The 55,768-nt window shown below is 65.4% G+C and carries 46 protein-coding genes, 4 tRNA genes and 1 pseudogene (2 of these 51 only partly in view); 28 read left to right on the top strand and 23 right to left on the bottom strand.

Annotated elements, in window-relative coordinates; genetic code table 11:
• Nucleotides 1-103: the start of a tRNA adenosine deaminase-associated protein gene (locus OVO38_RS09550; RefSeq protein ID WP_095275246.1), read on the bottom strand. 389 nt of this gene lie to the left of the window's left edge; only the first 103 of its 492 coding nucleotides appear in the window; the start codon lies at nt 101-103; the stop codon falls past the left edge of the window.
• A 42-nt stretch (nt 104-145) separates the two neighbouring features.
• Between OVO38_RS09550 and OVO38_RS09545 the strand changes: the two genes are divergently transcribed.
• Nucleotides 146-1,192 carry a prephenate dehydrogenase gene (locus OVO38_RS09545; protein WP_095538035.1) on the top strand — a complete coding sequence of 349 codons (1,047 nt, stop codon included), beginning with the start codon at nt 146-148 and terminating at the stop codon, nt 1,190-1,192.
• A gap of 64 nt (nt 1,193-1,256) precedes the next feature.
• Here the strand turns inward: OVO38_RS09545 and OVO38_RS09540 are convergent, their stop codons facing one another.
• From OVO38_RS09540 to OVO38_RS09530, 3 genes are all read right to left on the bottom strand, one after another.
• Nucleotides 1,257-3,710, bottom strand: a complete 2,454-nt coding sequence (locus tag OVO38_RS09540) for an LPXTG cell wall anchor domain-containing protein (protein WP_267208349.1) — start codon at nt 3,708-3,710, stop codon at nt 1,257-1,259.
• A gap of 169 nt (nt 3,711-3,879) precedes the next feature.
• Nucleotides 3,880-10,737, bottom strand: coding sequence for a carboxypeptidase regulatory-like domain-containing protein (locus OVO38_RS09535; protein WP_267208348.1), 6,858 nt, complete (start codon nt 10,735-10,737; stop codon nt 3,880-3,882).
• A 1,031-nt stretch (nt 10,738-11,768) separates the two neighbouring features.
• Nucleotides 11,769-11,841, bottom strand: a tRNA-Arg gene (locus OVO38_RS09530).
• A gap of 275 nt (nt 11,842-12,116) precedes the next feature.
• On the opposite strand from OVO38_RS09530, the gene OVO38_RS09525 reads away from it, so the two are divergent.
• Nucleotides 12,117-14,102: a hypothetical protein gene (locus OVO38_RS09525; protein ID WP_267208347.1), complete on the top strand. Its 1,986-nt coding sequence runs from the start codon at nt 12,117-12,119 to the stop codon at nt 14,100-14,102.
• 44 nt (nt 14,103-14,146) lie between these two features.
• On the opposite strand, the gene OVO38_RS09520 is transcribed toward OVO38_RS09525, so the two are convergent.
• A tRNA-Arg gene (locus tag OVO38_RS09520) sits at nt 14,147-14,222 on the bottom strand.
• A 2-nt stretch (nt 14,223-14,224) separates the two neighbouring features.
• Nucleotides 14,225-14,316: transfer RNA gene (locus OVO38_RS09515), tRNA-Ser, on the bottom strand.
• Between the two features lie 83 nt (nt 14,317-14,399).
• Between OVO38_RS09515 and OVO38_RS09510 the strand changes: the two genes are divergently transcribed.
• Complete coding sequence (locus OVO38_RS09510) at nt 14,400-14,816, top strand: hypothetical protein (protein ID WP_267208346.1); 417 nt, start codon at nt 14,400-14,402, stop codon at nt 14,814-14,816.
• Between the two features lie 47 nt (nt 14,817-14,863).
• Nucleotides 14,864-15,997, top strand: coding sequence for an aminotransferase class V-fold PLP-dependent enzyme (locus OVO38_RS09505; protein ID WP_267208345.1), 1,134 nt, complete (start codon nt 14,864-14,866; stop codon nt 15,995-15,997).
• A 6-nt stretch (nt 15,998-16,003) separates the two neighbouring features.
• Here the strand turns inward: OVO38_RS09505 and OVO38_RS09500 are convergent.
• A tRNA-Ser gene (locus tag OVO38_RS09500) sits at nt 16,004-16,091 on the bottom strand.
• A 54-nt stretch (nt 16,092-16,145) separates the two neighbouring features.
• Between OVO38_RS09500 and OVO38_RS09495 the strand changes: the two genes are divergently transcribed.
• Entirely contained in the window at nt 16,146-17,108 is a 963-nt protein-coding gene (locus OVO38_RS09495) for an NAD(P)H-quinone oxidoreductase (protein ID WP_267208344.1), read from the top strand.
• A 15-nt stretch (nt 17,109-17,123) separates the two neighbouring features.
• On the opposite strand, the gene OVO38_RS09490 is transcribed toward OVO38_RS09495, so the two are convergent.
• Complete coding sequence (locus OVO38_RS09490) at nt 17,124-18,335, bottom strand: aminotransferase class V-fold PLP-dependent enzyme (protein ID WP_267208343.1); 1,212 nt, start codon at nt 18,333-18,335, stop codon at nt 17,124-17,126.
• 168 nt (nt 18,336-18,503) lie between these two features.
• Between OVO38_RS09490 and OVO38_RS09485 the strand changes: the two genes are divergently transcribed.
• On the top strand, nt 18,504-19,352 hold the full coding sequence (locus OVO38_RS09485; RefSeq protein ID WP_267208358.1) for an ABC transporter permease: 849 nt from the start codon (nt 18,504-18,506) through the stop codon (nt 19,350-19,352).
• A 26-nt stretch (nt 19,353-19,378) separates the two neighbouring features.
• Nucleotides 19,379-20,173: an ABC transporter ATP-binding protein gene (locus OVO38_RS09480; protein ID WP_095535886.1), complete on the top strand. Its 795-nt coding sequence runs from the start codon at nt 19,379-19,381 to the stop codon at nt 20,171-20,173.
• Here OVO38_RS09480 and OVO38_RS09475 read toward each other — a convergent pair.
• Nucleotides 20,170-21,060, bottom strand: a complete 891-nt coding sequence (locus tag OVO38_RS09475) for a Fic family protein (RefSeq protein WP_095554124.1) — start codon at nt 21,058-21,060, stop codon at nt 20,170-20,172. The genes OVO38_RS09480 and OVO38_RS09475 overlap by 4 nt on opposite strands.
• Before the next feature lie 260 nt (nt 21,061-21,320).
• On the opposite strand from OVO38_RS09475, the gene OVO38_RS09470 reads away from it, so the two are divergent.
• The 3 genes from OVO38_RS09470 to OVO38_RS09460 all read left to right on the top strand — a co-directional run bounded on the left by OVO38_RS09470 (nt 21,321) and on the right by OVO38_RS09460 (nt 23,361).
• Complete coding sequence (locus tag OVO38_RS09470) at nt 21,321-21,680, top strand: hypothetical protein (RefSeq protein WP_186439404.1); 360 nt, start codon at nt 21,321-21,323, stop codon at nt 21,678-21,680.
• A 241-nt stretch (nt 21,681-21,921) separates the two neighbouring features.
• The gene (locus OVO38_RS09465; RefSeq protein ID WP_240510562.1) at nt 21,922-22,395 is read left to right on the top strand and encodes a hypothetical protein; all 474 of its coding nucleotides are present in this window, start codon (nt 21,922-21,924) and stop codon (nt 22,393-22,395) included.
• Nucleotides 22,396-22,446: 51 nt separating this feature from the next.
• Nucleotides 22,447-23,361: a glycosyltransferase gene (locus OVO38_RS09460; protein ID WP_369825037.1), complete on the top strand. Its 915-nt coding sequence runs from the start codon at nt 22,447-22,449 to the stop codon at nt 23,359-23,361.
• Here OVO38_RS09460 and OVO38_RS09455 read toward each other — a convergent pair.
• Entirely contained in the window at nt 23,358-23,789 is a 432-nt protein-coding gene (locus OVO38_RS09455) for a GtrA family protein (RefSeq protein WP_233127026.1), read from the bottom strand. The genes OVO38_RS09460 and OVO38_RS09455 overlap by 4 nt on opposite strands.
• A gap of 11 nt (nt 23,790-23,800) precedes the next feature.
• Entirely contained in the window at nt 23,801-24,562 is a 762-nt protein-coding gene (locus OVO38_RS09450; protein ID WP_267208342.1) for a hypothetical protein, read from the bottom strand.
• 44 nt (nt 24,563-24,606) lie between these two features.
• On the opposite strand from OVO38_RS09450, the gene OVO38_RS09445 reads away from it, so the two are divergent.
• The 3 genes from OVO38_RS09445 to OVO38_RS09435 all read left to right on the top strand — a co-directional run bounded on the left by OVO38_RS09445 (nt 24,607) and on the right by OVO38_RS09435 (nt 27,110).
• Nucleotides 24,607-24,843, top strand: coding sequence for a hypothetical protein (locus OVO38_RS09445; RefSeq protein ID WP_144717646.1), 237 nt, complete (start codon nt 24,607-24,609; stop codon nt 24,841-24,843).
• A gap of 109 nt (nt 24,844-24,952) precedes the next feature.
• Nucleotides 24,953-26,332: an FAD-binding oxidoreductase gene (locus OVO38_RS09440; protein ID WP_144717648.1), complete on the top strand. Its 1,380-nt coding sequence runs from the start codon at nt 24,953-24,955 to the stop codon at nt 26,330-26,332.
• 13 nt (nt 26,333-26,345) lie between these two features.
• Nucleotides 26,346-27,110: a decaprenylphospho-beta-D-erythro-pentofuranosid-2-ulose 2-reductase gene (locus OVO38_RS09435; protein ID WP_095275263.1), complete on the top strand. Its 765-nt coding sequence runs from the start codon at nt 26,346-26,348 to the stop codon at nt 27,108-27,110.
• A 45-nt stretch (nt 27,111-27,155) separates the two neighbouring features.
• Here OVO38_RS09435 and OVO38_RS09430 read toward each other — a convergent pair whose 3' ends face one another.
• From OVO38_RS09430 to OVO38_RS09420, 3 genes are read right to left on the bottom strand one after another with little or no spacing between them, the layout of a single operon-like run.
• Entirely contained in the window at nt 27,156-27,545 is a 390-nt protein-coding gene (locus OVO38_RS09430) for a hypothetical protein (protein ID WP_267208341.1), read from the bottom strand.
• Between the two features lie 11 nt (nt 27,546-27,556).
• A complete protein-coding gene (locus OVO38_RS09425; protein WP_267208340.1) occupies nt 27,557-28,930 on the bottom strand; it encodes an FtsX-like permease family protein in 1,374 nt (457 codons plus the stop codon).
• Complete coding sequence (locus tag OVO38_RS09420) at nt 28,927-29,592, bottom strand: ABC transporter ATP-binding protein (RefSeq protein ID WP_240510755.1); 666 nt, start codon at nt 29,590-29,592, stop codon at nt 28,927-28,929. Before OVO38_RS09420 ends, OVO38_RS09425 begins: the two co-directional genes overlap by 4 nt.
• 93 nt (nt 29,593-29,685) lie before the next feature.
• Here OVO38_RS09420 and OVO38_RS09415 point away from each other — a divergent pair, with 93 nt between their 5' ends.
• From OVO38_RS09415 to OVO38_RS09385, 7 genes are read left to right on the top strand one after another with little or no spacing between them, the layout of a single operon-like run.
• Complete coding sequence (locus tag OVO38_RS09415) at nt 29,686-30,378, top strand: sensor histidine kinase (RefSeq protein ID WP_267208339.1); 693 nt, start codon at nt 29,686-29,688, stop codon at nt 30,376-30,378.
• Entirely contained in the window at nt 30,375-31,028 is a 654-nt protein-coding gene (locus OVO38_RS09410; protein ID WP_267208338.1) for a response regulator transcription factor, read from the top strand. Before OVO38_RS09415 ends, OVO38_RS09410 begins: the two co-directional genes overlap by 4 nt.
• Nucleotides 31,029-31,059: 31 nt before the next feature.
• Nucleotides 31,060-33,003, top strand: coding sequence for a galactan 5-O-arabinofuranosyltransferase (locus tag OVO38_RS09405; protein WP_267208337.1), 1,944 nt, complete (start codon nt 31,060-31,062; stop codon nt 33,001-33,003).
• A 28-nt stretch (nt 33,004-33,031) separates the two neighbouring features.
• The gene (locus OVO38_RS09400; RefSeq protein ID WP_267208336.1) at nt 33,032-36,379 is read left to right on the top strand and encodes an arabinosyltransferase domain-containing protein; all 3,348 of its coding nucleotides are present in this window, start codon (nt 33,032-33,034) and stop codon (nt 36,377-36,379) included.
• Between the two features lie 5 nt (nt 36,380-36,384).
• Nucleotides 36,385-37,254 carry a cutinase family protein gene (locus tag OVO38_RS09395; RefSeq protein ID WP_095275271.1) on the top strand — a complete coding sequence of 290 codons (870 nt, stop codon included), beginning with the start codon at nt 36,385-36,387 and terminating at the stop codon, nt 37,252-37,254.
• A gap of 18 nt (nt 37,255-37,272) precedes the next feature.
• Nucleotides 37,273-39,120, top strand: a complete 1,848-nt coding sequence (locus OVO38_RS09390) for a M13 family metallopeptidase (protein ID WP_267208335.1) — start codon at nt 37,273-37,275, stop codon at nt 39,118-39,120.
• Nucleotides 39,084-39,815 (top strand): alpha/beta hydrolase, encoded by a 732-nt coding sequence (locus tag OVO38_RS09385; protein WP_233127027.1) that lies wholly within the window; start codon nt 39,084-39,086, stop codon nt 39,813-39,815. The genes OVO38_RS09390 and OVO38_RS09385 overlap by 37 nt, the downstream gene beginning before the upstream one ends.
• On the opposite strand, the gene OVO38_RS09380 is transcribed toward OVO38_RS09385, so the two are convergent.
• The 4 genes from OVO38_RS09380 to OVO38_RS09365 are packed head-to-tail and all read right to left on the bottom strand — an operon-like array spanning nt 39,804 to nt 41,866.
• Entirely contained in the window at nt 39,804-40,529 is a 726-nt protein-coding gene (locus OVO38_RS09380; protein ID WP_267208334.1) for a VOC family protein, read from the bottom strand. The two genes, OVO38_RS09385 and OVO38_RS09380, sit on opposite strands and share 12 nt — an antisense overlap.
• A 24-nt stretch (nt 40,530-40,553) precedes the next feature.
• Nucleotides 40,554-40,847, bottom strand: coding sequence for an RNA-binding S4 domain-containing protein (locus tag OVO38_RS09375; RefSeq protein ID WP_165765822.1), 294 nt, complete (start codon nt 40,845-40,847; stop codon nt 40,554-40,556).
• The gene (locus OVO38_RS09370) at nt 40,840-41,133 is read right to left on the bottom strand and encodes a heavy metal-binding domain-containing protein (RefSeq protein WP_095275276.1); all 294 of its coding nucleotides are present in this window, start codon (nt 41,131-41,133) and stop codon (nt 40,840-40,842) included. The genes OVO38_RS09375 and OVO38_RS09370 overlap by 8 nt, the downstream gene beginning before the upstream one ends.
• A 19-nt stretch (nt 41,134-41,152) precedes the next feature.
• A complete protein-coding gene (locus tag OVO38_RS09365) occupies nt 41,153-41,866 on the bottom strand; it encodes an SDR family oxidoreductase (protein ID WP_267208333.1) in 714 nt (237 codons plus the stop codon).
• Nucleotides 41,867-41,944: 78 nt separating this feature from the next.
• Between OVO38_RS09365 and OVO38_RS09360 the strand changes: the two genes are divergently transcribed.
• The 3 genes from OVO38_RS09360 (at nt 41,945) to OVO38_RS09350 (ending at nt 45,080) form a co-directional block, all read left to right on the top strand.
• Nucleotides 41,945-42,247: a hypothetical protein gene (locus tag OVO38_RS09360; protein ID WP_122086031.1), complete on the top strand. Its 303-nt coding sequence runs from the start codon at nt 41,945-41,947 to the stop codon at nt 42,245-42,247.
• A 117-nt stretch (nt 42,248-42,364) separates the two neighbouring features.
• Nucleotides 42,365-43,711 (top strand): HNH endonuclease signature motif containing protein, encoded by a 1,347-nt coding sequence (locus tag OVO38_RS09355; RefSeq protein WP_122086032.1) that lies wholly within the window; start codon nt 42,365-42,367, stop codon nt 43,709-43,711.
• An 85-nt stretch (nt 43,712-43,796) separates the two neighbouring features.
• Complete coding sequence (locus OVO38_RS09350; RefSeq protein ID WP_267208332.1) at nt 43,797-45,080, top strand: esterase-like activity of phytase family protein; 1,284 nt, start codon at nt 43,797-43,799, stop codon at nt 45,078-45,080.
• On the opposite strand, the gene thpR is transcribed toward OVO38_RS09350, so the two are convergent.
• Nucleotides 45,068-45,610 (bottom strand): RNA 2',3'-cyclic phosphodiesterase, encoded by a 543-nt coding sequence (gene thpR, locus OVO38_RS09345; RefSeq protein WP_095275281.1) that lies wholly within the window; start codon nt 45,608-45,610, stop codon nt 45,068-45,070. The genes OVO38_RS09350 and thpR overlap by 13 nt on opposite strands.
• A gap of 25 nt (nt 45,611-45,635) precedes the next feature.
• On the opposite strand from thpR, the gene OVO38_RS09340 reads away from it, so the two are divergent.
• Complete coding sequence (locus OVO38_RS09340; RefSeq protein ID WP_267208331.1) at nt 45,636-47,807, top strand: ATP-dependent RNA helicase; 2,172 nt, start codon at nt 45,636-45,638, stop codon at nt 47,805-47,807.
• A 34-nt stretch (nt 47,808-47,841) separates the two neighbouring features.
• Complete coding sequence (locus OVO38_RS09335) at nt 47,842-49,305, top strand: basic amino acid/polyamine antiporter (RefSeq protein ID WP_095546902.1); 1,464 nt, start codon at nt 47,842-47,844, stop codon at nt 49,303-49,305.
• Here OVO38_RS09335 and OVO38_RS09330 read toward each other — a convergent pair.
• Both OVO38_RS09330 and OVO38_RS09325 read right to left on the bottom strand, forming a co-directional pair.
• On the bottom strand, nt 49,298-49,900 hold the full coding sequence (locus OVO38_RS09330) for a TetR/AcrR family transcriptional regulator (protein WP_095535862.1): 603 nt from the start codon (nt 49,898-49,900) through the stop codon (nt 49,298-49,300). The genes OVO38_RS09335 and OVO38_RS09330 overlap by 8 nt on opposite strands.
• Before the next feature lie 22 nt (nt 49,901-49,922).
• Nucleotides 49,923-50,567: pseudogene (locus tag OVO38_RS09325) on the bottom strand (TSUP family transporter).
• Between the two features lie 26 nt (nt 50,568-50,593).
• On the opposite strand from OVO38_RS09325, the gene OVO38_RS09320 reads away from it, so the two are divergent.
• Complete coding sequence (locus OVO38_RS09320; protein WP_095535860.1) at nt 50,594-51,607, top strand: AbrB family transcriptional regulator; 1,014 nt, start codon at nt 50,594-50,596, stop codon at nt 51,605-51,607.
• On the opposite strand, the gene OVO38_RS09315 is transcribed toward OVO38_RS09320, so the two are convergent.
• A complete protein-coding gene (locus tag OVO38_RS09315) occupies nt 51,604-53,307 on the bottom strand; it encodes a DUF885 domain-containing protein (RefSeq protein WP_240510560.1) in 1,704 nt (567 codons plus the stop codon). The two genes, OVO38_RS09320 and OVO38_RS09315, sit on opposite strands and share 4 nt — an antisense overlap.
• 169 nt (nt 53,308-53,476) lie before the next feature.
• Between OVO38_RS09315 and OVO38_RS09310 the strand changes: the two genes are divergently transcribed.
• The gene (locus OVO38_RS09310; RefSeq protein WP_095546904.1) at nt 53,477-54,547 is read left to right on the top strand and encodes an ROK family transcriptional regulator; all 1,071 of its coding nucleotides are present in this window, start codon (nt 53,477-53,479) and stop codon (nt 54,545-54,547) included.
• On the opposite strand, the gene OVO38_RS09305 is transcribed toward OVO38_RS09310, so the two are convergent.
• Nucleotides 54,503-55,033 carry a gamma carbonic anhydrase family protein gene (locus OVO38_RS09305; RefSeq protein ID WP_267208330.1) on the bottom strand — a complete coding sequence of 177 codons (531 nt, stop codon included), beginning with the start codon at nt 55,031-55,033 and terminating at the stop codon, nt 54,503-54,505. The genes OVO38_RS09310 and OVO38_RS09305 overlap by 45 nt on opposite strands.
• 164 nt (nt 55,034-55,197) lie before the next feature.
• Here OVO38_RS09305 and OVO38_RS09300 point away from each other — a divergent pair, with 164 nt between their 5' ends.
• On the top strand, nt 55,198-55,768 hold the 5' end (the start) of the coding sequence (locus OVO38_RS09300; protein WP_267208329.1) for a dicarboxylate/amino acid:cation symporter. Its footprint extends 728 nt past the window's final position; the window shows 571 of its 1,299 coding nt (coding positions 1-571); the start codon lies at nt 55,198-55,200; its stop codon lies off the right edge, out of view.

Genomic DNA, 55,768 nt, shown 5'->3' with positions numbered 1-55,768 from the left:
ACGCCCCCATGTCCCCAAAATCATCCGCGTACCCACGGACATTCCACACCCCGTTGTGCTGCGCCACCGTCACGGCCCAGCCGCCCGTGTAATCCTCGCTCATGTTCGCCCACAGTAGTCGGCACGGCGGGCCGTTGTCATTAGAATGAGGGGCGTGAATCTCAGCGACGCATCCCGGATCCCCAGCACCCGCCTCAAGCCCGTCTGCATCGTCGGCCTCGGGCTCATCGGCGGCTCCCTCCTCCGCGACCTCGTAGCCCAGGGACACACCGCCTACGGCTACACCCACTCCCGCAATGGCACCCGCGCCGCGCAGCGCGACGGGTTCGACGCAACCAATTCGCTTATCGACGTCCTCCAGCGCGCCCAGCGCGACGACGCCCTCATCGTCATCGCCGTCCCCTTCGAGGCGGTAGCCGACGTGTTGGACGCCATCGCCCAGTACGCCCCGAGCTGCGGCTTTACGGACGTCGTCTCGGTGAAGAAGCCGGTGTACGACCTCGTCCTCGCGCGCGGGATGGGCGAGCGCTACGTGGGCGGGCACCCGATGGCGGGCACCGAGCACTCCGGCTGGGTGGCGTCCCAGGAGGGCCTGTTCTCCCGCGCCGCCTGGGTGGTCACCTACGACTACGCCCTGGAAGTGGACCGCGTGCCGGAGTGCTGGTCGCAGCTGTTCGCCCAGGTGTGCAAGCTGGCGGCCGCCGCCGGTGCCGAGGCAGTGCCGGTGCGGGTGAACCCGCACGACGAGGCGGTCGCCCGCGTGTCCCACCTGCCGCACGTGCTCGCAGAGGCGCTCGCCCTGGTGGGCGACAAGGGCGGGACCCTCGCGCAGTCGCTGGCCGCCGGCTCCTACAAGGGCGGCACGCGCGTGGCGGGCACCGACCCGGTCCTGGTGCGCAACATGTGCGAGACGAACGCGGAATCCCTGGTCCGCGTGCTTGACGAGTACATCGAGGTCCTCCACACCGCTCGCGCCGACCTCGCCGGCGCCACGCCGTCGATGAAGCAGCTCGCCGAGTCCGGCCACCGCGCCTACACCCGGATGAGCGCCCGCTCCGGCGCCCGCCGCGAGTCCGTCTCCCCGGTGAAGATCTCCTCGCGGCCCGTCATGCGCCTGCACCCGGGTGCGCCGGGGTGGGTGCGCCAGCTCCAGCAGATCGAATCCCTGGGCGGGCGCGTCGAGGTGTTCTAGCAGTGCCCTGAGACACGAAGAACCCCCAGACACGGTGTCTGGGGGTTCGCCTCTGCGTCCGGTGCTATTCGCCCTCGCGGCGGCGGCCCATGTACATGTAGGCGCCACCGGCCAGGAGCAGTAGGAGGCCGAGGGTGATAACGGTGGTCATCGGCGTACCGGTCTCCGCCAGATCACCATCGCGGCTGGAGGACTTGGTCGTCTCGTCCGAATCATCCTGGGAGGAACCGGACTTCTTGTTGCTCACCGTGCGCTTCACCACGGACTGCTTCTGCTCCACGCTGGTGGTGCGCCCGGTGGACACGCCGCCGGTGAGGTTCGCGCGGGAGTAGCTGGTGCTCTCCGTGGAGGTACCGGTGGTGGAAGTGGAGGTGGACTTGGTGCCCGTCGTCTTGCTTCCGGCCTTGCCGCCACCCAACGCACCGGCCGCGGCGCCCACCGGGCCGAGGATGCCGGCCAGCAGCGGCTTGACCTCATCCATAACCTCCAGGATCTCCTTCGGCTTGGACTTGGTAGAAGTGGTGCTCCCCTTCTTCTTCAGCACGATCTCGCCGGAGTTGTTCTCACGGCTGAACACGAGCTCCTTGTTGCTGTAGCCATCCGGGACCTCGTCCAGCGTGATGCGCACAAAGCGCTCGTCGCCGGACGGGATCACCACGTCGGCCACGCCGTTGGCATTGGTAATGCCGAGGATCGACTCCCCCGACACCAGGACGGCGCTCTCTACCGGGTTGTCGTCCTCGTCCACGACAGTGATGCGCGCGTTCTTCTCCGGGTACTTGCCGTCAGCAGAGTTGGAGTCCTTGGTCAGCAGGATCTCCTCGCCGTCCATCTCACGGTCGACGGCGAAGTAGGAGTTCTTGTAGCCCTTCGGGACGTCGTCTTCTTCCAACCGAACGCGGACGCTCTTCTTACCGGCGGGAATCGTGACAGTGAACTCGCCGTCTTTGTTCGTACGCCCTGCCTCGTCGCCGTTGCGGTCCTCCAGATGCACACGCTTCACCGGCTTGTCGTCCTCGTCCAGCAGTGTGAGCTTCACCTTCGCCGCCTCGAGGTCGGCCGCGGCCGTCGTAGTTGTGCTGGTCTGGCTCTCGTCACCCTCGGTCGTCGTCACCGGGGCGGTCTTCGAGGTGGTGTCAGTCGCGGTCCCATCTGCCTCGCCCGCGTTGAACTGCACGCGCAGCGAGGTGTCGCCAGCAGCGACCGGGAACAGCTCGTCACCAGCCGCGACCTTCACGTCGCCCATGCCCTCGGGCAGCGACAGGCGCGCCTGACCCTCGCGGTCCGTCTTGGCGTAGATCGAGGGGTCCTCGTCCACAATCACTTCGTAGCCACCGACCGCGTGCGCGTTCTCGTCCATCACGGTCACCAGCACGTCGCGCGCCTCGGCCGCGGTGGGCGCCGGGGCTTCAGTGCTTACCGACGAGCTCGGCTCCGTCACTTCCGCCACCTCCGTAGGCACAGCCGGGGCCGGTGCCGGAGCGGGCTCCTTCGCGCTCGGGGATGCCTGCTCGGTGGCCTTCACGGTCGGCTCCGTCGGGGCACCGGTAGCGACGCGGGGCGTCGCCGACTCTGCGGACGGCTTCTGCGGCTCCGTCACCGGCTTGTACCAGGCCCCTGCACGCAGGCTGGCCAGGTTGAGGTAGTTGTCGGTGACGCGGGTGCCCTCGGTGGTCGCAGCGATGAGTAGCGGCTTGGTGGCAACGTCCTTCACCTCGACGGTGGAGGCCTTGTCGTCCGCGAAGACCAGGTTGCCGGCGCGGTTGGTGTAGGCGTAATTCAGGTCGCCCACTTTGGCAGCGTCGACGCCCTTCGCCACGGCGAGCGGCTCGGCGCTGACGGTGGCCTCGCGCAGGTCGAGCGTCCACAGGAAGGGAACGTCCTTCTTCGTCTTGGGGTCCTTGCCGGTAGAGACGGCGTAGAGGGTGTTGGCATCTGCGTCGCCGCCGAGGGAGCCCCACGCGTGCGGTGCCTTCGCGTCGGTCTCGCCGCGCTGCTCCAGTGCGTGGAAATCAAAGGTGAGGGCGCCTTCGTGGGGGCTGCCTGCCGCATCCTGTGAGAGGTCCAGGGTGTGGATGGCGTCGCCGGTGTTGAGCACGAGGTCACCGGCGCGGGTGAAGGCGGCGGAGGTGATGGTGGGGGTCGACGTGGCGTCGTCAAGCGCCAAAGGCCCCATGTCGAGCACCTCACCGGTGACGGGGTGGATACGCAGGAGGTGGTTGGCCGGCTTGCCCTGCTCGGCTTTCGACACCGCGTAAACCCGGTCATTGAACGGGTTGAGTGCGAGTGCGGTGTAGGCCCAGCCGCCGGAGGTGAAGTGCGCCTGATAGGAGCCCGTGCCGGCAGGTGCCTCCTGCACGGAGGGGAGCGCCTCGTTCGCCTTCGAGGCGAGGTCTGCCAGACCCGCAGCGAGCGACGGGTCCTGCGCACTCGCGACGGGCATGAGGGCAACCGTGCCCGCGACCGCTGCCGCGAGCGCGACGCAGCTCAGTTTGCCAGTGTGCTTCTTCAAATTCATGTGGTACCTCTCAGCGTTATTGCGGGCGCACTCAGCCCAAAAACCATTACTAATGTATCCGTGTTGGCAGGCGTTCTCAATACGCAGCGCCGCTCAGTTTCTTAGCTGTATATAAGCGTAAAGCCCGCCGCGTTTCCGCGACGGGCTTTCGCCTCAGTGGTGCCTGGCGTTAGGCGTTGACCTTGGTCGGCTCAGCGGCCGTGGTGAGGGTCTTCTCTTCCTTCTTGGAGGAGGAGCCCTTCGCGTCACCCGTGCTGCTGCCCATCTCTCCGCCGGACTGGCAGGAGGCGTAGGTCAGGCCGAGCGCGAGCGCGCCCAGGCCGATGATGCCTGCCGCGAGGACGCCCGCCGGGACGGCCGGGTCGATCTGCGCCAGCTGGCGGGAGATCTCGTTCATCCACTCCGGGCGCTGGATGTTCAGGCTCGGCATGGCCTGGTTGAACTGCGCCGCTGCTGCGTTGAATTCGTCCTCGAACAGGACCGCCGCACCGCCCATGGCCGCGATCAGGATGCCGATCGGGATCAGCCAGGTGGCCGGGTTGGAGACCGAGGAGGTGTCCGCCAGGCACTTGCCCAGCGAGCTGCCCTTCGGCTCGGGTGCCGGGGTGGTCGTCTCGGTGTACTCGATCGGGCGGTCGAGGAGTCGGACGTCAACGTCCATCTTCTCCTCGTCGCCGGTGATCTCGAACTCCTTCGACTCCAGCGCAGCGCCGATGCCGTTCTCGTTCTTGTCCGGGTCCAGCGGGTCGGCGAGCACGACGCCGCCCGGGTTGCGCATCTGCAGCGTGTACTTGCCAGCAGGCGCGGCGGCGAAGTTGAACGTGCCGTCGCTGTCACTGGTGGTCTTCACGTCCGGCAGGCCGTCGAGGGAGTGCAGCGTGATGTCCATGCCACCGAAGTTGGTGTCCTTGGCATCGCGCTTGCCATCCTCGTTCATGTCAACCCAAATGTTGCCATCAACGTTGGTCACGGCCGGCAGTGCTGCGCCTTCCTCGACCACAATGTGGGCGTTGCCCTCCACGTTCTCCTTCGGCGTGATCACCAGGAGACCGGAGACGTCCTCGCCGTAGTCCGGCTCGCCGTCGACAGGCTTCGCGCGCTTCGGCGGCTCGGGGGCCTGGCCCGCGGCTTCTGCCGCGTTGTGGTGGCGCTTGCCCTTGGCCAGCGGAGGCAGCACGCCCTTGAACACGACGCGCTCGCCCGGCATCAGGGTGCCGTTGAAGCCCTTCGGCGGGATGATCTCCATCGGCGTGCCCTTGCCCGGGTGCTTCGGGTCGAAGCTCTCCTCATCGCCTTCGTAGATGGTGTCGTTCACGGTCACGTTTTCCATACGGATGGAACCGGTGTTGACCACCTCGTAGGTGAAGTAGAGATCTTCGTCCGCGGCCATGTGGACCGGGTCATCCGCGTTAGTAGCAAAGCGGGCGTTGACCTTCTTCTGCATGTTCATGTCCATGAACTTCACGTAAGCCTCGTTCGGCGTGGAGGCGACCATCTTGTCCTGGTCGTCCTTACCGCGCGCGACCGCGATGTTGGCAAACGCGCCCTTCTCCACCGGCGGTGCCATGACCGCGGAGAACACCTTGTACTCGCCCGGCTTCAGGGTGCCGTCCCAGCCCTTCGGTGCCTTGATGGCACCCTGCGCGAACGGGTCCTCGATCTCAATGTCGTGGACCGTCACGTCGGACTCGTTGGTGACGATGAAGCCGTAGATAAGGTCCTCGTCGTTGGGCAGGCCCGGAGCGTCGTCAGGCGTGTTGGCGTCGTAGCCGCGCACACGCTTCTCCAGCTTCAGTGCCTTCTTGGTCAGGTTGACCGTCGGCAGCTCGACGTCCTTGCCCGGGCGGACCGGGATGTACATCGGGTCGACCTTTTGCACGCCCTCCGGCGTGAAGATTTCCACGATGGCGTCGCCCGGCACCACATCCATGGTGTAGTTGCCGTTCTTGTCCACCGGAACTTCCTTAGTGTCGCCGTGGGAGTCGGTGACTGTGACCAGCACGCCGTCGATCGGCTTGCCGTCGCCGTCGACAACCTGGCCCTTGATCTCAGAGCGCGGTGCCTTGACGTTGACAATGCCCTGGTGTGCCGGCTTGTCGTCGGTGACCTTGACCGTCTTCGGCCAATCCTTCGGCTTGGTCCAGCCCTCCGGCAGCTCGAGGTCAACCTCGTAGTCGCCGGCCGGCAGCTTGTCGGTGGTGAAGTGGCCGTCCTTGTCCACGGTCACCGCCGGGAAGGTCTCGGTCGGGTTGCCGTCGGCATCCGTGCCCTTGCCCTTCACAATGACCTTGGCACCCGGGATCTGCTCGTTCAGGTCATCAACGAGCCAGCCGTTGATGGTGCCGGGCTCGCCCTTGTCCACCTTGATCGGTTTCTTGGTCGTCGGGGTGATGATGCGCGGCACCGTCACCTTCTCGCCGTCCTTGACCGTCACCTCGGTGTAGCGCGGGGTGCGGTGGCCGTCGGCGGGATCCACAACGACAACGTAGTCGCCCGGCTCCAGGTCGTCCGACGTGAAGTCACCGGTCGTGGGGTCAATCTCCAGCTCCGAGGTGGAACCGTCCGGGTGACGGACCGTGGCCGTGGTGCCCGGGACGGGCTTGCCCTCCTGGTCACGCACGCCGCCCTCGAAGTTACCCGTGTTGTTCGGGTGATCGCTCGGCTTGGAGTCGAGCACGACGTTGAAGGAGTGACCGTCGGCGTCGGTAACGTCCCACTTCAGGCCGCTCTTGGCCACGTAGTTGCCATCATCCTTGGACACAGTTGCGGTGTAGGCGCCCAGGGCAGCTTCACCGGAGAACTCGCCCTTCTCGTTGGTGACAAACACCACGAACTTCTCCGGGTCGTTGTCATCAACCATCTCCACGACGGCACCCTCGATCGGGTCGCCGGCCGTGTTGGTGACCTTGCCGGACACCTTGGCGTCCTGGGCGGCGACCTTCGCCATCTCGATCGCCTGGACCGAGCTGGTCTTGCCAACGTTGACGGTCACGCTCGGCGCGCTGGTCGGGCGGTACCCGTTCGCGCTCGCCTTCGCCCTGTAGTTACCGGCCGGCACGTCAGCCGCGGTGTAGTCGCCGTTGGCGTCAACCGTTGCCGGGATGACGTCGCCGGTGTCCACGTTCTCCAGCACGACAGCGACCTCGCCGTCAATTGCGTTGCCGTCGGCGTCACGCACGGAGCCCTTGACGGTACCCGTCTGCGGGGTGTCCGGCGTCTTCTCCAGCTGGAAGTCCTTCTGCACGTTCGCGCTCGGCGCGACATCCACTACCTGCGCCTCGGGCGACTCGTAGTCCGCCGCGCGGACCTCGATGCGGTACTGGCCAACAGCCAGATCGCCACGCGAGTACTTACCGTCCTTGTCGGTGGTGGATTCGTAGCTTGCGCCGGTCTCAACGTTTGTGATGGTCACGGTCGCGCCCTCAATCGGCGCGTTCTTCGCGCCCGTGACCACGCCGTGCACGGAGCCGATTGTCGACGTCAACGTGATGTCCTTAGTGACCTTCCCGTTCGCCGGGACGTCCACCACGATGTTGGAAACCTTCTTGTAGGTCTTCGGTGCGTCGACGCTGAGCGTCCACTGACCTGCAGGAACACCATCAAAGTTGAAGGAGCCGTTCTTCGCGGTTGCCGCGTTGCGCTCTTCATCGCCGCGGGTAAGCGTCAGGCTGATGTTTTCCAGCGGCTGACCAGTGGAGTCCTTCACGGAGCCATCGACCGAACCAGGGTTACGCTGCACCTCGATCTCAACCGGGTCGGTGTGGGTACCGGCGACAACGGTGAAGGCAGTCTTGCCTTCCTTGTATTCGTCGTTGCCCGCAACAACCGCGGTGTAGTCGCCCGGCGTCACGGAGTCCATGGAGAACAGGCCATCACTATCGGCCTTAACCGTGTCGACGGTCTGCCCGCCGCGTTGGATCACAACGTCCACATCCTCGATCGGCTTGCCGCTGTCATCCTTCACGAAGCCATTGACGGTGTCCGTCGCACGGTTCACCTTCAGGGCGACGTCGGTCTTCACACCTGGCTTCACTTCGAAGCCCCTGACGTAACCGCCGTGCTCATCAGTCTTTACAACGGTCGCTTCGTGCGGGCCCGGGTTCAACTTGTCCGTGGTGAACTTGCCGTCCGCGTCGGTGGTGTAGGTGTCAGCGCCGTCAATAGTGACGGTTGCGCCTTCAACCGGTGCACCGGTTTCGTCCACTACAGTGCCCTCGGCCCAGCCGTTGGTGCGCTTGACCTGGACATCAGCAACTTCAGTGTTCGCAGGGGTAATGGTCGCGTCCACGGTTTTTGCCTCGTGAGCGGTACCCGCCTCCACGGTAACCGTGTACGAGCCAGCCTTCTGCTCGTTGAACTGGTACTTGCCGTTGGCGTCCGTCTGTGCGGTGGCCACCTCGTTGCCGTCGGCGTCCTTGAGGATCACCTTGGCGTCGTTGACAGATTCGCCAGCATCGTTGGTGACTACACCCTCGAGGTTGCCCGGCGCCCGGGTGAGCTGAATGTCTGCGGTCGACGGACGGTTGGGGCGCACCGTGACGTCCTTGGGTTCGCCGCTGCGTGCGTTGGTAGGCACCACCGAAACGCTGAACTCACCTGCAGGAACACTTGCGAACTTGTAGGTACCGTCCTGGCCAGTTGTGGTCGAGGTCTTGAATTCGACGTCAGGCGCGTCCTTGGCGCGACGCTCACCGTCGATGACAACCGTTGCTCCCGTGACCGGGTTACCCGCGTCATCGGTGATCGTGCCGGTAACGGACCCGGGCTGCGGTGCCACGCTGATCTTCCAGGTGACGTTGGCGTCCTCCACCAGGTCAGGCAGCTTGTTGTCCTTGACGTTTACATAGTCCTCGCCTGGCACAACGGCGACAGAGTAGCCGGCGCCGGGGGCCTGGTTCAGGAACTCAACATTGCCATTCGCGTCTGCCGGCTTGCGCTCGAGCTCCCGGCCGTCGCGAGAAAGGATTACCTCGGCATTTTCCACGGGTTCGCCGAGATCATTGAGCACGGTGACCGTGTACCCCGGGTCAAACCGCTCAACCGTGATCGTGGGCGTAGCCGTCTTGTTCGGCTCTACATTCACCTTTTCTTCGGTGTGCGGCTTCGTCAGTTTCGTCTTACCGACCAGGATCTTGTACTGCCCCGGCTTCTGATCCTTGAGCTCGAACTCGCCGTTTACCACCGATGCGGGGACCCTCGTCCCATCCGGTCGCGTCACAGTGACGTTATCCGGGGAGACGGGGTTACCGGCGTCGTCGACAATCTTGCCCACAATGGAGCCGTTTGCTCGGGTCACCGTGATGTCTTTTGCCGGGGTGGTTTCATTCGGCTTCACGGTGACGTCGGTGAAGTTACCAGTGAAGTTGTTTCCGTCGGTGACGGTCACGGTCTTCTCGCCAGGGAAAACGCCGGGGATGGTGTACTTGCCGTCGCCGTCCGTCGTGGCTTTCTTGCCACCCGCGGAAACCTCGGCGCCTTCAACTGGCTTGCCCGCGTCATCAACAACCGTGCCGGTGATGGTGCCAGGCAGGGAAACCGCGCTGAGGTCCAAAACAAGAGTCTCGCCCGGGCCTGCGTACTTTGGGCCGACGGTAATACCTTTGTAGGTATTGTTCCCCGCGATCGAGGCTGTGTAGTCACCAGGGTCGCGGCTGAGCAGCTCATAGAAACCGCGCTCATCAGTCTTGGTGGTGTAGGTTTTGCCGTTACCCATGACCGTCACCGTGACGTCTTTAAGGGGAAGTCCGTCCAGGTTGGCCTGGCCACCAATCTTGGCCTTGATGTAGTCGAGTTCGACGTTCTGATCCGTGAGCTTTCCACCTGGCCCCACCTCAACGGTGCCAAACGGCTTGGCCTGGGTCTCGTTCCCCTTCTCGAAATTCAGCTTATAACTACCGGGCTGAACACCAGCGATGGTGTACGTTCCGTCTGCGCCAACAATGGCGGATGCCGGGTCGCCATCTCCGGTCAGTGTTACTTTTACACCGGTTGCCGGGAGATTTGTTCCCTTGATGGTCGCCTTGCCAGATACGGTGCCACTATTGCGATTCAGTTGCAGTTCCGCCGTGGCAGGTGCTTCCGCATTCACGGTTACCTTATCGGTGTCACCGCCATGGGCAGCGTTAGCGTTCACAGTGACGCTGTAGTCACCAGGCAGAAGGCCGTCGAATGATGTGTTTCCGTTGGTGCCCGTCTTCTGCTTAGCGCTAGTGGCGCCGCTGATTTCCACCTCAGCGTCTTTGACTGGGGAATTGGCATCGTCGACGACATGCACCGTGAGCGAAGAACGCTTGCGCTTGACCTCGATGTCAGTACCGCGGCTCTCTCCCGGCGCGAGCGTCACAGTCGCGGTCCCAGCCTCGGTGAGCTTAGTGCCCCCAACAGAAATGGTGTGTGTACCGACAGGGAGGTTGGTGATCTTGTAGTACCCGTTGGTATTAGTCGTCGTGTCTACGCCGTTGATCGTGACGCGGGCGTTAGAGACCACGTTGCCACCGTCATCGCGCACGTAGCCGGTCACTTCTGCTGGGTTGGCGGAAATTTTCAGCGGGTCGAGCCTCGCTTTACGGTTGTTGTTATCCACCGTGAACCTTGCAGATTCATCACTGCCGTACTGCCCCAGCGGCGTAACCCGGACCGTGTAGTCACCAAAAGGCACGTCACTGAAGTTGTAATCAAAATCCCCGCGACCAACAGTCTCCGGCTGCCCGACCGGGTTACCGTCCTGGTCCAGGAGCTCGACCTTTGCGGTATCGGTAAAGCTCGTCGGCGCCGTCACCGAACCCGAAACGGTGCCGGTCTTCGCGTTGACGGTGAACGTCAAAGGCTTGGTCTCCCCAGCGCTCACGGAGATGTTCTGGACCGCAGATTCCTCGGTCGTGTCGGTCTCACCGATCTTTACCTCGTACGAACCTGCTTCGAGGCCTTCAATCGAGAACTTGCCGTCGGCAACGGGGCCCATATCCTGGTCATTGACAAGGACACGCGCGCCGTCGGCAGGTGCACCCTTGACAACGCCGTTAATCACAGCTCGTTGAGGCTCTGTCACATGCTTAACATAATTGTTCAGTCGCTTAAGCTCCGGACCGCCTAAACCCGGGCCGAATATGTTTAGCCTAACGTTTGAACCACCACTGCTCTTCGGGATCGTCAACTCCCTCGGAAATTCAAGCCGCAACCCGTTGCCGTAACCTTCGGCGCCATATTCCTCGTCTTGCGTGGCGGTCGCCTTAACCTTGAACACGCGATCTTGTCCGTCGCCCAGGACGCGGTATTCGCCTGCGCGAGCCTCATCAACCCAGACGTAGTATTCCCCCTCCTCAAAGGCGCGACTCTGTTGCTCTGGCCCGTAGTAATCCCTTTTGTATTCGTCCTTTTTTAGTTCTAACGGGCCGTAAAGCTCAACGCCGTGCAAACGGATTTCTTTATCGTCCCTTCCAAGTATCTCAACTCGATACCCGGTCTGCCCATTTTGAGAAAGCTCACGCAATACTTCTGGGGCCTGAGCCCAATTCTCTCCGTAATTTGTGAGAGGGTCCGCATTTTCGAAAGACGCAGAGGTGTTTCCCGCGACCCCTTTAGTTTGCGTTTTGTTCAATTCCTTCAAAGGATCTACGAGATCGGGCACGTCAGCGTCAGTCCACTGCGCCGAAGCCGTCGGCAACAGGCTGTCTCCCGCGGGGGTCGGGATCGCCGGGACGGCCATGCCGCCGATGGCAAGCGAAAGGGCCGTCGCCGAGGCAACGACGGTCCTTTTCATTCCGGAAAACAGCCCGCGTGCAGGCTTATTGTTTCCGCGCATAGTTCTCTCCAATACGTGAGTAAGTACTTGAGGCCTTTACGAGAGCTGGGAAAACTCTCCATCTAATCTCTATTGACAATAATGCCGTAGACAGGCGTATGCCAACTTTTACGCCTAAGGATACACTTAAGATTCACTCATGCAATATTTACTGAGTCTTGACCTGCATAAGTGCGTGCCCTCGCCCTTTAACACCCCGCGTTTCCACCCGCCTGACCGGGCAGAAGAAAACCCCGCCGGAGCGGGGTTCCAACTTGTGCGCCCGGAGGGATTCGAACCCCCAACCTTCTGATCCGTAGTCAGATGCTCTATCCGTTGAGCTACGGGCGCGTCCTGTCAGATTCTCTCTGACAACGAAGAGATACGTTACACCGTTGCTCGCAAAGCGCCAAAACGCCAGGTGAATGGGGGATTGATGGGACGTGAGAGGCGGTGGGGCGTCGATAAGCAATAGCCCCCGAATGTATGTAGAAGGTCGACGCGAATGTACGGAACGCTATACGCGCAGGCAGTAAGGTGCTAGAAATATTAAGGTACTTGCAACTCTGTCCAACTCTTGCCAGCTCAGGGCACGCACGTGCCCACCCAACCGTAAAGGAACCTCCATGGCCCACACTCCGCGCCGCCGCGCGCTCGTCGCCGCGAGCGCCCTGTCCCTCGCGCTGACCGCGCCATCCATCGTCGTGCCGAACGGCTACGCGCAGGACACCACGACCACCGAAACGACTGCGACCTCCTCCACGAGCGTTCCGGACAGCGCCGTGGATTGGGAGAAGGAATACGACGCGAACTTTGCCGGCAATGAGCCCGCGACCGTCCAGGGTCTTGTGCTGCCGGAGGGCTCGACAATCGAGGCCGCGGCAGCGACACTGTTCAACTGGAAGCTGGCTGCAAACGACGACGGCTCCGTTAAGCTGACCCGCCCGCAGAGCGACGTCGCGTTCAGGGACGGACTGCAGAGCATCCCCGCGAAGGTGACGCTGCCGGGCGAGGAGCAGCAGAACGTGACGCTCAAGGTCAACGTGTCCAAAAACGATGCGGCGTGGGTGGCGGACCTACCGGACTTGGGCAGCCCCTACGACGTGGACTTTGAGGGCAAACTTTCCAAGACCGTCGACGAGATCACACTGCCCGAGGGCGTGACCGTGAAGAAGGGTACAGGCAAGCCGTTGTGGGGCGTGTCCACCAAGGACGGAAAGGTCCTGATCACCGCGCCGAGCAACTTCGTTGCGGGCACGCAAGACCTGCCGGTCGAGTTCTCCGACGGCACCACTACCGTGAAACGCACGCTGAAGATCAACGCGTCCAACCCGCAGACCTCGAGTGGCGAGGTCGCCGGCATCGCCGGTGATGTGCTTGGCAAGATCCTCGGCGGCATCGTTGGCGGCGCAACCGGTGGCGGGCTGCTCGGCGGCCTGACCGGTGGCGGCTCGGGCTCTGGTTCCGGGGACGGCTCCGGAGACGGCAAGGGCGGCGGCGGTGTGAACATCAACATCGCGTCCAACAACGGCAACCCGAGCGTGGTCATCACGGACAACGCGAAGGCTGAGATCAAGGACAACCTGGCCAACAACGGCAACCCGGTGATCACGGACAACGCCAAGGCCGAGATCAAGGACAATCTGTCTAACAACGGCAACCCGGTGATCACGGACAACGCGAAGGCAACCGTTGAGATCAAGGACAACCTGTCTAACAATGGCAACCCGGACGTGAAGATCTCCGACAACGCCAAGGCGACCGTGGTGATCACGGACAACGCCAACCCGCACGACAACCTGTCCAACAACGGCAACCCGGACGTCAAGATCTCCGACAACGCCAAGGCGGACATCAAGGACAACGCCAAGGCGACCGTGGTGATCACGGACAACGCCAACCCGCGCGACAACCTGTCCAACAACGGCAACCCAGACGTGAAAATCTCCGACAACGCCAAGGCAGACATCAAGGACAACGCCAAGGCCACCGTGGTCATCACGGACAACGCCAACCCGCGCGACAACCTGTCCAACAACGGCAACCCAGACGTGAAAATCTCCGACAACGCCAAGGCGGACGTGAAGGTCACCGACAACGCCAAGGCGGACGTCAATGTCACGGACAACGGCAACCCCGATGTGAAGGTCACGGACAACGGCAAGGTGGACGGCATTCCGGCGTCTTCCGGCGGCGGCTCCTCCGCGTTCGGCCAGGAGGGCGAGGGCCCGGAGGTTGGCGCAAACGTGGGCGTCGAGGGCGGCTCCTCCGACCCGCGCTGCGCGGCGACCCTCGCCGGCCTGGCGGTGCCGATCCTGGCGATCATCCCGCTCGCGCTGGCAACCCAGCTGACGGTGCCCGGCCTCGAGTCCGTCGGCGCCCAGCTGACCCGCACGCTCAATGACGCCGCACGTAACTTCGGCGTCCAGCCCGAGGCGCTCACCGCCGCCGGTGCTGGCGTGATCGGCCTGGCTACCGCCGTCCTCGCCATCGTCGGCGCACGCACCTGCGTCCCGAGCGTCCGCGATGTGGACATCACCGTCGGTTCCTCCGGCTCCGGCGAAACCCCGTCCACGACCTCCACGGTCGCACCGGTGGTGAAGACCGACTAGGAACGGAAAGCACGAAACCCCAGCTCGCTGAGCTGGGGTTTTCTTGGTGCGCCCGGAGGGATTCGAACCCCCAACCTTCTGATCCGTAGTCAGATGCTCTATCCGTTGAGCTACGGGCGCGGTGGCGGAGACGACAGGATTTGAACCTGCGGCCCTCCGCAAAGAGGGCAACTCCTTAGCAGGGAGCCCCATTCGGCCGCTCTGGCACGTCTCCAGGCCTTTGCCCATCCTACCCACACGCAGCCACACAACCAAATGCGCTGCCTAACCGCGCCGCCAATCCGTATAGTGGTGCGCATGAAACTCAACTCGGACCTTCTCGCCGGCGTCGCCACCCGCGGTGACCTCGGCCCCGCCGCCGCCAACCGCTCCGACTGGATTGTCTGGGCCGTCACGGACATCGACGCCGTTTCGGAGCAGATGCTTATCGACGCCCCCTTGTTCCTCTCCCCCAAACACGCCACCCCCGAGCGCCTCTCCACCTCCACCGTCCTCCTCGGCGTCCCGCTCGGTGAGATCGCGGGCGCGGATCTTGCGGACGTGGACCCGCGCCACCCGGGCGACGCCTCCGTTGCCCCCTCCGCCGCACTCTCGCTGAAGGACGTCGTCGTCATCGCCGGTGCGGACCGTGCGACCGTAAAGCGCGCGAAAGACTTGCTCGGCGCGGACCGAATCCAGTTCCACACCACCCCGGAGCTTTTCCCGGAGACCTAGACCCAAAACGGGTATCCCACGACACACTTCCAACTACGCTGTGGGGCATGACTCAACTTCCTCTCCCCGACATCGACGCTGACGGCCTGCTCGAGTACTCGGTCGTCTTCACCGACCGCTCCCTGAACCACATGTCGCAGAAGTTCATCTCCGCTACGCAGGAAATGCTCACGCTGCTGACCTCCACCTACGGCGCCGACTCCGCCGCGCTCGTCCCGGGCGGCGGCACCGCCGCGATGGAGGCGGTGGCGCGACAACTGTTCACGGGCAAGAAGGTGCTCATCCTGCGCTCCGGCCTCTTTACGTACCGCTGGAGCCAGATCATCGAGTCCGGCCAAATCACGGACCCGGACTCCGTCCGCGTGCTCAACGCGCAGTCGACCAGCCAGGAGCCGCAGCCCTCATTCGCGCCTCCGGCGCTGGAGGAGGTGCGGGGAATCGTCGAGAAGCACCAGCCCGACGTCATCGTGACCGCCCACACCGAGACCGCGGCGGGGCTGACCCTGCCGGACGACTACATCGCGGGCCTGGGCGAGATTGCCAAGGACAACGGCGCGCTGTTCGTGCTGGACTGCATCGCTGCGGGCGCCTCCTTCCCCAACATGGAGTCCCAAGGCATCGACGTGCTGGTCTCGGCACCGCAAAAGTCCTGGTCGGGCTCGCCGTCGACGGGCTACGTCCTGCTCTCCCCGAAGGGCCGCGAGGCGGTGCTGGCCAGCGAATCCACCTCATTCACCCTGGACCTGAAGAAATGGCTGGGCATCTTCGACGGCTACCGCGACGGCAAGGCCGGCTACCACTCCACCCTGCCCACGGACACGATCCTGCACAACCTGGAGATCATGCGCGAATCCGCCAAGGTGGGGCTGGGCGTGCTGGCGCAGAATCAGGAAACGCTCGGCCGACTCGTCCGCGAGGCCGCCTACGAGCGCGGTTTCCGCTCCGTGGCGGCAGACGGCTTCGAGTCCAACGGCGTGGTCGTGCTGTACGCAAACACCCCGGAGCAGCAGTCCGGCGCCGCGTTTACACCGCACGGGCTGCAGATCGCCTCGGGCGTGCCGCTGCAGATCGGCGAGGGCGACGGCTTCTCCACCTTCCGCATCGGCCTCTTCGGCCTGGACAAGTGGGCGGACCCGCAGGCCGCGGCGCAGCGCTTCATCGACGTGTTGGACGCGCTGTAGAAGTTTTGGCGGAGACGAGGGGATTTGAACCCCTGGAGGTGTGACCCTCGCCGGTTTTCAAGACCGGTGCATTCGGCCGCTCTGCCACGTCTCCAACGGGTGAAAAGCTTACAGTATGGCCCCACCCACTCCGTTATCCTGGGTGGGCATGAAAGCAATCACACTCACTGACCCCGACAATCCCCGCTCCCTCGCTCTTGCCGACGCGCCCGAGCCCGCACTCGATCACGACTGCGTGCTCGTCCGCGTCACCGCCGCCGGCGTCAACCGCGCCGACCTCGTCCAGGCGCAGGGCAAGTACCCGCCGCCGAAGGGCGAACCGGACACCATCGGTCTGGAGTGCGCCGGCGTGATCGTGGACCCCGGCACCACCGGCCGCACGAAGGGTGAGGAGGTCGGCTGCCTGCTCGCCGGGGGTGGCTACGCCGAGTACGTGGCGGTGCCTGAGGGCCAGCTCACGCCCAAGCCAGCCAACCTGAGCCTGGTGGAAACCGCCGCCGTGGTGGAGGCCGCCTGCACCGTGTGGTCCAACCTGGGCATGGTCGCCGGCCTACAAGCGGGCGACAAGGTGCTCATCCACGGCGGCGTCGGCGGCATCGGCTCCTTTGCCATCCAGCTGTGCAAGGCGCTGGGCGCGGAGGTCGCCGTCACGGCGGGCAGCGACGAGAAGCTCGCCTACTGCCGCGAGCTGGGGGCCGACATTTGCATTAATTACCGCACCCAGAACTTCGAAGAGGAGCTCAAGGGCTGGGCCGACATCATCCTGGACGTGGTGGGCGGCAAGTACCTGGAGCCGAACATCAAGTCCCTGGCTGTCGACGGCCGCCTGGTCGTCATCGCGCTGCAGGGCGGCGCGAAGGGCACGCTGTCGCTGGGACGGATGATGCCGCGGCGCCAGTCGGTGCACGCCACCACCCTGCGCGCGCGCCCGCGCCCGATGAAGGCACGGATTGTGGAAGACACCGTAAAGCACGTGTGGCCGCTCATCGAGTCCGGCCAGATCGCCCCCAACGTGACCAAGACGTTTCCGCTTGCCCGCGCCGCCGCCGCGCACGAGTACCTCGATTCCGGCGCTCACACCGGAAAGGTCGTGCTCACGGTGGGTGAGTAACTTTTCGGCGAAAAGTTACGCCAGCGACGCGACGGTGCGGATGAGCTGCTCGATGTCGGTCTCAGTGTTGAAGGGCGCGAGTCCGACGGTGACGGCACCACCCATCTCGGCGACGCCCATGTCGCTGATAAGTCGGCTCGGCCGCGCCAAGGTGGAGACAATGCCGTGGGCGAAGAGACGCTGGTGCACCATTGTCGACGGCACGCCCCGCACCCCAAACATCAGCCGGGGAATGCGCTCAATCGCCGCGTCCTCCGCCGCCTCGCCTGAGACGCCGACGATGTGGACTGCGGGCAGCGTCCCCAGGAACGTGTCCAGGTCATCGCGCAGCCGTTTGAAGTAGGTGGCGGTCTCCCCCATCGAGTGCGTGAGCCGGTTGCGGCGGGTCGGGCGGCCCTGCGCGCCCTCCACGAGGGAGGCGTAGTGCTCCACCACCGCGGGCACGCCGCCGGCGAGCCCCGTGGACACCTGCATGTCCAGCGCGGACGCGTCGAGGCGGCCGAACATGGCCTCGTCGCGGAAGACCAGGGCGCCCAGCTGCGGCCCGCCGAGCTCGGCGAGGTCGATCGCCAGGATGTCCGCACCCCACGCGTCGAAGGTGATCGGTTTGTAGGGGGCGTAGGCGGAGACGTCGACAAGCACCCAAGCCCTCGAGCGCTCCCGCACCCGCTCGACGACGTCGCCGACGCCGATGATGGTGCCCAGCTCCGCGTGCGCCGCGGGGACGGAGACGAGGCGGGTCGCGCCGTCCACCAGGTCGCCAAACTGCCAGGCGGGCAGGTCGCCCGTGGCCAGGTCTGCCTGCGCGTACTTCGTGGGGGCGTCGATGCGAGTCAGGGCTCCGGTGAGCTCGGGGCGGTCCACCCCATTGAGCACCAGGGAGGAATCGCGGCGGAACAGCGGCTTCAGCGCCACCACCAGCGACGCGTAGAGCGCGGGCAGGCTCGGGCCGAGCACCACGCGCCCGGGGGCAGCGCCGACCAGGTCCGCCACCGCGGAACGCGCCTGCTGCACGTACGACTCGCCCTCCGGGCGGCCTAGCTGCTCGCGCGAGTGGGTGCCCGCCCCCGGCTCCGGCAAGGCCACCGACGCGGAGAGGCGGAACGAGCGCGACACCGCCGCGGAAACACGCTCCGGGATTTGGGGCGTGTCGTGGGCGTTGAGGTACGTCCATCCGTCGCCAAGCGAGGTGTACAGGCCACGAATACTGGCGACATCGAACGCCATGCCACACCCCTTACTTCGCTCCAGTGGTTGAGATCGGAACCAATTATGCCCGCTTGTCCCCCGGCGTGCACACTGCCTGCTCCGGGGCAAAATCCTGCAAAGCGCGCTCTTAACGCTAGGGTGAGTAAGGTGCAGGACTTTGAACAACTCCGCGCGGACGTCACGCGCATGACCAGCGACGCAGACCACGAAACCCCGCCGTCCAAGTCCAAGACGATGGGCATGTCCTTCCGCGACCTCGTACGCGGCTGGAGCCAATACGAGCTCTGGCTGCAGCTCGGGTGGCAGGACATCAAGCAGCGGTACCGACGCTCCACGCTCGGCCCGCTATGGATCACCATCGCCACCGGCGTCATGGCGCTCGCCCTCGGCCTGCTGTACTCCATGCTGTTTCAAATCGACGTGCGCGAGTTCCTCCCGCACGTCACCGTCGGCTTTATCGTCTGGGGGTTCATCTCCGGCTGCATTAAGGACGGCGCCAACGTCTTCATTGAGAACGAGGGCCTGATCAAGCAGCTGCCCTCCGCCCTGTCGGTGCACGTGTACCGCCTGGTGTGGCGCCAGCTGCTCTTCTTCGCGCACAACGTTGTCATCTGGGTGCTGCTGGTGATCATCTTCCGCATTCCGTTGACCTGGCAGACGCTGCTCGCGGTGCCCGCGCTGCTCCTGCTCGTGCTCAACGGCGTGTGGGTGACCATGCTCTTCGGCATCATCGCCACCCGCTTCCGCGACGTCGCCCCGCTGCTCGAGGCGCTCGTGCAGCTGCTCTTCTACGTCACCCCGATCGTGTGGACCACGCAGACGCTCAAGGAACAGAGCGGCGAGGTGGCCCAGCGCGCGCTGCTCGCGGAAATCAACCCGCTCTACCACTACCTGGAGATCGTCCGCGCCCCAATGATCAACCAGCCCGTCGCCGCCTACCACTGGGGCATCGTGGCCATCTGCACCGTTGTCGGCCTGCTGATCACGCTGCTGGCCATGCGCCAGATGCGCTTCCGCGTGCCGTACTGGGTCTAACTCGGGTTTAAGTAAGGAGTCTCCCCATGGTTTCTATCGACACCTACAACGCCTGCGTCGACTTCCCCATCTTCGACGCCAAGTCCCGCTCGCTGAAGAAGGCGGTGATGTCCTCGGCCGGCGGCAAGATTGGCAAGAACGCCTCCAACACCGTCGTCGTCGAGGCGCTCAAAGACATCAACCTGCACCTGCGCGAGGGCGACCGCGTCGGCCTGGTGGGCCACAACGGCGCCGGCAAGTCCACGCTGCTGCGCCTCCTGTCCGGCATCTACGAACCCACCCGCGGTGTTGCCGACGTGCGCGGCCGCGTCGCCCCCGTCTTCGACCTCGGCGTGGGCATGGACCCGGAAATCTCCGGCTACGAGAACATCATCATCCGCGGCCTCTTCCTCGGCCAGACCCGCAAACAGATGAAGGCGAAGATGGACGAAATCGCGGAGTTCTCCGAGCTCGGCGACTACCTCAACATGCCGCTGCGCACCTACTCCACCGGCATGCGCGTCCGCCTGGCCCTCGGCGTGGTCACCTCGATTGAGCCGGAGATTTTGCTTCTCGACGAGGGCATCGGCGCCGTCGACGCCGCCTTCATGGCCAAGGCACGCGTCCGGTTAGCCGAGATGGTGAAACGCTCCGGCATCCTCGTGTTCGCCTCGCACTCCAACGACTTCCTCGCCCAGCTGTGCAACACCGCCCTGTGGGTGGACAAGGGCGAGATCCGCCAGGCGGGCCTGGTCTCCGACGTGGTGACCGCATACGAGGGCCCGGAGACCGGCGAGTACGTCGCCGAGCTGGTGGAACGATTCCACGGGGAAGAAGCCTAGACGCTGCCCTCTGCGTCGTTGCCATAGTGTGCGTCGATCATCCACGTTCCACGCTGTCGGAATGCCGGGATGGTGCCCCTCGCCGCCTTATTGGCGGCGACAGACCCAGAAACACCGTTAACCTTTGCCCACTCCGATAGGCGAATCACCTTCGGCGCGGTGATGAGCGTAATACGTTTGTTCAGTGACTCAATGAGTTGCCGCGCGATGAGCGTGCTCAGCGCTGAATAATCACCACTTACTGGATAGCCGCGGAACACTGGGTAGTAGTGGCGCTCTTTTCCTTTGTTCGGAATGATGATGGGCGGCGCCCCTAACTCCAAGAGTTGTTGATTGATAATGTCGCGCCCTACGCGTCCATTGCCGTCTGAGAATGGGTGGATGGTTTCAAATTCTGCGTGGAACCGCGCGACGCGATCGATGAAATAGTTCTCATCCTCGTAGTACTCAGTGATGATGGTCTCTACCAGCCGGTCTACGTACTCAGGATTAGCACCCATATGTGCCCCTACTCGTACCCATTCTCCCCGCCGACGGAACCGGCCAGCCCGGTCATCGTTGATACCGCGAAGCAACATGCCATGCAGTCGCAGAATGAGGTTTGCATCGAGCTTACCGACGCCTCGAATTAGCTCCTCAGTCACCTCAGCCAGGTTCTTAGCCTCAAAGACTTCCCGCACATCGTGCGCTCTAGCAGTGAACCCCGCCAGGATGTTCTCGGTGTCTTCCAAAGTCAAAGTGGAATTCTCAATGGCGTTCGAGTTATACACCGCCTCCGCCACCTCTGCGCGCGCAATCTCCGCGATGGCCTCGGGGTTGTCCTCCCGCAACGCTGCATACGTATCAAGAAGAGCGTCGATTTTTGAGGTGGTCCGCGCGTTCAGCATGCCAATATTCTACAAGTTTCCGTGAAAAATCATGGAACATAAACTGTTTTCACGGAACCTTTTGCGATCAACCGGCGCTGACTCACTCTCACCGCCGGAGCTATTTTTAAAATTCATACATAAATGCGGCTGCATTCCCAGCGCACAGCACCACAATATGGGGTAAAAATTCCAATCTCCTCCCAATTTCCGCCGAAGTTTCTTAATCTAATTAGGAACCTGAAACACAGGTCTAAACACTTCTCCGAAGGAGCTCTCTCATGAAGCGTTTCGCCGCCGGCGTTGTTGCCGCTGCTACCGCACTGTCCCTGTCCACCGGTGTTGCCTCTGCTGCACAGCCGGGCGAAGCTACTGTTGACGGCTTCATGAAGGAGTTCGTCTCCGCACCGCACTACGGTTCCGTTAAGACCGGCTACAAGATTTCCGGCGAGAGCGAAAATTCTTCCAAGGCTTCCGGCAACTTCTACCAGTCTTCCTACGAAAACGACGTGAGGCAGGATTACAAGATCGGCACCACCGCTGACATCCTCTGGGGCTTTGGCATCGCAGCCGCAGTCCTCGGCGTTGCGTACACCGCAGTTCAGAACGGCCTCGTCCCGGGCGTTTCCCTTCCGTTCTAATCTGAGTGTCTAAAGCTTGTTGCTTTAAACTCTTCTGGCTCCAGTCCTTTACGGGCTGGAGCTTTTGCGTTATTGAGCAAGCCTTAACCCTTAGGCCCGTTCGGGCTTGCAGGCAAGCGCGTGACGCTCGCGACAATATTCACATTTTGCCTCCGCCCCCTGTGAAGTGCGGGAGATTCACTTTCACTACTTTTACTCATCTCGCAAGGGGCTTTCCATAAAGCGGTTCCCCGCTGCAGCTGTGACACCCACCACCGCGCTGTCCCTGTCCGTTGCACCTGCCACTGCTGCCGAGAAGGGGCCTTCAGAGGTCTCCGAAGCTGAGGTGTTCGGCTACATCGTGAAGCAAGGGGCCAAGGATGTTTTCGGCGGCGACGGCTTCGCGTCCTCCGTGGACTACGGCATTAAGAAGGGCATCGAGAGCGCTAGCAGCAAAGATGAGGAGGGCAGCAGCAGCAGCGACTCCGGCAAGGAAGGACAGAAAAAGGAGAAGAGCTCCGTTGAGGATTTTCAGAGGGACCTTGAGACTGCTGATTCCGGCAAGGACTTCGCTATGCCCTCGTTGAAGAATGACACTGCCAAAGAATACCTGGTGGGGACCACCGCTGAGATCCTCGCTGGTACCTCCATCGCTGCAGTTGTGCTCGGCCTCATTGCCGCTGTGGTCAACGGCGTGAACTCCGGTTTCCTCAAGATTCCAGGATTCAACGCCTAAACCTTCGCCACCTCCATGTCACACGCCTCAGTTCGGTGGTTGAGTGGCAGAATGGAAGGCATGACTGCCACCCTGTCTCCGGCCGGAGAAACGGCCGCTGTGATCGTCACCCACCAGCGCGTGGAACTTTTGCGCGCTTCCCTGGAACAGGTGGTGAACCAGACCCACCCGGTGCAGTGGGTGATTGTGGTGGACAACGGCGCGGAGGACCAGGTCAGGGACCTGCTCGAAGAGCTTGCGGGCGACCGCGCTGTCTACCTGCCCAGCCGCACCAACCTGGGCGGCGCGGGCGGGTTCGCCTACGGCTTCCTGCACGCGCTTGCCCTCGGCGCGGACGCGATCTGGTGCGCGGACGATGACGGCCGCCCCGCCGACGAGCACGTGCTGGGCGAGCTCTACCGCGTGGCAGAGGCGCACGCTCTGCACGAGGTCAGCCCGATCGTGGCCAACATCAACGACCCCGAAGCCCTCGCATTCCCGCTGCGCCAGGGCACCGTCTGGCACCGGCGAGTCGACGAGCTGACCGGCGATTTCCTACCCCAATACGCCTCGCTGTTCAATGGCGCCCTGATCAGCGCGCGAGCGATGGAACGCATCGGCGTGCCCGACTACCGCCTGTTCATCCGCGGCGACGAGGTGGAGTACCACCGTCGCCTGGCGCAGTCGGGCCTGAAGTACGGCACGGCGCTGACCACCAGCTACCTGCACCCGGACGGGTCGAGCGAGTTCCACCCCATCATGGGCGGTCGCGCGCACGCGCAGTGGCCGGATAACCCCACGAAGCGCTACTTCACGTACCGCAACCGCGGCTACATCATTAACCAGCGCGGGATGAAGAAGATGCAGCTGCAGGAAGTGGTGCGCTTCGGCTGGTTCTTCCTGCTCGAGCGCAAGAGCCCCCGCGAGTTCTTCCAGTGGCTGAAGCTGCTGCGCCGCGGCGCCCGCGAGGACTTCCGCCGACCCTAAATCGGGTCCTGCTGCGCGATGATCTTCGTCTCCTCCCGGAAGATCACGCGGCGCTGCAGCACAAAGTTAGTCACGGTGGCCACGCCCTGAGCGATGACGAAGGAGACGCCGTCCTTCCACGGGTTGACCAGGCCCATCGAGATGAGCGGGCCCTCGGTCCAGCGGTAGAGCAGGATCTGCACCACGAACGTCACGGCGTAGAGGATGAACACCGCGCCGGCCTTCTTCGCATTCACCTCGGCCTGGAACGCAAACTTGGAGTTGAGCAGGTACGCAATGAGCGTGCCAAAGATCCAGCCGACGGCCTTAGCCAGGTCGCGCTGGGTGCCGACGAGCTCGAGCGGGTAGGTAATGCCGAAGTCAATGACCGCGCAGCCGATTCCGATGATCAGAAACGGGACCAACTGTTTGAAAAATGTGGAAGACACGGCGGACAAGTCTACCCGTGTAGCAGCTCGCGAAGAATTTCCAGGCGATCCACGGCGGAGAGATCGCCCACAAACGCCTGCCCCGCACAGCTCAGCGTAAACACCTCGTCGGCGTCCGTGTCCTCCCAGCCGAGTGCGCGCATGAGCCCGAGCGCCAGCTTGCGGGTCGTCGGCTCATCGGCAAAGCACGCCATCACCAGCACGTGGACCCAGAAGGCATCGCTCGTCTTGCCCGCCGATTCCGGGAGCAGGGATGCAAGCCTCGCGCGCTCCTGCGCCGGCAAAGAGGGCTCCCCGTCGGCGATCACCTGGAGGAGCGGCACAAAGTCGAAGGACTCGGCGCGGTGGATCACCTCGCGTACCTCGGGGCGCAGCTGGCTCGCCGCCAGCTGCTGGCGCACGGCGTCCAGGTCCAGGTCGGCACCGCCGAACGCGCCTTCGCCCGCCACGCAGACGGGCCCGTCGCTGGTGCCGGGGTAGATGTCGGCGAGCTGCATGGTGAACTGCCACAGACCCCAGGTAAAGGTGGCGGTGTCGCCGGGGGACGAGAGGACGTCGATAAGCATGCCCTGCTCTGGCGTGCCGACCTTTTCCTCGATGCCAAAGAGCGCGGCGATGATTTCCCGGCACTCGTCGATCGTGGTGGTGGAGTCCAGGCCGACCCAGCGGTAGACCTCTTCATCCGAGGCGAGTGCCACGCGCACCATGAACGTGGCGCCGGGGGAAAGTTGAATCACCGGCGCCAGGTGTTCGGAGTACAGCGTGCTGCCCATGGCGCCCACAATAGAGGTTTTTGGCACCCGCTAGGGTGAATGGCATGAGGAAGCATTACAAGGGCGACGACCCCGACGCGATCCATGAGGCGGCACAGCGTGTCGACGTGCCCCTGTCCGACTTCATGGTCCGCGTCTTCGCGGAAGAACTACCTTTTGTGGATTCCGCGGGCCGCGGGCGCATCTACGAGCTCCTCCGAGAGCACAAAGCATCAGGTAAACCGACTATCACGTCGCAGGAGGAACTGCCACAGGAGATCCGCGAGATCATGGACCTTTAAGACACGAGAAATAGATCACACCTTTCAATGAGGGAAGTTCGGCCTGTTGTGAGTAGGCTCGAAGAACGCAAGCTTTTCCACCTTTAGTTGTATGAAGAGAAGCGGAGACATGGAACTTCACACCGAACTGAAATCCCTCTACGGCTGGGGCCGCACCGCGCCGTCCACGGCGCACGTGCTGTCCACCCCGGACGTGGACACCATCGCCAAGGCCGTCCAGGTGGCAGCCGAGAGCGGCCGCGGCGTCATCGCCCGCGGTATGGGCCGCTCCTACGGCGATCCCGCACAGAACGGCGGCGGCCTGGTCGTCGACATGAACGCCCTGAACCAGATCCACTCCATCGACCCGGACACCGGCATCGTCGACGTGGACGCAGGCGTGAACCTGGACCAGCTGATGAAGGCGGCCCTGCCCTACGGCCTGTGGGTCCCCGTCCTACCCGGCACCCGCCAGGTCACCATCGGCGGCGCGATCGGCCCGGACATCCACGGTAAGAACCACCACTCCGCCGGCTCCTTCGGCGACCACGTCGTCTCCATGGAGCTGCTCGTGGCCGACGGCCGCGTGCTGCACCTCGAGCCGGAGGGCGAGACTAGCGAACTGTTCTGGGCCACCGTCGGCGGCATGGGCTTGACCGGCATCATCCTGCGCGCCCGCATCAAGATGACGAAGACGGAGACCGCCTACTTCATCTCCGACACGGTGCGCACCAGCACCCTCGACGAGACGATCGAGGAGCACTCCCACGGCCAGGAGGAGGGCTACACCTACTCCTCCGCATGGTTCGACGCGATCTCGGCTCCGCCGAAGACCGGCCGTTCTACCATCTCCCGCGGCTCGCTGGCCACCCTGGACCAGCTCAAAGAGTTCGCGCCGAAGCTGGCCAAGGACCCGCTGAAGTTCAAGGCACCGCAGCTGATGACGGTGCCGGACATCTTCCCGTCCTGGACCATGAACAAGCTGACCCTTTCCGCGATCGGCGAGGCCTACTACATGATGGGCGCGCCGTCGAAGAACGACATCAAGAACCTCACGCAGTTCTACCAACCGCTCGACCTCATCGGCGAGTGGAACCGCGGCTACGGATCGAAGGGCTTCCTGCAGTACCAGTTCGTGGTGCCCACGAACGCGGTCGAGCCGTTCAAGGACATCATCTACCAGATCCAGTCCTCCGGCCACTACACCGCGCTGAACGTGTTCAAGCTGTTCGGCGAGGGCAACCGCGCGCCGCTGTCCTACCCGATGAAGGGCTGGAACGTGTGCGTCGACTTCCCGATCCGCGACGGCCTGAACAATTTCCTGGACCGCCTGGACGACCAGGTCATGGAGTTCGGCGGCCGCCTCTACCTAGCCAAGGAGTCCCGCACCAGCGCGGAGAAGTTCCACAAGATGTACCCGGAGCTTCCCGGCTGGCTGAAGACCCGCCACGACATCGACCCGACCGGCGTCTTCGCCTCCGACATGTCCCGCCGCCTCGAGCTGCACTAGAAAGGAATCCCCAATGCTGAATGCAGTAGGCCAAGCCCAGAACATTTTGCTGCTCGGTGGCACCTCGGAGATCGGTCTCGCGATCGTCTCCGAGCTCGCCTCCCGCGGCGGCAACCCCACCGTCACCCTCGCCGCGCGTAAGGGCTCTTCGCGTATCGACGCCGCGGTGCAGGAAGTCTCCGCCGCCGGCGCCTCCAAGGTGCGCCTCATCGACTTCGACGCCACCGACTTCGACGCCCACCCCGGCGTGATCGACGCCGCCTTCGAGGACGGCGACGTTGACGTGGCGGTCGTCGCGTTCGGCACGCTCGGCGACCAGGAACAGCTCTGGCAAGACCAGGCCGCCGCCGTCGCCTCCGCGCAGACGAACTACACCGCCCCGATCTCGGTCGGCGTACTTTTGGGCCAAAAGTTCAAAGCCCAAGGTCACGGCCACATCATCGCCATGAGCTCGGTAGCTGGCCAGAAGGTGCGCCGCTCCAACTTTGTCTACGGCGCATCCAAGGCCGGCATGGACGGCTTCTACACCCAGCTCGGTGAGGCACTGCGCGACAGCGGTGTGAAGGTCACCGTGGTCCGCCCGGGCCAGGTCCGCACCAAGATGACCGAGGGCCTCGACGAGGCGCCGCTGACCGTGAACAAGGAGGACGTTGCTGAGGCCGCCGTCGAGGCTGCGCTTGGCGGCAAGTCCAACGTGTTCGTACACAAGCTGTTCGGCCCGATCTCCATGGTGCTCAAGGCCATCCCGGCCCCGATCATGCGCAAGCTGAACTTCTAACTTTTCGGCGAAAAGTCCTGCCCCGGTTTCGGAGCAGGACTTTTGCTATTTCTCGGGCAGGCCAGCGGCGTGGAGTGCCCCGGCGATCAGCGCCGGCTGGAAGAACAGGCGAGCCAGGCGCTTACCGTCGGTGTCCAGCCCGAACCCGTCGTGACGCTCGGCGTACTGGCCGATGTTGCCCGGGTAGATAGCGGCGTAAAAGGCGGCGAGCGCGGTGCCCACCTCGCGGCGCCGCTTCTTCCACGCGAGCAGCCCGGCGCCAAGCGCGATCTCCGCCACGCCGGAGCCGAGGACCACGACGTCCTTGTCCATGGGGAACCAGTTGGGCACCTGTGCCTGGAACTCTTCGCGATTGAAGGTGAGGTGGGAGATACCCGCGAACGTCATCGCGGACCCGAGGGCGATTGCGGTCAAATTTTGGCTTTTCTTACTCATACGTGCCGATACTAGTCCGTTGCCCTGCCGGTTTCCGCGAGCACCTTTGCGCGGAGGCGGCCGGTGGCGACCACGGCGCCGACGCAGCCGACCAGCGCGAGCGCGATGAGCGCGCCGAAAAACAGTACGGTTGCGATCCCGTCGAGCGTTGCCCCGACCATGACCAGGCCGACGAGCACGCCTTGGCCAAATCCCAGCAGCGCTGCGACCACCATCGGCACGCCAATTTCGCGCACCGCAACTTTTGTGTGAAAAGTTGGTGCCGCACCGATGAAGTGGAGCGACTTGGTCAGCTGCTTCTGCTCCACCACTGCGAGCGTCTGCGTCAGCAGGGTGAACAGCACCAGTAGTACCGCGCCGAAGAGCACCGTGATGGCGATGCCCTTGGGCAGATCTTGCACGATGAGCGCCTCCTCGGGGGCCACCTCACTTTCCGCGATGCCTTGGAACGCCCCGGCCACCCCGGCAGTGAACGCGACGAAGAACAGCGCGCTGCACCTGCGCCACGTGTTCTTCGCGCCGCGGCCCACTCGGCGCGTCGCTACGTAGTTGTACGCTCCTGGGATTCGGTAGCTTAGACGCGCCACAATCTGGATCACTCCGACGGCGATCAGCGTATTCACCACCAAGAACCCGATGAAGACGACGAGCGCCATCAGGACGTCCGCGAAATCGGCCTCCGGCGCAATCGGGTGCCGAGCAAGCCAGATGTACAGCGCGATTGCTGCGGCGACAGCGCACACCGTGGTGATTACCTTCTGCCCGGGGTGCGGCACGCGCTTGGTCACGCCGAGCGGCGTCACCGCCACCTGCTGTAGCGCGCGCCACACGGAACCCGCGGCGAGCAGCGCGACGGCCGCCCACGCGATCGGCACGACCCACCAGGTGAACATTTCCCAGGTGCCGATCTGTGCTCCTTGAAAGGAAAGCGCTGACCAGGCTGGCACGCTCGCTACGTAGGCCGCCGTGCCGATGCTCAACCCGACGAAGGCCCTGCGTAGCACCTCCAGGATCATCATGCCTCGCACCTCACCTGCGGTCGCGCCGATAAGCCTTAACACCGCTAGCTGTTGCTCGCGCCCGCTCAGGTCTGCCCGCGCCGCCTGCGTGAGCAGGGTGAGCAGGGTGGGGACGAGCAGCGCGCACGCGAAGAGTGCGAGCCCGATGTAGAGCAGCGGTATGTCGATGTCGCCGCCGATGTCCGGGTATTGCCTGTCGCGCTCCACGAACATCCACGTGCCGCCGGCGAGTGTGCACAGCATCCACGTCGCGACCGCCAGCGCAACTACGGAAAGTGTCCGCACCCAACGCTCGCCGGAATGCTTCTGCGCCAGCGCGTCCTTCGACTGCACGTTGGTCGCCTTGAGAAGTGTGGTCGCGCTCATGCCGCCACCTCCGAGTGAATGAGACCGTCGCGGATCTCGATGCGCCGGTTACACCAGGCCGCGATCTTCGGGTCGTGCGTGACCAGGACGAGAGTGACGCCGAACTTCTGCGCCACTGCCACGATCTCCTGCATCACCTCATGCCCGGTGGCCTGGTCCAGCGCCGCGGTCGGTTCGTCGGCGAAGACTACCTTCGGCGGGCCAGCGAGCGCCCTCGCGATCGCGACCCTTTGCGCCTGCCCACCGGAGAGCTGGCCGGGGAACCTTGACGTGAAGTTCCCCAAACCCAACCGCGTGAGCATATCGTCCGCCTGCTCGTGGGCCTCTTTTCTGGAGGTGCCCCGCATGATCTGAGGCAGCGCCACGTTCTCGGTGGCGGTGAGTTCCGGCAGCAGCTGACCATCCTGAAAGATGAAGCCGAAGTGGTTGAGGCGAAGTTTGGACCGCGCGGCGTCGTCAAGCGCTGCGATGTTGGTTCCATCGAAGACCACCTCGCCGGAGTCCGGGGTGAGCACGCCGGACATGCAGTGCAACAGCGTCGACTTGCCGGAGCCCGACGGCCCCATCACGGCGAGCGATTCGCCGGCTTGGACCTGAAGGCTCACGCCCTCGAGGACGCGCTGCCTGGTGAATGATTTTGTGATGTCTGTGAGAGTGAGCATGCTTCCATTCAACTTTTGGCCGAAAAGTTTCACCATGGTGCTCGCGCCCAAAAATCGGGTAGTGCTAGCACTACCTCGCTACTGTATGCAGGTATGAGGTGGAGGAAACGAGCGAGCAACGAGGCGACGGCCGCCAGACGAGTTCACCAGCTCACGGCGTCTCGGCGCAGGATCGCCGAGGCCTACGAGGTGGAGCGGCTGCGCATCGAGCGCGACCTGCACGACGGCGCGCAGCAGCATTTCGTCGCCGCTGCGATGAAGGTGGGCGAGGCGCGGATCGACACCGACGGGAGCACCCGGGCGCTTCTCGACGACGCCGCGGCCGACCTCAAGCGCGGCCTGGAAACCCTGCGACGCACCGTCCGCGGTATCCACCCCAGCGAGCTCACCGACCGGGGCCTGGTCGCGGCAGTGGAGACTGCAGCTTCCCAGTACGGCCCCCACGTGCGGGTCCGCGCCCCGCACCCACTGCCCGCCATTGACGCATCCGTGCTCGCCGCCGCCTACTTCTTCGCCACCGAGGCGCTCACGAATGCGGCGAAATATGCGAAAGGGCACCCCGTCCACATCCTTATCACCTGCGACGACACGCTCAACGTCATAGTCACTGACCAGGGCGACGGCGGCGCGAACTTCCTTCCCGGCGGCGGCCTCGATGGGATGCGCGAGCGCGTTGCCGCGTTCGGCGGAAACGTCGAGTTGAACTCGCCGGCCGGCGGCCCGACCACCGTCGCGGCGCGCATCCCACTGCTGCTCTTCCGCGGCGAAAGCGGGGTGGGCGCGTGAAGCTCGTGATCGCGGACGACTCCGCGCTGCTCCGCGAGGGCGTCGCCGGCCTGCTCACCCGGCGCGGCCACGACATCGTCGGCCAGGCCTCAAGCGCGACGGAGCTCACCTCGCTTATCGACGCCACACCCCTCCCCGACCTCCTCATCACCGATGTCCGCATGCCACCGAACATGCGCGACGACGGACTCACCACCGCCCTGGAGCTCCGCGAGCGCCACCCGGGCCTAAACGTGCTGGTCCTGTCCCAATACGTCGCCGCGCCGTACGCCCGCGAACTTTTCGGCCAAAAGCTCGGCGGCGGCACGGGCTACCTGCTCAAGGACCGGGTCGCCGAGGTGGCGGACTTCATCACCACCTGCGAAACCGTCGCCGGCGGCGGCGTGGTCATCGACCCGGAGGTGGCCAGCTCCCTCATGCACGCCAGCGCCCCGTGGCTGCGGGAGCTGACCCCGCGCGAGCTCGAGGTCCTCGAGCTCATGGCGGAAGGGCTGTCCAACGCCGAAATTTCGGCCAAACTTTTCCTCTCGTCGGCGGCGGTGGCGAAGCACGTCTCCAGCATCTTTTCCAAGCTGGGTCTCACCCCGGACGAGGACAATCGACGGGTGCGCGCCATCTTGATGTTCCTGTCTGAGCGAGGTGTCGAGTAGCACCCGCCAGGTTTGTGCGAAACTAGAGGGCATGAGCACGACAGTTGCACCTGAAACTTCGGTAGACCCCACGTTTGGGCTGCGCACCACCGGCTATGAACCCGACGCACTTTCCGCGCGGAAGACGCTCATCCTCACCCTCGCCGCAGGGTTCGCGGCCGCCGCGGTGACCACACTCGCCTGGTTTGTGCTCCACTCCATCTCCCTGCCGGCGTTCAACCGGTCCATGTCCACGCGCGCGCTGTCCACGGCGGGCTCGTTTGTCATCCTCGGCGCCACCCTGGTCTGCTGCATCGGCTGGCTGCGCGGCAAGCGCACCTGGCCGAAGGCGGTGATGATGTATATCACTGCCCCCGCGCTGGTGATTACCTCGCTGGCCATCCCGCTGGCGGCGACCCGCCTGTGGCTGGATGGCATCCAGGTGGACCAGGGCTTCCGCACCCAGTTCCTGTCGCGCATGACGGAGACCGCGGCGAACGCGGACATGAACTACAAAGACCTGCCCACCTTCTACCCAATGGGCTGGTTCTGGGCCGGCGGGCGCGTGGCGGACCTGCTGGGCATCCCGGGCTGGGAGGTCTTCCAGCCCTGGGCGCTGATCACCCTGGCGGCAGGCGCAGCCATGCTCACCCCGATCTGGCAGAAGATCACCGGCTCGCTGCCGGTCGCGTGCACCATCGCCACCGTCACCACCGCGATCGTCCTGACGGAGACGCCGGACGAGCCGTACGCGGCCATCGTCGCCATGTTCTTCCCCGCGGCCGCCATCATCGCCCGCCGCGCGCTCCTCGGCTCCCGCAACGCCATCATCTTCATGGTGCTCTACCTGGGCCTTTCCGCCTGCTTCTACACCCTGTTCACCGCGGTCGCCGCGCTGCTGGTGGTCGTGCTCGCGGGGGTGGAGTGCGTCATGCAGGACCGCAACTTCCGGGTGATCGGCAGGCTGTGCGTCATCGGCGTGTGCTCCATGGTCATCGCGCTGCTGAGCTGGGCACCGTACCTCTACAACGTGCTGTTCGGCGACTACGAGGTGAAGTCCACCGCCAACCACTTCCTGCCGGAGGAGGGCACGGCCTACCCGCTGCCGTTCCTGTCCTTCTCCGTTATCGGCGTCCTTTCCTTCTTCGGTCTGATCTTTCTGGTGGTGCGCGCGGTGGACAAAGAGGTGGCGTCGTTAGGCATTGCCGCGATTGTTTGCTACGCCTGGTGCCTGGCGTCCATGTCCGCCACCCTGGTGGGCACCTCACTGCTCGGGTTCCGCATCGAGGTGCTGGTGATCGAGGTGTTCGCGACCGCGGGCGTGATCGGCGTGATGGACGCCTGCCTGGTCGGGCTGGACTACTTCTACCCGGCGCGGTTCTCCCCGGAGTCCATCCGCGGCATCATGGCCATCGTCATGGTCGTGCTCGCCGGCGCGTGTCTGGCGTACGTGGAGCAGATCCCGGCCGAGAACGAGTCGCACATCGACCAGGCCTACGCGGACACTGACGGCTTCGGCGAGCGCGCCGACCGCTTCCCGCCGAACGCGGCGAAGTACTACGGCGAAATCTCGGAGCTGATCGAGTCGCACGGGCACGCCCCCAACCAAGCGGTGGTCTACACCGATGAGATCAACTTCATGGCGTTCCACCCCTTCTTCGGCTTCAACGCGTTTACCAGCCACTACGCCAACCCGCTCGGCGAGTACGACCAGCGCAACGACGCCCTGGCCGCCTGGTCGCAGCTGTCCTGGGACCACCCCGAGGAGCTCACCGCGGCCATCGACGGCGCGAAGTGGGAGCCGCCCGCCGCCTTCATCTTCCGCGGCGACGTGGACGACCCGGAGGCCGGGTTCAAGACGCACATCGCGCACGACATCTTCCCCAACCAGCCGAACGTCCGCTACGAGGGCATCTTCTTCAACCCGAAGGCGTTCGAGGGCGGCGACTGGGACGTGGAGCAGATCGGCCCGTTCGCGGTAGTGGTGCGTACATAGCGCGTCAGTCACAGTAAGGTGACTGTTCGTGGCAACCGTTTCAAATGTTCAACCAAAAGCTCCGAAGTCGCTGGTCTACACCGCGATCGTTTCCGGTCTGATCGCCTTCGTCCTGCTGGTCTTCACCCCCTTCCTGCCCGTCAACCAGGTGCAGTCGAAGATTTCCTGGCCGCAGCAGGGCAGCGTCGCCTCCGTCAACGCGCCGCTGATCTCGCTCGCGCCGCAGGACGTGTCGCTGACCATCCCGCTCAGCGCGGTCGACGAGCTGCGCGATGACCAGACCACGATCCTGTCCACCCTCCCGGAATCCTCCAAGGAGGCGACGGACCGCGGCCTGTTCATCACCGCCCCCGAGGGCGGCCTGGTGGTCTCCTCGCTCAATGACGTCGTCTTCGAGCTGACCCCCGACGAGGTCCGCTCCCTGCCCGCCGACGCGCGCCTGGAGATCCGCCAGACCGACGAGGGCATGACCGCCGCCATCCCCGGCACCACCTTCGTGGAGGAGTCGGACGATGACTACAGGCCCCAGCTCACCGGCCTGTACACCGAGCTCAAGCCCGAGGCTTCGCAGAAGCTTATCGACGCCGGCCTTACCGCCACCGTCGACGTGAACTCTCGCTTCACCTCCTCCCCCACCACCGTCAAGCTGCTCAGCATGGTCGGCGGCCTCGTCGCCGCCCTGATCGGCCTGTGGGCCCTGCGCCGCCTGGACCGCTACGACGGGAAGCACCTGCCCGCCTTCGGCCCCCGCTGGCGCACCTTCACGCTTCTCGACGCCGTCGTGCTCGCCATCCTCGCGTTCTGGCACGTCTTCGGCGCGAACACCTCCGACGACGGCTTCCTGCTCACCATGGCCCGCGTGTCCAACGACTCGGACTACATGGCGAACTACTACCGCTGGTACGGCGTGCCCGAGGCCCCGTTCGGCTCCCCGTTCTACGACGTCCTCGCCCTGCTGTCCAAGGTGACCACCGCGTCCATGTGGATGCGCCTGCCCACGCTGCTCGCCGCGGTCCTCACCTGGTGGATCCTCTCGCGCGAGATCCTCCCTCGCCTCGGCTCGGTGGTGGCAGACCGCAAGGTGGCCCACTGGACCGCCGCCTTCGTCTTCCTGGCGTTCTGGCTGCCGTACAACAACGGGCTGCGCCCGGAGCCGATCATCGCGCTCGGCGTGATTGCCACCTGGGCCATGTTCGAGCGCTCCATCGCCTCCGGCCGGCTCGCCCCCGCCGCGTGGGGCACGGTGACCGCGGCGATCACCCTGGCCTGTGGCCCGACCGGCCTCGCCGCCGTGGGCATCTTCCTGGTCAGCCTGCCGGCCGTGTTCCGCATCATGAACCGGCGCCGCCACATCGCCCCCGGCCTGGCCTACGTGGCCGTGTTCCTGGGTGCCGGCCTGGCGGTGTTCGTGCCTATCTTCAAAGACCAGACGCTGGCCACCGTGCTCGAGTCCACGTCGGTGCGCAGCCAGGTCGGCCCGGCCCTCGAGTGGTTCTCCGAGTGGGTCCGCTACGGCACGCTCTTCCAGCAGTCCGTGGACGGCGCGATGTCGCGCCGCTTCCCCATGTTCGTGTTCTTCTTCTGCCTCATCCTTATCTCCTGGGCGGTCGCCCGCTTTGGCAAGGTGCCCGGGGTGGCCAAGGACGTGACGCTGCGGATGCTGCTGATCGTGGGCCTGTCCACGTTCTTCCTCATGTTCACGCCGACGAAGTGGACCCACCACTTTGGCATCTACGCGGGCCTGGGCGGCGCGGTTGCCGCGCTCGGCGCCGTGGTACTTTCCCACATCGCGCTGCAGTCCAAGCGCAACCGCACCTTCGCCATCGCCGCGGTCCTGTTCCTCATGGCGCTCACCCTCGCCGGCTGGAACGCCTGGTGGTACGTCTCCTCCTTCGGCGTCCCGTGGTGGGATAAGACCGTCCAGTTCAAGGCGGTCGAGGCGAACAAGGTCGTGCTCATCCTCGCCCTACTCGTCGCCCTGGTGGGTGTGGTCCAGTCCTTCCGCAAGGACCAGACCGAGAAGCGCGTCGGCGGAGCCTGGACCGGCATCATGGCCGCCCCCATCGCCGTGATGGCGGTGGCGATGGTCGCCTTCTCCTGCCTCACCTTTGCTAAGGCGTTCGCGTCCCAGGCCCCCGCGTACTCGGTGGGCATGGGCAACGTGAAGTCGTTCGCCGGCGACACCTGCGCGCTTGCAAACGATGTACTGCTGGAGGACGACACCAACGATTCCTTCCTCACCCCGGCCGACGGCGTCCCGCTGGGCAAGTCGCTCGACTCCGGCGACGAGAACCGCGGGTTCACGCCCGACGGCGTGCCGGCCTTCATCGTCAGCGAGAACGCGAACTCCTCCGATACGCAGCAGGAATCGCGCTCGGAGGCGTCGGCGGTGGAGAAGGACGCGTCGTCGACAAGCGCTGGCACCGACGGCACGGAGACGGAGGAGGACGCGCCGGACGCCAAGGACCTGACCGAGGAGGCGCAATCCACCACCACGACGCACACGCAGGGCAACCGCCCGAAGTCCATGCGCGGCATCAACGGCTCCACCGTCCGCCTGCCGTTCAACCTGGACTACACGCGCGTGCCGGTGCTGGGCACCTTCGAGGACGAGCCGAAGGCATCCGCCAAGATCAAGACCTCCTGGTACGAGCTGCCGGAGCTTCACGACGATTCCCCGCTCCTCGTCACCTCCGTCGCCGGCCGCATCAAGCACCACGACATCAACGGCGTCGAGCAGGAGGGCACCGAGCTGGTCCTGGAGTACGGCAAGCGCGCCGACGACGGCAGCATCACCAAGCTGGGCGAGAAGGAGATGCTGGACCAGGGCCCGACCCCGCTGTGGCGCAACCTGCGCCTGCCGCTGGCGGACCTGCCGGAGGACGCGGACGTGGCGCGCCTGGTGGCCGAGGACGCCTCGCTGGCCGAGGAGGACTGGCTGGCCATCACCCCACTGCGCAACCCGCACCTGTCCCCGCTCAACGAGCGCTTCGACGCAAACACCCCCGGCCTGCTCGACTGGTCCGTCGCCTTCCAGTACCCGTGCCAGCGCACGTTCAGCCACTACGCCGGCGTGACCGAGATCCCGGAGTACCGCATCATGCCGGACGCCCCGGGCAAGCAGCAGCTGTCCGGCTTCATGGACTTCTTGGGCGGCGGCGCGCTGTCCACCGCGGAGGCCGTGAACTACTCCTACGAGATCCCCGGCTACCTGCGCAACGACTGGCAGCGCGACTGGGGTTCCGCCGCGAAGTACGAGCGCAGGACGAACTCCGTCGGTGACATCCCAAACAACGCGCAGATAGATTACGATGAGGTCGTCCGATCGGGCTGGTGGACTCCGGGCCCGATGAAGATCCGTGACCCGGAAGAGTAAGACGAATGCGCCGTTCCCGTCTCGCTGCCGCAGTTGCCGCTGCCCTCATCGCCCTGGCGCCGACCGCCGCCGCGGCCGATGAGCAGGCGGTCCCCGCGCCCATCCAGCCGTCCGACAACGCTGGCCAGCTGGTGGAGCAGCAGGGCTGCACCGACCAGTACCTCATTGCCATCCCGGGCGGTGCCAACACCGCCCCCGGCATCCCCAACGCGGTGCCGCACGGCGGCAACGTGTTCCTCACCGGCATCTTCACCCAGCTGGGGACGGGCGGGAGCGTCCAGCCGCTGTGGGTGTCCTACAGCGCCACCCCGTTTGCGGCGAACAACTACTACGCATCCTCCGCGGACGGGTACAACGAGACGGTGCGCACCGTGAAGCGCCTCTCCGCCTCCTGCCCGGGCGCCACCTTCAGCTTCACCGGCTACTCGCTCGGCGCGGACATTGCGTCGCGCCTCCTGCGAGACATCGCCCACGGCAACGGCCCAATTACCCCGGACCGGGTCGACTCCGCCGCCTTGTTTGCCAACCCGTACCAGGGCGGCAACGGCGCGGTCCTCTCCCGCATCACGGCCCCCGAGTCCCGCGGCGCGCTCGGCGAGCTCAAGGGCGGCTACGGCGAGCTCGGCGAGCGGGTCCTGGAGATCTGCAACCCGCGCGACATCGTCTGCTCCACTGACGCCCAGTACCGCCCGCTTGTCGAGCCCGCACTGGCCACCGACCTGCGCGCCGGCAAACTTCCGCTGAAAAAGTTCAACGTCCTGCTGAGCAACCTGGGCATCGGCGCGCTGGGCGTGTTCACCGGCATGGGCGCCCACGGCCAGTACACGCTGGCGGACCAACAGGAAGCGTCGAACTGGATCATCTCGCACGCCTAAACCCGTTACAGTGGGGGCATGCATGACCTATTTGAGCTAGTCAACGGGGACTGGGTGCGCGAGCACGAGATCCCCGCCGACCGCGGCATCGACGGATCCTTCTACGCGCTGCGCGACAAGTCGGAGGAGGACGTCCACGCGCTGCTGCAGGAGGGCGCGGGCCGCGGGGGCGACCTGTACACCTCCTTCATGGACACCGACGCCATCAACGCCGCTGGCACGGCCCCGCTCCAGGAGGACCTGGACGCACTGTCCGTGACCACCGTCGAGGAGTTCGTCGCTGCGCTCGGCGCCCTCGAGCGCAGCGGCGTCGGCGGCCCGCTGACCTACTGGGTAGCGAAGGACTCGCAGGGCGAGGACTCCGTGCCGTACCTCATCCAGTCCGGCCTGGGACTGCCCGATGAGGCCTACTACCGCTCAGAGGAACACGCCGAAACGCTCGCCGCATACAAGGAGCACGTGGCGCGCATGCTCGGCGTGCTGGACCCGAAGTACCTGCTCGGCCTGACGCCGGCGCTGGCGGCCGAGCGCATCCTCAACCTGGAGACACAGCTGGCGGGCAGCCACTGGGACGTGGTGCGCTCCCGCGACGCCATGGCCACCTACAACCCGACCACGCTCGACGCGCTGCCCGCCCACGTGCAGGCGCTGCTGCGCGCCTCCGGGCTTCCCGACGGCACCGTGATCAACATGATGCCGTCCTACACCGAGGACCTCGAGGGCATGCTGCGCCCGGAGACGCTCGCCGATTGGCAGCTGTGGGCCGTCTGGAACATCCTGCGCACCCGTGCTGGCCTCCTCACTGAGGAGATCGGCGCCGCGAACTTCGAGTTCTACGGCACCACGCTCTCCGGCGCGACCGAGCAGCGGGACCGCTGGAAGCGCGCCGTCGGCCTGGCCGAGTCCCTCGTGGGCGAGGAGATTGGGCAACGCTACGTGGAGAAGCACTTCCCGCCCTCCAGCAAGGAGCACATGCTCAAGCTGGTGGACTACCTGGTCGCCGCGTACCGCGAGCGGATTTCGGCGCTGGACTGGATGACGGACGGCACCCGCGAGCGCGCACTGGAAAAGCTGGACCAGTTCACCGCCAAGATCGGCTACCCCGACAACTGGCGCAACTTCGACGGGCTCGAGTTCTCCACCAGCGGCGCCGCCCTGGTGGCCAACGTGCGCCGCGGCTCCGCCTTCGAGCACGACTACCAGCTGGGCAAGATTGGCAAGCCGGCGGACCGCAACGAGTGGGTCACCACCCCGCAGACCGTCAACGCCTTCTACAACCCGGTGGTCAATGACATCACCTTCCCGGCCGCGATCCTGCAGCCGCCCTTCTTCGACCCGGACGCCAGCGCGGCCGAGAACTTCGGTGCGATCGGCGCGGTAATCGGCCACGAGATCGGCCACGGCTTTGATGACCAGGGCTCGCGTTACGACGGCGCGGGCAATCTCAACTCCTGGTGGACCGACGAGGACCGCGAGGCCTTCGAGACCCTGACCGCCAAGCTGGTCGAGCAGTTCAACGGCCTCGTACCGTCCGTGCTCGACGAGGGCTCCCAGGGCGTCAACGGCGAGTTCACCCTCGGCGAGAACATTGGTGACCTCGGCGGGCTCGGCATCGCCGTCGTGGCGTACCGCAACTACGAGCAGAACCCCGACTTCGAGGCGCTGTTCAAGGCGTGGGCGCGCGTGTGGCGTTCCAAGACCCGCCCGGAGATGGCTGCGCAGCTGCTGGCCATCGACCCGCACGCCCCGAACGAGTTCCGCTGCAACGTGATCGCCGCAAATATCGACGAGCTGTACCAGGCCTTCGACGTCGAGGAGGGCTCCGCCATGTGGATCGCCCCCGAGGACAGGGTGAAGATTTGGTAGACGAGTACCCGGAAAACGTCCAGGGCGACCCGGACTTCAACGTCGGCGGCGTGGACCGCCCGCTGCCGGACGCGCTGCAGTTGGAGCAGCTCGTCTCCTACATCGAGGCGACGTACGACCCGGACTCGCCCCAGTACCTGGCGCTGCTGCCGGACAGGATCACGCACGCAGCCATGCTCATGCTGGGGTCCGCGGTAGACCATACGATGCCGGGCGTTGCGTATACGGGCGAGGTGGCGTCGAGAAGCTGCCCGCTCGGCGAGCTGTACGGCGACGACGCCGCGACCTGGGTGATCGCGCTGTGGGACGGGCCGGACAGCGCGATGGAGCACTGGTTCCGGCCGGAGGCGGCGGCGGTGGCGCAGCTGTCGGGAGCCACCGTGCTGGTGTCGGACAGGCCTGACGATGCGGTGGCATTCGCCCGCGAGCAGGGCGCGGAAACGGTCGCGGTGTGGGCGTTTTCCACGGGCAGCGAGCGCCTGCCGCGCGACGTCGATGCCCTAGCCCTCACTTTTCCCACAAAAGTTGCGGACCTGGGGGTGCCCACGTTTATCCAGGTGGGGACGAAGGACGAGCTCGGGGCAAGGATTTCCGACGCCCACGAGTACCACTCCACGCACTACATCCAGACACCGGCTGAGGCCCGGCGGCGCGTCCGGGACCTCGCGGAGTTCTTGAGAGCACTAGAGCTCTAGGACCGAGTCGGCCTCGCTGAAGTCCTCCGGGGCGGGCTCGGGGGCCTCGACGAGGAAGGAGGCGGCGCCGGCGGAGTCGCGCATAGCCAACATCGGCCCGAACGGGCTGTCGCCAGGACCGGCGAGCACCTCCCCGCCCAGCATGCCGACCTCCTGGCGCGCCTGCGAAATGTTCGCCACGCCGAAGAAGCTCTGCCAGCCCGCGTGCTGCTCCTGCACGCGCATGCCCAGAAACGGCGCGCCCTCCGCGAGCGCCAGGTAGTAGCCGTCCGACTCCTTGATCTCCCAGTCAAACAGGTCGCCGTAGAAGTCGATCGCCGCGAGATCCGGGGCGCTGTACTCGTACCAGACCGGCACACCCGGCTCGCCGGCCGCGACGAACTGCTCCTCACCGGCCGGGTCGATCAGACCGAACAGACCGCCCGCCGGGTCCTGGCACACCTGCATCCGGCCCAGGGAGACCTCGGAGGACGCCACAACTTTTCCGCCAAACTTTTCCACCGGGGCCCCGCCCAGGAAATAGGTCACCCACGCCGGTCTCTCGCCCGGCACAATGCCCGCGACTGGTAGCCCCTCCTTCTTGGCCACCAGGTAGTCCTCGCCGGAGGTCTCCCAGCCGAGGAGTTTGGAGTAAAAGTAGGTGGATTTCTGCACGTCAGGCGTGAGCAGGTCCTGCCAGTACGGCATACCGGGTTCCGCGCTGAAAGCGGGCATGCAAGGCTCCTTTGCAGGTTCGGGTTAGGGGAGGTTGCGCCACTTCTCCGGGTCGAAGTCGTCGTTGGCGGTGCGTTCGTCGAAGTAGTCGTCTTCCTCCCCGCCGCAGACGACGGTGGCGGTGGTGGAGTCGAGGGAGACCACGTCGGCGTCGTAAAGCAAATGGCTTCTCGACGTCACCACCTCCCCGTTGACGGCGACGTCGCCCGCAGCGATAGCCTCCTTGGCGTGGCCGCCGGACTCGACGAGGTTGGCCAGCTTGAGGAACTGGCCGAGGCGGATCGAGTCGCCGGAGATGGAAACGTCCATACTAGGCAAGCTTCACCGCGGTGCCGGTCGCGGAGACGAGCATGGCGCCGCCGTCCGGGCCGAGCGGCTCGTAGTCGATGGCCACGGAGATGACGCCGTCGGCGCCGAGCTCCTCGCCGCGCTTCCACAGCTCGTTGAGCGCGGCGTCACGGGCCTGCGCGATCTCCACGGGGCGGTTGTAGCCGGCGCTCATGCTGCGGTAGAGGTTGATGCCAATGACGGTCTCGCCGCCAATCACGCGCATGTATTCACTGATGGTGCGACCTTCAACGGTCGGAGTCGTAGTCAAGATCATGCACTCATTCTAGCCGAGGTCAGCGCTCGGCCTGATCCACCGGCATGATGTTGAGACTGTCGATGTTCACGTGCGGCGGCAAGCTGGCCACCCAGCGGATCGCCTCCGCGACATCCTCGGCGGACAGATTGAGTTTGCCCTCGTACACCGCGTCGGCTTTCTCCTGGTCACCGGCGAATCGATTGAGTGAAAAGTCCGTCTTCACCCGGCCGGGGTCGATCTCGGTCACGCGGATGCGCTGGTCGGTCTCCTCGCGCCGGAACGCGCGAGTGGTGCCGCGCAGGCCGTACTTCGCCGCGTTATAGCCGGCGCCGCCCTTGTAGGCGTCCGTGCCCGCGACCGACCCGATGTTGATCACCAGCCCCTCAGACTCCCTGAGTTGCGGATACAGCGCGCGGGTGACACGCATCGTGCCCATCACGTTGGTGGCAAACATCCATTCCCAGTCCGCATCGCTCGCGTCCCTGAGATAGTCCAGCTGCTTCGCGCCGCCCGCGTTGTTGACTACCAGGTCAACGCGTTCCAACTGGGCCGCAAGCCTATCGACGCTCCCCTGATCCGTCACATCCAACTCCGCCGCCACCCCGCCGATCCCCTCGGCGACCGCTCGGCACCGGTCCAGCCGACGCGCCGCGACGACCACGCGCCACCCGTCCTTCGCCAGCGCGCGGGCCGCCGCCGCACCAATACCCGCGGAACCGCCAGTAACTACTGCAACTCGCTGCTTTCCCATGTGATCAGCCTAACAAGACCGATTGCGCCCACTGAACATCATCCAGGCCGCGATCCACGTGGCAAGAAGGATCATGCGATGGCCGACCACGGGCCAGGTTGGGCGCTGGTCCGCGACTTTAATGCTCCGAGCAATACCGACCCAAAGCGCGCCCGCGAACTTTTGGCCGAATTGTTCCCTAACGGCGAAATCCCCAGCGTGTGGGCCGCGATCCACCTGGAGTACGGCACGAACACGCACTTCGGACCGGACTGCTACATGAACTTCAACTGCACCATCCTGGACATCGGGGCGCGCACCCTGTTCGGTCCCGGCTGCCAGCCCATCACCGTGGACTCCCTCGTGGCGGGCGTGCCCGCAACCGTCAAACGCAACATCTAAATTTCGTACATTCGAACACTATATTGCCTGGTAGCCAGAGTCGACGCACTGTAACCCTTGCGCGTCGTATGTGCGTTCGGTAGCATGATGGAAACTTCACTTCGATGGGGGGACACCATGACCACCGCAACCGCATCGCCACCGACCTACTTCCGCACCCAACGACCAGACGACCCACTCAGTTCCGCCGCCCAGGCCACCCGCGAGGCCCACTTCGCCGTCTTCGCCCCGTACATCGACGGCGACATCGAGGACTTCGACCTGCGCGTCACCCAGATCCAGCAGGCCACCGGGTGGTCCAAGGGCTTCGTCGAACACGGCATCTTCGCCTACGCCACACTGCGGCACCTCCCCCAGCTCCAGGAGATCCACTGCCGCACGAAGCTGCTCGACATGTCGCACCTCACCGCCATCGAGCGGGTGCTCGCCGAGCTCGGGGAGGAGGTCGACCCTGAGGCTTTCGCGCTTATCGACGACACCTTGGCCGCCCTCTTCACGCCCTCCAAAACCGATCAGCACATGCCCCGGAGACACACCGTCACCAGACGCATCCGCGAGCTCATCCGCCAGATCGACCCGGAGCGCGCCTACGACCCGAAGCGCCGCCGAGAGCGAGCCGCTGCGGGGCCATCAGTCACGTTCGCAGACTTCGTCTTGGGCGGGGTGTCGCAGTCCGTGGTCCAGCTCAACACGGACGAGGTGACCGCGGCCCAGTGCAAGAAGAGCATTCTCCGTGTGGCGCGCGAGCAGAAGCTGACGTTGGCCGAGACGGTGGTGCGGCTGTTGACGGGGGAGGTGGTGGCGTCGGTAAGCCCGGTGCTCCACGTCTACGCGCCGAAGGGGCGCGCGGCGGGCGACCCGGTGCAGCTGCCCGGGAGCGGGTGGACGGGGCCGGAGGCGACGGCGGCGCTGGACGAGTGGATCGCACGGGCCGGTGCGCGCGAGGTGGACCTGGACGAGATTTCGCGGAAAAGTACCGAGAGCTACACGCCGACCGCGGAGATGCGCAGCTACGTCGTGGCGCGCGACGGCACATGTATTTTCCCGGGGTGCCACCGGTCGGCGGCGGACTGTCAACTGGACCACCGCATCCCCTTCGACCGGGGTGGCACGACGACGCCGGACAACCTCTTCGCGCTCTGCCAGCACCATCACAACCTGAAAACCGATAAGCGGGCCACGTACCTGGTCGACCGGGCGACCGGTGAGGTGGTCTGGCTGTTCGCCGACGGGACGTACGAGTTCGCCGAGTCCGAGGGGCTCCTCAACCAGGAAGCCGTGCCGACGCACCCGCGATGGAGGTCCAGCCTGGACAGCGTGCGAAGGAATCGGGCGCGCGCCGCCGAGTTCGCCGCGAAGGGCCACGCGATCCTGGACGAGCTCGACCGCGACCACGACGAGGAGAAGGCCAACGCGCGGATCGCGGCGCTCGAGCGGGAGTACGGAATGATTTTCCCGAGCTAGTCCTTTTCACCGAGCGCGAAGTGGATACGCGCCCTAAACTTCGCTGGGCACGACCCACCATGCAACGAAAACGAGGTAGCACCACATGCAACTCCCCGCACCCCTCAACCAGATGGTCAAGGACGCCACGCTCGAACAGGTCATCGCCGCCATCGCCGGCGTGTTCGTGGCCGGCGGACTCGTCGGCGGCGCGATCAGCGCGATCGCCACCCAGAACACCGAGACCACCGAGACCACCACCGGCCCGACCCTGGAAGCCCGCGCGAAGCTCGACGCCCTCTACCAGGCGCCGGGTCCGGACTCCGGTAAGGACGCGTTCGACGGCAACGGCCAGACCCACCCATTCAAGGGCCAGGTCATCCCCGGCTTCTCCGGCATGATCGAGATCGGCGACGGTTCTTTCTACGCCCTGCCTGATAACGGCTTCGGCGCCAAGGACAACTCCTCCGACTTCCTGCTGCGCATCTACCACGTCAGGCCAAATTGGGAGACCGCGGAAACCGCCAAGGACCCGCAGGGCGTCGGCGGCGTCGAGGTGCTCGACTTCGCCGGGATGAAGGACCCGAACCACAAGATCCCGTGGGAGATCGTCAACAACGACACGGAGGACCGCCTCCTCACCGGCGCGGATTTCGACCCCGAATCCTTCGTCCAGGCCGAGGACGGCACCTTCTGGGTCGGCGAAGAGTTCGGCCCGTACATCCTGCACCTTGACAAGGACGGCACGCTTCTCGACGCCCCGTTCCCCTACCCCGGCGTCACCAGCCCGTCCAACCCGGCCTTGAAGGACGGGGAAACCCCCAACCTGCGTAACTCCAAGGGTTTCGAGTCCATGGCCACCGACGGGCGCTACCTCTACCCCATCTTCGAGGGCTATCTTGACGACGCCACCGACAAGCACGTCCGCGTCGTCTCCCAGTTCGACACCGAGGAAGGCAAGTACACCGGCAAGACCTGGAACTACGTCGCCGAGACCGAGGACGCGAACCTAGGCGACGCCTTCCTCACCGAGGACGGCCGCCTCCTCGTCCTCGAGCGTGACGACAACCTGGGCTCCGACGCAGCACTGAAGAAGGTCTTCGAGGTCAAGGGCTTCAAGGATGCGGAGCCGGGCAGCACCCTGGAGAAGGACCTGATGGTGGACCTGCTCAACATTGCGAACCCGGGCAAGATCGGCATGGTGTCCGACGCCCGAGCGTACGGCGTCGGCGACCCCTTCTCCTTCCCGCTGGTCAGCGTGGAAACCATCGTCCAGCTCAAGGACGGCCGCTACCTCACCGCCCTGGACAACAACTTCCCGGGCGACGACGGCCGCTACCGCGGCAAGCCGGACGACACAGAGATGCTCATCTTCTCCTACCGCAGGTAGAACCGGTCCACGACCTCGTACTTCGGGCCGCCGCTTCGACCTTGCCCGCGGTGCGACTCCATGAGGAGCACCTCGTCGACGGTGAAGTCGGGGCCGGAGTAGATGGAGAGGGCGTGGGCGTGGTCGTCGAGAAGCAGCATGTCCCGCGTCCTCGTCCCCCTGCGGGCGACGGACAGGTGGGCGCGCTGACGCCGCCACTGTTCCGGGTCGAGCTGGCAGTCCGCCATGAGGTCCTTGAGCGGCGCCTTGTCCCCGCCGACGCCGATCCACAGCGTGCGGCGGTCGAAGCAGCCGGCGCCGCGCAGGTGCAGGCGCAGCGGGCGGGTAAACGCCGTCGCCTGCGAAAGGTGGTCGCTCACCGCGGCGGCGTCGTTCGGCTGGCTGCCGTAAAACGCGCACGTGATGTGCCAGTTGTCCGGGTCCGTCCAGCGCACCTCCGTGCCGGAGAACTCCCGGATCGGGCGCAGGGCAGTGATGAGGTGCTCCGTGACCTCGGCCGGTGGGACGATCGCTGCGAAGAGACGTCTCATGCCCCTCACGCTACCCTGGAAACTCATGTTTGACCTTGCGAAAATCGGAAAGGGTCTGCCAGTAGCGGATTCCCTGGACCAGCTGCCCGATTCCGGCCCGCTCGTCGTACAGGCCCCGCCCGGAACGGGTAAGACGACGCTGCTGCCGCCGGCGATTGCAAACAAGGTTGGCAAGACCATCGTCACCGCGCCGAGGCGAGTCGCGGTGCGGTCGGCGGCGAGAAGGCTGGCGCACCTGGACGGTTCAGCTTTGGGCCAAAAAGTTGGCTACTCCATCCGCGGCGAGCACGCCGACGGCAGCCTCGTCGAGTTCGTCACCCCGGGCGTACTCCTCAACCGCCTGCTCAAGGATCCGGGGCTTGAGGGAGTCAATGCAGTCATCCTCGACGAGGTCCACGAGCGCCAGCTGGACACCGACCTGGTGCTGGCCATGTGCATGGAGGTCGCCGTGCTTCGCGACGATCTCTACCTCGCCGCCATGTCCGCCACCCTCGACGCTGGCACGTTCGCCCAGCACATGGGCGCGCGCGTCATGTCCACGGAAGCGGTGACCCACCCGCTGGACATCGAGTACGCGCCGCACCCGGAGCGTATCCAGGGCACGCGTGACTTCTACCGGCACGTCGCACAGTTGGCGCAGGCCAGCGCGACGCGCACCCTCGTGTTCGTCCCCGGCGCGCGCGAGGTGGACCTGGTGTGCGGCGCGTGTGAGGACGCAAAACCCCTGCACGGGCGGCTTTCCTCCGCCGAGCAGGACGAGGCGCTGAACGGAAGCTCCCAAGTCGTCGTCGCGACGAGTATTGCGGAGTCCTCGATCACAGTGCCGGGCGTGCGCCGGGTCGTCGACGCGGGCCTGTCGCGCGTGCCCAAGCGCGACAACCGCGGCATGACGGGCCTGGTCACGGTCTCGGAGGCCGTCACGAGTGCGGAGCAGCGGGCGGGTCGCGCGGGCAGGCTCGGGCCGGGGCACGTCATTCGAGCATTTTCCCGCGAGGACTTCCAGAAGTTCGCGGCCGACATTTCGCCGGAAATTGCCACCAGCGACCTCACCGGCGCCGCGCTCGCCATCGCGGCGTGGGGCTCGCCCGACCTGCCGTTGCTCGATCAGCCGCCGGAGCAGTCGCTTGCCGACGCCCACGCCACCCTCCGCCAACTCGGAGCCCTCGACGCCGACAACGCCATCACCACTTTTGGCCGAAAACTTGTGGGCCTGCCGCTGGACCCCCGGCTCGGGGCGGCGCTGCTGGAGTACGGGTCGGGGGCGGCGGAGTGCGTCGCCAGGCTCGGCGACATGGACACGAAGCGGCTCGGCCGGCTCGTGCCGAAAACCTCAAAGGTCCCCGACGGCGACGTGATTGCGACTGCGTTCCCGCAGTGGGTGGCGAAGCGGGTCGGCGACGAATACCTGCTGGCCAGCGGCACCCGCGCAACTTTTGCGGGAAAAGAAGAGTGGATCGCCGCCGCCGAGGTGCAGAGGACGTCCCGCGGCGCCATCATCCGCGAGGCCGCGCCGTATCACCTGCCGGAAGCGCGCGTCGAGGAGACCATCCGAGCAACCTTGCACAACGGGAAGGTCCGTGGGCGGAAGGTTCGGGCGGTCGGCGCGATCGAGCTGTCGTCGACGCCCGTGAAACTGTCGCCGGAAGAGGCGCAGGGGGCGCTCGAAGGGATCTCCCTGGAGGATCTCCAACTCGACGACGCGGCGCAGAAGCTCAAGCAGCGGCTGGACTTCCTGCACGAGACGCTTGGCAGTCCGTGGCCCGATGTGTCGCGTGGCGACTATTCGGTGGAGGTTGGCGAGCTGGCGGGTGGGGCGTCGATAAGCGAGCTCAATATGCGCAACGCACTCATGCGGCAGCTGCCGTGGCCCGAGGCCGCGAAGCTGGACGAGCTCGCGCCGGAGCGGCTGCCGATCGGCAGGATTGATTACTCCACGGGGCGACCGCTCGTGCGGGTGAAGCTGCAGCTGGCGTTCGGGCTGGCGGACTCGCCGGTGATCGCGGGGCGCAAACTTCTCTTCCATCTGCTGTCGCCGGCCGGGCGCGAGCTGGCCGTCACCGACGACCTCCGCAGCTTCTGGGACGGCCCGTACCAGGACGTGCGCAAGGAGATGCGCGGCCGCTACCCCAAGCACCCGTGGCCGGAGGACCCGTGGAGCGCGACGCCGACTGCGCGCACAAAAAAGCACCAAAACTAACAGATTTGGGGGCTCGCCGGGTAACTTATTCGCCATGACTACCCGCGCCCACACTGTAACTATGTGGACTTTGGTCTCCCTGATCATCGGCTCCACCATCGGCTCCGGCATCTTCGCCCTGCCGCAAAACATCGGCTCGGTGGCCAGCCCCGGGGCGATGCTGATCGGCTGGGTGATCGCCGGCGTGGGCATGCTCTCTGTCGCGTTTGTGTTCCAGATTTTGGCGCGTCGCAAGCCGCACCTGGACTCCGGCGTGTACTCCTACGTGCGCGCGGGCCTGGGCGACTTCATCGGCTTTACCAGCGGGTTAGGGTACTGGCTGGGCTCCGTGATGGCGCAGGTGGGCTACGCCACCCTGTTCTTCTCCACCATCGGCTACTACGTGCCCGCGTTTAAAAACGACTGGGTGCTCGCCGGCGCGGTGACCGTCCTGACCTGGACGATCTTTGCCATGCTCACGCGCGGGGTGAAGCAGGCCGCGGTGATGAACGTGATCACCACGGTGGCCAAGCTGGTGCCGATTTTGTGCTTCGTGGTCCTCGTCGCCTTCCTCGGCTTTTCCTGGGACAAATTCACGTTGGACTTTTGGGGCGAAAGTTCTTCGATCCCGTTTTCCCAGCAGCTGCAGGGCATCATGCTGTACACGGTGTGGGTGTTCATCGGTATCGAGGGCGCCTCGGTGTACTCCAAGCAGGCGCGCACGCGCACGGACGTCGGCCGCGCCACCATCATCGGCTTCCTCTCCGTCCTCCTGCTGCTGGTCGCGGTGTCGACGCTGTCCTACGGCGTGCTCACCCAGCCGGAGCTGGCGGCGCTGCCGGAAAACTCGATGGGCGCGGTCCTCGAGGCGGTCGTCGGTCCGTGGGGCGGCGTGTTCATCTCCATCGGCCTGTGTCTGTCGGTGCTCGGCGCCTACGTGTCGTGGCAGATGCTGTGCGCGGAGCCGATCGTGCTCATGGCCAACGACGGCCTGCTGCCCAAGGCCCTGGGCAAAACGAACAACGAGGGCTCCCCGTTCCGCGCGCAGCTCATCTCCACGGTAGTGATCCAGCTCTTTGTCATCATCTTCTTTTCCAACGAGGCCTCCTACAACGCGATGGTGCAGCTGGCCACCATCATGTACCTGCTGCCCTACATCTTCTCCTCGCTGTACCTGATCCTGCTGGCCTCGCGCGGCAAGGGCCTGAGCCACCCGCACGCGGGCGAGCGTTTCGACGACTCCGGGCCGGCCACCACCCGCGCGGACGACCGCCGCAGCCTCATCATCGGCGTGGTCGGGTTCGTCTACTCGCTGTGGCTCGTCTACGCCGCGGACCCGGTCTACGTGCTGCTGGGCGCGCTCGCGGTCCTGCCGTGCATCGTGCCGTACGTGTGGACGCGCGTGCACAACAAGGAGCGCCTGTTCAATGCGTTCGAGTGGGTTGTCGTCGCCATCGTTGTCGTCGGCGCCGCGTTCGCGGTGCTCAGGCTTATCGACGGCACACTCACCCTCAGCTAACGCCAATCACCGGCCACAACACCTCGGTGATGCGCTTGGCCTGCAGCTTCGCGCTGCCCACGTTAAAAGTGGAGCGCAGAATCACAGCACCGACGACCATTGCGCCGACGACGCCCGGGTCGGCCTCGGGGCGCAGGGTGCCCTTCGTCTGGGCGTCCTCGATGTCCTCGATGAACCTGTCGTAGAACGCCTCTTCGAAGCGCTCGCGCCACGCGACCACGAGCGGGTCGGCAGAGGCGATGAGCGAGCCGAAGACGCGGGTGCCCACATTGTCCTCGATGAAGGAACCGAGCTCCGTGATGTACTCGCGGAACGCCTCCTTGGTCAGCGCGTCATCCTCGGAGTAGTAGTCCACGATGTTGGGGATGGAGATGGCGATGTTGTCCAGCGCGTCGACCAGCATCTCTTTGCGGTCCGCGTAGCGACGGTAGATGGTCGTTTTGGCCACACCGGAATCGGCGACGACCGCGTCGATGGAGGTTGCGCTAAACCCCTCGCGCTGCGCGATGCGGAGCACGGATGCGTAGATCCGCTCCTCGGTGGTGAGCTTCTTGGCGGAACCGTCTCCTTTTGCGTCACGATCAATGTGTGCCATACGTCAATATTCTGGCATATCCCTAGGAGCGTGTCAGCAGTTCCTGCCACCCGAGGCGCAGGCAGAGCACCACAACGAGCACCAAAAGCGCGATACGCACGAGTTTTGAACCGCCGCTCAATACGGTCCTTGCCCCCCAATTGGGCGCCCACCACGTTCGCCGCAGCAAGCACGAGCGCTAACTTCCACTCAACAAAGCCGCCCGCGATGAACACCACGAGTGCCCCGGTGTTCGTCGCGGTGTTGATCACCTTCGCCATCGCGGCGGACTGCAGGAACGACTGGGTGAACACGGCCGTGAACCCCATAATGAGGAACATGCCGGTGCCGGGGCCGCGATGGCCAGCCCGATGAGCGCGCGCCGCCGGGTGATCAGCCGGTTCCCCTCCGCCCCGAACTCGGGCTTCAGCGTGATGAAGACGCCCACGGCCAGCAGCAGGACGATGATTGCGGGGCGGATGACGGAGTCGCTGATCAGGGCGACCGCCAGGGCCCCGCCTGCCGACGCACACCCCGCCGCCACCGCGTACCCCCAGGTCACCCGCGGGACGCCAACCTTGCGCACCAGCGTCGCCGCGGCGGAGGCGGTGCCGGTCACCGCCGCGACCTTGTTGGTGGCCAGCACGCTCGCCGCCGACGCCACCGCGAGCAGGAGAAGTGTGCCCATGGCAGTAAACGCTACTATGAGGTCCTATGCAGCGTTGGATGGTTGTGGCCCCGGCTTCGGTGTTGCTGGGCTGGGTGCTCTCCGCGCTCCATGTGCCCGCAGCCTGGATCCTCGGCGCCATCATCGCCTCCGGCGCCGCGGCGCTGATCACCGGCAGCGACCTGCCGCTGGATGACCGCGTGTTCCGGCTCGCCCGCGGTGCAGTCGGCGTGATGGCGGCGTTGCCGCTGGTGGGCATCCCGCCGAGGGAGCTGCTGCCGTTTCTCCTTCCCGGCGTCGCCGCCGCCGCGTTCGTGATCGTGCTGGCGTTCGTCGGCGGTTTCGTGCTGGCCAACCACGGTGTGTCGCGGGAGACCGGTGTGCTGTCATTGCTGGCGGGTGGGGCGTCGTTAATGCCCGCGATTGCAAAGGACGTCGGGGCCGACGTGCGCTACGTGACCCTCACGCAGTACCTCCGCCTGCTCGTGGTCTCTATGACCCTGCCGCTGGTGGCGGGGCTGCTCAGCGCACCGCAGACGCACGCCCCGGAGGAAACGGACCCGTACTGGTGGATGTGGCTGCTCGTGCCGGCGATCGTGCTGGTGGGCCAGCCGCTGGGCAAGCTGTTGCGCCTGCCCAACTCAAGCGTGTTCGGCCCGATGCTGCTCACCGCGCTCCTCGGTTCGCTCACCCCGTTCCAGATCATCCCGCCGCAGCCGCTCATGGTCGGGGCGTTCCTCTGCCTCGGCTGGATGTGCGGCGGCGGGCTCTCCGTGCCGGCGCTGCGGCAGTTCAGCCGACTGCTGCCGGCCACGCTCGCCTACATCGTGCTGCTCATGGCGGCGTGCGCGGCGTCCGGCTGGGTGATGTCCAAGTGGCTCGGGCTCTCGCTCTACGAGGGCTACCTGGCCACCACGCCGGGCGCGCTGGAGACCGCGCTCGCGCTGTCCGCGGAGGGCGGCGCGGGCCCGGCGGTGGTGTCGCTGCAGATCATCCGGCTGGTGTGCATCCTCATCGTCGCCGGCTACCTGCCCAACCTGCTGCGGAAGCTTTCGCGCTAGTGGTTGAGCACCTCGTGGGCGAGCATGTCCATGGGCATTGACCCGAGGCCGAGCGCCTTGGTGTGGAACTGGGCGGCAGTCATTCCCTGGGCCAGCGCGCGTTCGCGCAGCGTGCACCAATCGCGGTAGCCGATGGCGTACGACGGCGCCTGCCCCGGCCACCCCATGTAGCGGTCCAGCTCGAACGAGATGCGCGTCTCCGGCATGGCGCAGTTGTCGCGCAGGAACGCCTTCGCGTACTGGGCGTCCCAGGTGCCGCTGCCGTCCGGCGAGAGCTTCTTCAGGTGGACGCCGATGTCCACCATCACGCGGGCCAGGCGCAGGCGCCGCGAGTCCAGCAGCCCCATCAGGTAGCCGGGGTCCTCGAACCAGCCGAAGTTCTCCATGAGGTGCTCGGCGTAGAGCGCCCACCCCTCGCCGTGCGCGGAGTTGAAGCACACGGAGCGCCGCCACAGGTTGAGCTCGTTGCGGTTGAGCAGCGCAGCGCCGTGCTGCAGGTGGTGGCCGGGGATGCCCTCGTGGAACACGGTGGACAGCTCCTGCCAGGTGTGGAAGGTCTCCTGCCCCTCCGGCACGGACCACCACATGGTGCCGGGGCGCAGCATGTCGTCGCTCGGCGGGGTGTAGAAGACGCCACCGGACCCGGCCCGGTCGATCGCGGTGTTCACCCCGGGCATGTCCTCCGGGATGTCGAGCTCGCTGCCGGCGAAGCACTCGACGACCTCCGCGTTCACCTTGTCCAGCCACTCCAGCAGCGCGTCGGTGCCGTGCAGCGTGTACCGGTCATCCTCGTTGAGGCGCCGGTACGCCGCCGGCACGCTCGTCTCTGCGCCGTACAGCTGTCGCGCCAGGGCCTGTTGCTTATCGACGGTCACCCGCAACTCGTCTTCCGCCCACGCGTACGCCTCATCGAGGTCCACTTCGCGGCCCAAGAAGTACTCGGAGAACAGTTCGTAGCGGTCGCGGCCCACCCCGTCCTCGTGGTTGGCCTGCGGCGACAGCTCGGTGGAGAGCCAGTCCGCGAACTTGGCAAACGCCTCCTTGGCTTCCTCTACCACCTTCGACTCCGGCGGCAGGCCCAGGTAGTCCAGGGTTGAGCCGGACTCACCGAGCGTCTCGCACTGGTTGATCACCGCGTCGATCTGGCGGTGCGACGCCACGTTGCCGTTGTTCGCCGCCTCGGAGAGGGATTCGGTGTAGCCGCACAGCGCGTCGGGCACCTTGCTCAGGCGGGCCGCGACGTTGTCAAAGTCCTCTTCCGTCACCTTGGGCATGAGCAGGAAGGAGTCGCGGATCGTCTGGACGGGCGACTCGATGTTGTTCAGCCGGCGCAGGAACTCGCCCTGGTGGTGCAGCTCCAGGTGGTAGGTCAGCCGATCGCGCAGGATCGTGGCGGTGAGGCTGTCCACCTCGTCGAAGTCGTCCTCGTCGTCGGAGGCGTCGGTGGAGTCATTGAGCGCGTCGACGTCCGCGATGAGGTCACGGATGCGGTCCGCCGTCGCGTCCCAGTACTCGGGACTGAAGTCCTGGAGGTCGGCGTCGAAGCCTTCGAGCCCGATCTGCGTGCCCAGGGTGGGCGTGAGCTGGGCGTAGTCGTAGACGAAGTCCTCACACGTGGCGTCGAGAAGCGATGGCTCTCGGCCAGGCATCGCACCTGGCGCGTGCTCGGGTGTGGGCTCGGTCGGGAGAACTGACGTCATGATTGGGGATTCTAACCCACCTGCGAATTTTCCTGCCATCGGAAATTTTTTGAACCAAGCTGTCTGTCCTGCTCAGGGCACAGGTTTTCATATGGTGAGACGGCATTTTTCGGCCATTTTCAGGGCCCTGACTGGACAAAGCAGTCTGCCAGTGAGTAAATATATTCACATGACTTGCACAACATTGCCGTTCACTCGTCCGACGACCCCCGCGGCGAAGTGTCTCCACCTCATTCGCCTGCAGGACCTCACGTCCCGCAGTGAACTCGTGCAAGCCACCGGACTCTCCCAGCCGACCGTCACGCGCGCCATCGCCGCGCTCACGGAGGCCGGGCTGGTCAACGAGCGCACCGACCTCACCCGCTCCACCGGGCGCGGCCGGCCGACGATCCCCCTGGAGCTCGCCGAGCCCGACCCCGTCTACGGCGGCATCGCCGTGGGCACCGACTTCACCTACGTCGCCGTCTTTGACCTGCGCGGTCGCACCCTGCGCTGCGTCGACCTCGAGCTGCCCGTCGCCAGCATGACGCCCGACGACGTCATCCAGCACCTCATGGCGGCACTCAACCGTCTCACCGCGGGCATGCAGCGGCGCCTCGCCGCCCTCGGCGTGACCACGTCGGGCACCGTGACGGAGGACGGCACCGTCATCGCCGTGAACCTGGGTTGGGACGGCGTGGACCTCGCCGGGCAGTTGCGGGAGCAGTTTTCTGTGCCGGTTGAGGTGACGTCGATTAGCGCTGCGATCATCGGCTCCGAGATGCAGTCGAACCTGGACCTTGGCGACGGGCCGATCATGGCGCTATTCGCGGACGACTCGATCGGCTGCGCGGTGTCCACCGGCGACGGCGTGCAGCCGATCCGCGTGAAGCGGCACGAGCTGACCACGCGCGGCCTGCTCGAGCGCATTCACAAGCCGGGGCTGGCCACGCTGCTCGACGCCGTCCAGGATTCCAGCCCCGACACCCGCACCGCGCTGGACGAGCGCGCCCGCGACCTGGGCAGCCTGGTGGCCAAGCTCAGCACCGAGCACGCGCCGTCCACGGTGGTCATCGCGGGGAGCGCGTTTATCGACGACCCCCACGCCCCCGCTCCTTTCGCCCGCACCGTGCGCGCCGAAATGGAGCAGGCGCCCGAGCTGCGCATGATCCCCACCCACGCTGAGGTGGTGCGCGACATCGCCCGCGCCGCCGCGCTAGACCTCGTGCTCCGCGAGCCCCTCACGGTAGCGGCGAGCTAGCTCCACGTAGCCCGCGGCGTGGCGCACCCGCTGCTCGCGGGTTTCCGCGTCCAGCTGCTTGCGCACCTTCGCTGGCACCCCGGCCGCAACGGAAAATGGCGGGACGACCTGCCCCTCCAGGACCACCGCCCCGCCGCCGACGATGCTGCCCTCGCCCACGCGCGCGCCGGAGAGCACCGTCGCGCTCATCCCGATCAGGCAGGCCGGCTCCACGGTGCAGCCGTGGACCATTGCCATGTGCCCGACCGTGACGTCCTCCCCGAGGACGGTCGTGCTTCCCGTCTCCACGTGGATGACCGAGCCGTCCTGGACGTTGGAGCGCGCCCCGATCTCGATGGCGCCGACGTCGCCACGCAGCACCGCGCCCGGCCAGATATTGACGTCCTCGGCAATAGTGACGTCGCCGATGATGGTGGCCCCGGGGGCGATGTAAGCGCTGGGGTGGATGCGCGGGGTCTTCCCCTCGAACGAGTAGATACCGGACATTGGTGCTCCTCACTGTGTTGGGTGTGCCCTCCGAGCGTAGTCAAAACGCCCAGGTAGACCGTCCTGTCTGTCTGTTGAGCGAATTAATTTTTAGGCGACACGCTGCTACTCTGCGTTGAGTAAGTACAGACCTGTATAGATTCTTTCAACGCATTGGAGCGCGCATGTCTCTTCCAAAGTGGGCGACCGGATTTGGCGCCCAAGTGATTTACGGCCTGATTATCGGCCTCATCCTCGGCTTCATCGCCGCAGGTAGCGACGTCGAGTGGCTCTCCGGGCTGCTCGACTGGGTCGGCGGCACCTACGTCCAGCTGCTCAAGCTGCTCATCCCGCCGCTGGTGTTCACCGCTGTGGTGACCTCGATTGCCAACCTTCGCCAGGTCTCCAACGCGGCCCGCCTGGCCGTGCAAACGCTGGTGTGGTTCGCCATCACCGCGTTCTTCTCCGTCATCATCGGCATCGTCGTCGGCGCCGTGCTCAAGCCCGGCGCGAACTCCACCGTGGACGCGGCCGAGGCCGCCGAGCCGTCGACCACCGGTTCCTGGATGGGCTTCCTGGATTCCGTCGTCCCGTCGAACTTCCTTGGTCTGACCGCCAAGGTCACCGAGTCGGGCGCGTCGGTGAACTTCAACGTGCTGCAGATCCTCGTGGTCTCCCTGCTCATCGGCGTCGCCGCCGTGAAGGCGGGCAAGTCCGCCGAGCCGTTTATCAAGTTCTCCGAGTCGCTGCTCAAGG

It is taken from the genome of Corynebacterium sp. Marseille-P8863 (assembly GCF_946902955.1).
In the GTDB taxonomy this organism is placed as follows: Bacteria; Actinomycetota; Actinomycetes; order Mycobacteriales; family Mycobacteriaceae; genus Corynebacterium; species Corynebacterium gottingense.
Note: the sequence above shows the minus strand (reverse complement) of the source record. Positions and strands in the feature narration are given on the sequence as shown.

What these genes read in the sequence shown, in the direction of transcription:
- OVO38_RS09490 (WP_267208343.1), bottom strand. Translation starts at nt 18,335, where the DNA reads ATGGCGTTCGATGTCGCCAGTATTCGTGGCCTGTACACCTCGCTTGGC.
- OVO38_RS09365 (WP_267208333.1), bottom strand. Translation starts at nt 41,866, where the DNA reads ATGGGAAAGCAGCGAGTTGCAGTAGTTACTGGCGGTTCCGCGGGTATT.
- OVO38_RS09475 (WP_095554124.1), bottom strand. Translation starts at nt 21,060, where the DNA reads ATGCTGAACGCGCGGACCACCTCAAAAATCGACGCTCTTCTTGATACG.
- OVO38_RS09310 (WP_095546904.1), top strand. Translation starts at nt 53,477, where the DNA reads ATGACTTGCACAACATTGCCGTTCACTCGTCCGACGACCCCCGCGGCG.
- OVO38_RS09420 (WP_240510755.1), bottom strand. Translation starts at nt 29,592, where the DNA reads ATGCTCACTCTCACAGACATCACAAAATCATTCACCAGGCAGCGCGTC.
- OVO38_RS09505 (WP_267208345.1), top strand. Translation starts at nt 14,864, where the DNA reads ATGACTCAACTTCCTCTCCCCGACATCGACGCTGACGGCCTGCTCGAG.
- OVO38_RS09370 (WP_095275276.1), bottom strand. Translation starts at nt 41,133, where the DNA reads ATGATCTTGACTACGACTCCGACCGTTGAAGGTCGCACCATCAGTGAA.
- OVO38_RS09485 (WP_267208358.1), top strand. Translation starts at nt 18,504, where the DNA reads ATGACCAGCGACGCAGACCACGAAACCCCGCCGTCCAAGTCCAAGACG.
- OVO38_RS09305 (WP_267208330.1), bottom strand. Translation starts at nt 55,033, where the DNA reads ATGTCCGGTATCTACTCGTTCGAGGGGAAGACCCCGCGCATCCACCCC.
- OVO38_RS09340 (WP_267208331.1), top strand. Translation starts at nt 45,636, where the DNA reads ATGTTTGACCTTGCGAAAATCGGAAAGGGTCTGCCAGTAGCGGATTCC.
- OVO38_RS09445 (WP_144717646.1), top strand. Translation starts at nt 24,607, where the DNA reads ATGAGGAAGCATTACAAGGGCGACGACCCCGACGCGATCCATGAGGCG.
- OVO38_RS09545 (WP_095538035.1), top strand. Translation starts at nt 146, where the DNA reads ATGAGGGGCGTGAATCTCAGCGACGCATCCCGGATCCCCAGCACCCGC.
- OVO38_RS09415 (WP_267208339.1), top strand. Translation starts at nt 29,686, where the DNA reads ATGAGGTGGAGGAAACGAGCGAGCAACGAGGCGACGGCCGCCAGACGA.
- OVO38_RS09525 (WP_267208347.1), top strand. Translation starts at nt 12,117, where the DNA reads ATGGCCCACACTCCGCGCCGCCGCGCGCTCGTCGCCGCGAGCGCCCTG.
- OVO38_RS09320 (WP_095535860.1), top strand. Translation starts at nt 50,594, where the DNA reads ATGCAGCGTTGGATGGTTGTGGCCCCGGCTTCGGTGTTGCTGGGCTGG.
- OVO38_RS09315 (WP_240510560.1), bottom strand. Translation starts at nt 53,307, where the DNA reads ATGACGTCAGTTCTCCCGACCGAGCCCACACCCGAGCACGCGCCAGGT.
- OVO38_RS09510 (WP_267208346.1), top strand. Translation starts at nt 14,400, where the DNA reads ATGAAACTCAACTCGGACCTTCTCGCCGGCGTCGCCACCCGCGGTGAC.
- OVO38_RS09495 (WP_267208344.1), top strand. Translation starts at nt 16,146, where the DNA reads ATGAAAGCAATCACACTCACTGACCCCGACAATCCCCGCTCCCTCGCT.
- OVO38_RS09450 (WP_267208342.1), bottom strand. Translation starts at nt 24,562, where the DNA reads ATGGGCAGCACGCTGTACTCCGAACACCTGGCGCCGGTGATTCAACTT.
- OVO38_RS09425 (WP_267208340.1), bottom strand. Translation starts at nt 28,930, where the DNA reads ATGAGCGCGACCACACTTCTCAAGGCGACCAACGTGCAGTCGAAGGAC.
- OVO38_RS09360 (WP_122086031.1), top strand. Translation starts at nt 41,945, where the DNA reads ATGGCCGACCACGGGCCAGGTTGGGCGCTGGTCCGCGACTTTAATGCT.
- OVO38_RS09540 (WP_267208349.1), bottom strand. Translation starts at nt 3,710, where the DNA reads ATGAATTTGAAGAAGCACACTGGCAAACTGAGCTGCGTCGCGCTCGCG.
- OVO38_RS09435 (WP_095275263.1), top strand. Translation starts at nt 26,346, where the DNA reads ATGCTGAATGCAGTAGGCCAAGCCCAGAACATTTTGCTGCTCGGTGGC.
- OVO38_RS09380 (WP_267208334.1), bottom strand. Translation starts at nt 40,529, where the DNA reads ATGCCCGCTTTCAGCGCGGAACCCGGTATGCCGTACTGGCAGGACCTG.
- OVO38_RS09430 (WP_267208341.1), bottom strand. Translation starts at nt 27,545, where the DNA reads ATGAGTAAGAAAAGCCAAAATTTGACCGCAATCGCCCTCGGGTCCGCG.
- OVO38_RS09330 (WP_095535862.1), bottom strand. Translation starts at nt 49,900, where the DNA reads ATGGCACACATTGATCGTGACGCAAAAGGAGACGGTTCCGCCAAGAAG.
- OVO38_RS09440 (WP_144717648.1), top strand. Translation starts at nt 24,953, where the DNA reads ATGGAACTTCACACCGAACTGAAATCCCTCTACGGCTGGGGCCGCACC.
- thpR (WP_095275281.1), bottom strand. Translation starts at nt 45,610, where the DNA reads ATGAGACGTCTCTTCGCAGCGATCGTCCCACCGGCCGAGGTCACGGAG.
- OVO38_RS09470 (WP_186439404.1), top strand. Translation starts at nt 21,321, where the DNA reads ATGAAGCGTTTCGCCGCCGGCGTTGTTGCCGCTGCTACCGCACTGTCC.
- OVO38_RS09405 (WP_267208337.1), top strand. Translation starts at nt 31,060, where the DNA reads ATGAGCACGACAGTTGCACCTGAAACTTCGGTAGACCCCACGTTTGGG.
- OVO38_RS09480 (WP_095535886.1), top strand. Translation starts at nt 19,379, where the DNA reads ATGGTTTCTATCGACACCTACAACGCCTGCGTCGACTTCCCCATCTTC.
- OVO38_RS09335 (WP_095546902.1), top strand. Translation starts at nt 47,842, where the DNA reads ATGACTACCCGCGCCCACACTGTAACTATGTGGACTTTGGTCTCCCTG.
- OVO38_RS09355 (WP_122086032.1), top strand. Translation starts at nt 42,365, where the DNA reads ATGACCACCGCAACCGCATCGCCACCGACCTACTTCCGCACCCAACGA.
- OVO38_RS09350 (WP_267208332.1), top strand. Translation starts at nt 43,797, where the DNA reads ATGCAACTCCCCGCACCCCTCAACCAGATGGTCAAGGACGCCACGCTC.
- OVO38_RS09460 (WP_369825037.1), top strand. Translation starts at nt 22,447, where the DNA reads ATGGAAGGCATGACTGCCACCCTGTCTCCGGCCGGAGAAACGGCCGCT.
- OVO38_RS09390 (WP_267208335.1), top strand. Translation starts at nt 37,273, where the DNA reads ATGCATGACCTATTTGAGCTAGTCAACGGGGACTGGGTGCGCGAGCAC.
- OVO38_RS09395 (WP_095275271.1), top strand. Translation starts at nt 36,385, where the DNA reads ATGCGCCGTTCCCGTCTCGCTGCCGCAGTTGCCGCTGCCCTCATCGCC.